56 protein-coding genes (1 of these 56 only partly in view) are annotated in these 54,951 nt (G+C 72.3%); 29 read left to right on the top strand and 27 right to left on the bottom strand.

What is annotated here, in order from left to right:
* The first annotated feature begins 72 nt into the window (after positions 1-72).
* Both FB453_RS17425 and FB453_RS17420 read left to right on the top strand, forming a co-directional pair.
* The gene (locus FB453_RS17425; RefSeq protein ID WP_145791525.1) at positions 73-1,299 is read left to right on the top strand and encodes a cysteine desulfurase-like protein; all 1,227 of its coding nucleotides are present in this window, start codon (positions 73-75) and stop codon (positions 1,297-1,299) included.
* Positions 1,296-1,583 carry a GNAT family N-acetyltransferase gene (locus FB453_RS17420; RefSeq protein WP_145791524.1) on the top strand — a complete coding sequence of 96 codons (288 nt, stop codon included), beginning with the start codon at positions 1,296-1,298 and terminating at the stop codon, positions 1,581-1,583. Before FB453_RS17425 ends, FB453_RS17420 begins: the two co-directional genes overlap by 4 nt.
* 9 nt (positions 1,584-1,592) lie before the next feature.
* On the opposite strand, the gene FB453_RS17415 is transcribed toward FB453_RS17420, so the two are convergent.
* Positions 1,593-3,083: a glycoside hydrolase family 3 N-terminal domain-containing protein gene (locus FB453_RS17415; protein ID WP_145791521.1), complete on the bottom strand. Its 1,491-nt coding sequence runs from the start codon at positions 3,081-3,083 to the stop codon at positions 1,593-1,595.
* A 217-nt stretch (positions 3,084-3,300) separates the two neighbouring features.
* On the opposite strand from FB453_RS17415, the gene FB453_RS34925 reads away from it, so the two are divergent.
* From FB453_RS34925 to FB453_RS17400, 4 genes are all read left to right on the top strand, one after another.
* Complete coding sequence (locus FB453_RS34925; protein WP_255750123.1) at positions 3,301-3,426, top strand: hypothetical protein; 126 nt, start codon at positions 3,301-3,303, stop codon at positions 3,424-3,426.
* Between the two features lie 99 nt (positions 3,427-3,525).
* Positions 3,526-4,476, top strand: a complete 951-nt coding sequence (locus tag FB453_RS17410) for a TIGR03557 family F420-dependent LLM class oxidoreductase (protein WP_145791519.1) — start codon at positions 3,526-3,528, stop codon at positions 4,474-4,476.
* 103 nt (positions 4,477-4,579) lie between these two features.
* Positions 4,580-6,211: a RecQ family ATP-dependent DNA helicase gene (locus FB453_RS17405; protein ID WP_145791517.1), complete on the top strand. Its 1,632-nt coding sequence runs from the start codon at positions 4,580-4,582 to the stop codon at positions 6,209-6,211.
* Positions 6,212-6,299: 88 nt separating this feature from the next.
* Positions 6,300-6,803, top strand: a complete 504-nt coding sequence (locus FB453_RS17400) for a hypothetical protein (protein ID WP_091401689.1) — start codon at positions 6,300-6,302, stop codon at positions 6,801-6,803.
* Here FB453_RS17400 and FB453_RS17395 read toward each other — a convergent pair.
* Entirely contained in the window at positions 6,793-8,382 is a 1,590-nt protein-coding gene (locus FB453_RS17395) for an MFS transporter (protein WP_145791515.1), read from the bottom strand. The two genes, FB453_RS17400 and FB453_RS17395, sit on opposite strands and share 11 nt — an antisense overlap.
* A gap of 82 nt (positions 8,383-8,464) precedes the next feature.
* On the opposite strand from FB453_RS17395, the gene FB453_RS17390 reads away from it, so the two are divergent.
* Both FB453_RS17390 and FB453_RS17385 read left to right on the top strand, forming a co-directional pair.
* Entirely contained in the window at positions 8,465-9,226 is a 762-nt protein-coding gene (locus FB453_RS17390) for a TetR/AcrR family transcriptional regulator C-terminal domain-containing protein (protein WP_145791512.1), read from the top strand.
* Between the two features lie 9 nt (positions 9,227-9,235).
* Entirely contained in the window at positions 9,236-10,270 is a 1,035-nt protein-coding gene (locus tag FB453_RS17385; protein ID WP_145791510.1) for a helix-turn-helix domain-containing protein, read from the top strand.
* A 155-nt stretch (positions 10,271-10,425) separates the two neighbouring features.
* On the opposite strand, the gene FB453_RS17380 is transcribed toward FB453_RS17385, so the two are convergent.
* The 8 genes from FB453_RS17380 to FB453_RS17345 are packed head-to-tail and all read right to left on the bottom strand — an operon-like array spanning position 10,426 to position 19,104.
* A complete protein-coding gene (locus tag FB453_RS17380; protein WP_112726627.1) occupies positions 10,426-11,409 on the bottom strand; it encodes a DNA topoisomerase IB in 984 nt (327 codons plus the stop codon).
* Positions 11,393-12,346 (bottom strand): glycosyltransferase family 9 protein, encoded by a 954-nt coding sequence (locus FB453_RS17375; protein WP_145791508.1) that lies wholly within the window; start codon positions 12,344-12,346, stop codon positions 11,393-11,395. Before FB453_RS17375 ends, FB453_RS17380 begins: the two co-directional genes overlap by 17 nt.
* Complete coding sequence (locus FB453_RS17370) at positions 12,343-13,044, bottom strand: SDR family oxidoreductase (RefSeq protein ID WP_112583403.1); 702 nt, start codon at positions 13,042-13,044, stop codon at positions 12,343-12,345. Before FB453_RS17370 ends, FB453_RS17375 begins: the two co-directional genes overlap by 4 nt.
* The gene (locus tag FB453_RS17365) at positions 13,041-14,501 is read right to left on the bottom strand and encodes a PfkB family carbohydrate kinase (protein WP_145791506.1); all 1,461 of its coding nucleotides are present in this window, start codon (positions 14,499-14,501) and stop codon (positions 13,041-13,043) included. Before FB453_RS17365 ends, FB453_RS17370 begins: the two co-directional genes overlap by 4 nt.
* 40 nt (positions 14,502-14,541) lie before the next feature.
* Positions 14,542-15,258 carry an SIS domain-containing protein gene (locus tag FB453_RS17360; protein WP_145791681.1) on the bottom strand — a complete coding sequence of 239 codons (717 nt, stop codon included), beginning with the start codon at positions 15,256-15,258 and terminating at the stop codon, positions 14,542-14,544.
* Positions 15,255-16,472 (bottom strand): glycosyltransferase, encoded by a 1,218-nt coding sequence (locus tag FB453_RS17355; RefSeq protein ID WP_145791504.1) that lies wholly within the window; start codon positions 16,470-16,472, stop codon positions 15,255-15,257. Before FB453_RS17355 ends, FB453_RS17360 begins: the two co-directional genes overlap by 4 nt.
* Positions 16,457-17,431: a glycosyltransferase gene (locus FB453_RS17350; protein ID WP_112726624.1), complete on the bottom strand. Its 975-nt coding sequence runs from the start codon at positions 17,429-17,431 to the stop codon at positions 16,457-16,459. Before FB453_RS17350 ends, FB453_RS17355 begins: the two co-directional genes overlap by 16 nt.
* Positions 17,428-19,104, bottom strand: coding sequence for an HAD-IIIA family hydrolase (locus FB453_RS17345; protein WP_112583407.1), 1,677 nt, complete (start codon positions 19,102-19,104; stop codon positions 17,428-17,430). The genes FB453_RS17350 and FB453_RS17345 overlap by 4 nt, the downstream gene beginning before the upstream one ends.
* 174 nt (positions 19,105-19,278) lie before the next feature.
* Here FB453_RS17345 and FB453_RS17340 point away from each other — a divergent pair, with 174 nt between their 5' ends.
* The 3 genes from FB453_RS17340 to FB453_RS17330 all read left to right on the top strand — a co-directional run bounded on the left by FB453_RS17340 (position 19,279) and on the right by FB453_RS17330 (position 21,620).
* The gene (locus tag FB453_RS17340) at positions 19,279-19,707 is read left to right on the top strand and encodes an SRPBCC family protein (RefSeq protein ID WP_341866358.1); all 429 of its coding nucleotides are present in this window, start codon (positions 19,279-19,281) and stop codon (positions 19,705-19,707) included.
* A complete protein-coding gene (locus FB453_RS17335) occupies positions 19,704-20,705 on the top strand; it encodes an SDR family oxidoreductase (RefSeq protein WP_145791502.1) in 1,002 nt (333 codons plus the stop codon). Before FB453_RS17340 ends, FB453_RS17335 begins: the two co-directional genes overlap by 4 nt.
* 147 nt (positions 20,706-20,852) lie before the next feature.
* On the top strand, positions 20,853-21,620 hold the full coding sequence (locus FB453_RS17330; RefSeq protein ID WP_091402208.1) for a polyprenol monophosphomannose synthase: 768 nt from the start codon (positions 20,853-20,855) through the stop codon (positions 21,618-21,620).
* A gap of 107 nt (positions 21,621-21,727) precedes the next feature.
* On the opposite strand, the gene FB453_RS17325 is transcribed toward FB453_RS17330, so the two are convergent.
* Positions 21,728-23,335, bottom strand: a complete 1,608-nt coding sequence (locus FB453_RS17325; RefSeq protein ID WP_145791500.1) for a phytoene desaturase family protein — start codon at positions 23,333-23,335, stop codon at positions 21,728-21,730.
* A 72-nt stretch (positions 23,336-23,407) separates the two neighbouring features.
* Here FB453_RS17325 and FB453_RS17320 point away from each other — a divergent pair, with 72 nt between their 5' ends.
* Positions 23,408-24,841, top strand: coding sequence for an aldehyde dehydrogenase family protein (locus tag FB453_RS17320; RefSeq protein WP_145791497.1), 1,434 nt, complete (start codon positions 23,408-23,410; stop codon positions 24,839-24,841).
* 76 nt (positions 24,842-24,917) lie between these two features.
* Here FB453_RS17320 and FB453_RS17315 read toward each other — a convergent pair whose 3' ends face one another.
* Positions 24,918-25,319 carry a ChaB family protein gene (locus FB453_RS17315; RefSeq protein WP_145791495.1) on the bottom strand — a complete coding sequence of 134 codons (402 nt, stop codon included), beginning with the start codon at positions 25,317-25,319 and terminating at the stop codon, positions 24,918-24,920.
* Between the two features lie 175 nt (positions 25,320-25,494).
* Here FB453_RS17315 and FB453_RS17310 point away from each other — a divergent pair, with 175 nt between their 5' ends.
* The 4 genes from FB453_RS17310 to FB453_RS17295 all read left to right on the top strand — a co-directional run bounded on the left by FB453_RS17310 (position 25,495) and on the right by FB453_RS17295 (position 27,884).
* Positions 25,495-26,481, top strand: a complete 987-nt coding sequence (locus FB453_RS17310; protein ID WP_145791493.1) for a YihY/virulence factor BrkB family protein — start codon at positions 25,495-25,497, stop codon at positions 26,479-26,481.
* 100 nt (positions 26,482-26,581) lie between these two features.
* On the top strand, positions 26,582-26,998 hold the full coding sequence (locus tag FB453_RS17305; protein ID WP_091401660.1) for a DUF2795 domain-containing protein: 417 nt from the start codon (positions 26,582-26,584) through the stop codon (positions 26,996-26,998).
* 52 nt (positions 26,999-27,050) lie between these two features.
* Positions 27,051-27,512 (top strand): SRPBCC family protein, encoded by a 462-nt coding sequence (locus tag FB453_RS17300; RefSeq protein WP_145791491.1) that lies wholly within the window; start codon positions 27,051-27,053, stop codon positions 27,510-27,512.
* 108 nt (positions 27,513-27,620) lie between these two features.
* Positions 27,621-27,884, top strand: coding sequence for a hypothetical protein (locus FB453_RS17295; RefSeq protein WP_112583415.1), 264 nt, complete (start codon positions 27,621-27,623; stop codon positions 27,882-27,884).
* Here the strand turns inward: FB453_RS17295 and FB453_RS17290 are convergent.
* Positions 27,839-29,152: an MFS transporter gene (locus FB453_RS17290; RefSeq protein WP_145791490.1), complete on the bottom strand. Its 1,314-nt coding sequence runs from the start codon at positions 29,150-29,152 to the stop codon at positions 27,839-27,841. The two genes, FB453_RS17295 and FB453_RS17290, sit on opposite strands and share 46 nt — an antisense overlap.
* A 158-nt stretch (positions 29,153-29,310) precedes the next feature.
* On the opposite strand from FB453_RS17290, the gene FB453_RS17285 reads away from it, so the two are divergent.
* Complete coding sequence (locus tag FB453_RS17285) at positions 29,311-29,520, top strand: hypothetical protein (protein WP_091401653.1); 210 nt, start codon at positions 29,311-29,313, stop codon at positions 29,518-29,520.
* Here the strand turns inward: FB453_RS17285 and FB453_RS17280 are convergent.
* Positions 29,517-29,966, bottom strand: coding sequence for a hypothetical protein (locus FB453_RS17280; protein ID WP_112583417.1), 450 nt, complete (start codon positions 29,964-29,966; stop codon positions 29,517-29,519). The genes FB453_RS17285 and FB453_RS17280 overlap by 4 nt on opposite strands.
* Before the next feature lie 162 nt (positions 29,967-30,128).
* On the opposite strand from FB453_RS17280, the gene FB453_RS17275 reads away from it, so the two are divergent.
* Positions 30,129-30,482 (top strand): DUF6401 family natural product biosynthesis protein, encoded by a 354-nt coding sequence (locus FB453_RS17275; RefSeq protein WP_112583451.1) that lies wholly within the window; start codon positions 30,129-30,131, stop codon positions 30,480-30,482.
* Between the two features lie 67 nt (positions 30,483-30,549).
* On the opposite strand, the gene FB453_RS17270 is transcribed toward FB453_RS17275, so the two are convergent.
* Entirely contained in the window at positions 30,550-31,359 is an 810-nt protein-coding gene (locus FB453_RS17270; RefSeq protein ID WP_145791487.1) for a mechanosensitive ion channel family protein, read from the bottom strand.
* Positions 31,360-31,557: 198 nt separating this feature from the next.
* Here FB453_RS17270 and FB453_RS17265 point away from each other — a divergent pair, with 198 nt between their 5' ends.
* The 3 genes from FB453_RS17265 to FB453_RS17255 all read left to right on the top strand — a co-directional run bounded on the left by FB453_RS17265 (position 31,558) and on the right by FB453_RS17255 (position 35,802).
* Positions 31,558-33,696, top strand: a complete 2,139-nt coding sequence (locus tag FB453_RS17265) for an ATP-binding SpoIIE family protein phosphatase (protein ID WP_112602188.1) — start codon at positions 31,558-31,560, stop codon at positions 33,694-33,696.
* Positions 33,697-33,721: 25 nt separating this feature from the next.
* Positions 33,722-34,399 (top strand): HAD family hydrolase, encoded by a 678-nt coding sequence (locus FB453_RS17260; protein WP_112583419.1) that lies wholly within the window; start codon positions 33,722-33,724, stop codon positions 34,397-34,399.
* A 107-nt stretch (positions 34,400-34,506) separates the two neighbouring features.
* The gene (locus FB453_RS17255) at positions 34,507-35,802 is read left to right on the top strand and encodes a cation:proton antiporter domain-containing protein (protein WP_145791486.1); all 1,296 of its coding nucleotides are present in this window, start codon (positions 34,507-34,509) and stop codon (positions 35,800-35,802) included.
* A 9-nt stretch (positions 35,803-35,811) separates the two neighbouring features.
* Here the strand turns inward: FB453_RS17255 and FB453_RS17250 are convergent, their stop codons facing one another.
* Entirely contained in the window at positions 35,812-36,750 is a 939-nt protein-coding gene (locus FB453_RS17250; RefSeq protein WP_186718360.1) for an FAD-dependent oxidoreductase, read from the bottom strand.
* A gap of 104 nt (positions 36,751-36,854) precedes the next feature.
* On the opposite strand from FB453_RS17250, the gene FB453_RS17245 reads away from it, so the two are divergent.
* Positions 36,855-37,073: a DUF3072 domain-containing protein gene (locus tag FB453_RS17245; RefSeq protein ID WP_145791678.1), complete on the top strand. Its 219-nt coding sequence runs from the start codon at positions 36,855-36,857 to the stop codon at positions 37,071-37,073.
* Between the two features lie 108 nt (positions 37,074-37,181).
* Here the strand turns inward: FB453_RS17245 and FB453_RS17240 are convergent, their stop codons facing one another.
* The 3 genes from FB453_RS17240 to FB453_RS17230 all read right to left on the bottom strand — a co-directional run bounded on the left by FB453_RS17240 (position 37,182) and on the right by FB453_RS17230 (position 42,676).
* On the bottom strand, positions 37,182-37,682 hold the full coding sequence (locus FB453_RS17240; RefSeq protein ID WP_112602185.1) for a metallophosphoesterase family protein: 501 nt from the start codon (positions 37,680-37,682) through the stop codon (positions 37,182-37,184).
* Between the two features lie 131 nt (positions 37,683-37,813).
* On the bottom strand, positions 37,814-40,690 hold the full coding sequence (locus FB453_RS17235; protein WP_145791482.1) for a ricin-type beta-trefoil lectin domain protein: 2,877 nt from the start codon (positions 40,688-40,690) through the stop codon (positions 37,814-37,816).
* A 153-nt stretch (positions 40,691-40,843) separates the two neighbouring features.
* A complete protein-coding gene (locus tag FB453_RS17230) occupies positions 40,844-42,676 on the bottom strand; it encodes a glycoside hydrolase family 15 protein (RefSeq protein ID WP_145791480.1) in 1,833 nt (610 codons plus the stop codon).
* 111 nt (positions 42,677-42,787) lie between these two features.
* On the opposite strand from FB453_RS17230, the gene FB453_RS17225 reads away from it, so the two are divergent.
* The gene (locus tag FB453_RS17225; RefSeq protein WP_145791478.1) at positions 42,788-43,375 is read left to right on the top strand and encodes a general stress protein; all 588 of its coding nucleotides are present in this window, start codon (positions 42,788-42,790) and stop codon (positions 43,373-43,375) included.
* 47 nt (positions 43,376-43,422) lie between these two features.
* Here FB453_RS17225 and FB453_RS17220 read toward each other — a convergent pair whose 3' ends face one another.
* Positions 43,423-44,010 carry a DUF1684 domain-containing protein gene (locus FB453_RS17220; RefSeq protein WP_112583426.1) on the bottom strand — a complete coding sequence of 196 codons (588 nt, stop codon included), beginning with the start codon at positions 44,008-44,010 and terminating at the stop codon, positions 43,423-43,425.
* Between the two features lie 32 nt (positions 44,011-44,042).
* Positions 44,043-44,612 carry a TetR/AcrR family transcriptional regulator gene (locus FB453_RS17215; RefSeq protein WP_145791477.1) on the bottom strand — a complete coding sequence of 190 codons (570 nt, stop codon included), beginning with the start codon at positions 44,610-44,612 and terminating at the stop codon, positions 44,043-44,045.
* A 60-nt stretch (positions 44,613-44,672) separates the two neighbouring features.
* Between FB453_RS17215 and FB453_RS17210 the strand changes: the two genes are divergently transcribed.
* Positions 44,673-45,161: an FBP domain-containing protein gene (locus tag FB453_RS17210; RefSeq protein ID WP_145791475.1), complete on the top strand. Its 489-nt coding sequence runs from the start codon at positions 44,673-44,675 to the stop codon at positions 45,159-45,161.
* A 61-nt stretch (positions 45,162-45,222) separates the two neighbouring features.
* Here the strand turns inward: FB453_RS17210 and FB453_RS17205 are convergent, their stop codons facing one another.
* Positions 45,223-45,756, bottom strand: coding sequence for a GNAT family N-acetyltransferase (locus FB453_RS17205; protein ID WP_145791473.1), 534 nt, complete (start codon positions 45,754-45,756; stop codon positions 45,223-45,225).
* A gap of 157 nt (positions 45,757-45,913) precedes the next feature.
* Here FB453_RS17205 and FB453_RS17200 point away from each other — a divergent pair, with 157 nt between their 5' ends.
* A complete protein-coding gene (locus tag FB453_RS17200; protein WP_112583452.1) occupies positions 45,914-46,396 on the top strand; it encodes a MarR family winged helix-turn-helix transcriptional regulator in 483 nt (160 codons plus the stop codon).
* A 10-nt stretch (positions 46,397-46,406) separates the two neighbouring features.
* Positions 46,407-47,393 carry a pirin family protein gene (locus tag FB453_RS17195; RefSeq protein ID WP_112678032.1) on the top strand — a complete coding sequence of 329 codons (987 nt, stop codon included), beginning with the start codon at positions 46,407-46,409 and terminating at the stop codon, positions 47,391-47,393.
* A 64-nt stretch (positions 47,394-47,457) separates the two neighbouring features.
* Here FB453_RS17195 and FB453_RS34920 read toward each other — a convergent pair whose 3' ends face one another.
* Complete coding sequence (locus FB453_RS34920) at positions 47,458-47,586, bottom strand: hypothetical protein (RefSeq protein ID WP_486480312.1); 129 nt, start codon at positions 47,584-47,586, stop codon at positions 47,458-47,460.
* A 133-nt stretch (positions 47,587-47,719) separates the two neighbouring features.
* On the opposite strand from FB453_RS34920, the gene FB453_RS17190 reads away from it, so the two are divergent.
* Positions 47,720-49,309, top strand: a complete 1,590-nt coding sequence (locus FB453_RS17190; RefSeq protein ID WP_145791471.1) for a phospholipase D-like domain-containing protein — start codon at positions 47,720-47,722, stop codon at positions 49,307-49,309.
* Here the strand turns inward: FB453_RS17190 and FB453_RS17185 are convergent.
* The gene (locus FB453_RS17185; RefSeq protein WP_112583453.1) at positions 49,258-50,007 is read right to left on the bottom strand and encodes a hypothetical protein; all 750 of its coding nucleotides are present in this window, start codon (positions 50,005-50,007) and stop codon (positions 49,258-49,260) included. The two genes, FB453_RS17190 and FB453_RS17185, sit on opposite strands and share 52 nt — an antisense overlap.
* 389 nt (positions 50,008-50,396) lie before the next feature.
* Here FB453_RS17185 and FB453_RS17180 point away from each other — a divergent pair, with 389 nt between their 5' ends.
* Positions 50,397-51,221: a SigB/SigF/SigG family RNA polymerase sigma factor gene (locus tag FB453_RS17180; RefSeq protein WP_091401616.1), complete on the top strand. Its 825-nt coding sequence runs from the start codon at positions 50,397-50,399 to the stop codon at positions 51,219-51,221.
* A gap of 114 nt (positions 51,222-51,335) precedes the next feature.
* On the opposite strand, the gene FB453_RS17175 is transcribed toward FB453_RS17180, so the two are convergent.
* The 3 genes from FB453_RS17175 to FB453_RS17165 are packed head-to-tail and all read right to left on the bottom strand — an operon-like array spanning position 51,336 to position 54,107.
* The gene (locus FB453_RS17175) at positions 51,336-51,926 is read right to left on the bottom strand and encodes a GNAT family N-acetyltransferase (RefSeq protein ID WP_112583432.1); all 591 of its coding nucleotides are present in this window, start codon (positions 51,924-51,926) and stop codon (positions 51,336-51,338) included.
* Positions 51,923-53,434: an APC family permease gene (locus FB453_RS17170; RefSeq protein ID WP_145791469.1), complete on the bottom strand. Its 1,512-nt coding sequence runs from the start codon at positions 53,432-53,434 to the stop codon at positions 51,923-51,925. Before FB453_RS17170 ends, FB453_RS17175 begins: the two co-directional genes overlap by 4 nt.
* A 46-nt stretch (positions 53,435-53,480) precedes the next feature.
* Positions 53,481-54,107: a GOLPH3/VPS74 family protein gene (locus FB453_RS17165; protein ID WP_145791467.1), complete on the bottom strand. Its 627-nt coding sequence runs from the start codon at positions 54,105-54,107 to the stop codon at positions 53,481-53,483.
* 183 nt (positions 54,108-54,290) lie between these two features.
* On the opposite strand from FB453_RS17165, the gene FB453_RS17160 reads away from it, so the two are divergent.
* Positions 54,291-54,951 carry the 5' portion of a helix-turn-helix domain-containing protein gene (locus FB453_RS17160; RefSeq protein ID WP_486480318.1) on the top strand. It continues 164 nt past the right edge of the window, so only the first 661 of its 825 coding nucleotides appear in the window; the start codon lies at positions 54,291-54,293; its stop codon lies beyond the right edge, outside the window.

Here is a 54,951-nt window from a genome sequence, read left to right as displayed (position 1 = left end):
CGACGTCGCCGCCGAACGGTGATCACCTGGCGGCCGGGAAGGGTACGTGGAGCACCGGCTAGGGTCCGGGACATGCCGTTCGACATCGCCCGCACCCGGGCCGCCTACCCCGCCCTGACCGACGGCTTCGTCCACTTCGACGGTGCCGGCGGCACCCAGACCGCGGCCGGTGTGATCGACGCGGTCACCGATGCCATGCGGTCGGCGGTCGGCAACCGCAGCGCCGCCAACGTGGCGGGCCGCCGGTCGTTGGAGCTGGTGGCCCAGGCCCGCTCGGCGGTGGCCGACCTGCTCGGCGCAGACCCGGCCGGTGTGGTGCTCGGCCCGAGCGCGACCGCTCTGACGTACACCCTGGCCCGTACGCTCGGCGCGGCCTGGCGCCCGGGTGACGAGGTGGTGGTCTCCCGGCTCGACCACGACGCGAACGTACGGCCGTGGGTGCAGGCCGCCGAGACGGCCGGCGCGACGGTGCGCTGGGCCGAGGTCGACCGGCACACCGGTGAGCTGCCCGCGGCCCAGTACGCCGACCTGGTGGGTGAGCGGACCCGGTTGGTCGCGGTGACCGCCGGCAGCAACGCCATCGGCACCATGCCGGACGTGCCGGCGATCGCCAAGACCGCGCACGCGGTCGGCGCGTTGGTCTACGTCGACGGGGTGCACTCGGTTCCGCACGGGCCGACCGACCTGGCCTCGCTCGGCGCCGACGTGCTGGTCACCAGCGCGTACAAGTGGTCCGGCCCGCACCTGGCGGCGATGGTGGCGGACCCGGCCCGGTGGGCGGCGTTGCGCCCGGCGAAGCTGGTGCCGTCCTCCGACGCGGTGCCGGACCGGTTCGAGTACGGCACGCCGAGCTTCCCGCTGCTGGCCGGCGTGGCCGCGGCGGTGGATCACCTGGCCGGGTTGGACCCGGACGCGGTCGGAGACCGGCGGGCCCGGCTGCGGGCCGGGCTGGCCGCCGCCCAGGCGCACGAGGAGGCACTGCTGGACCGGCTGCTCGCCGGGCTGGCGCAGCGGCCGGCGATCACCGTCTACGGCTCGCCCGCACGGCGCTGCCCGACGGTGTCGTTCCGGGTCGCCGGGATGTCGCCCGCGGCCACCCAGGAGGCGTTGGGCGCCGCCGGGTTCTGCCTCTCCGTCGGCGACTACTACGCGTACGAGTACTTCCAGCTGATGGGTCTGCGCGACAGCGGCGGCGCGGTGCGGGCCAGCATCTACCACTACAACACGGCCGACGAGGTGGACCGGTTGCTCGGCGAACTCGACGCGCTGGTCGAGCCGGCGGGGAGAATGGCCGGATGAGCACCCTGGTCGAGGACAACCCGGCGAAGCACCGCTTCGAGATCCTGGTCGACGACGCGCTGGCAGGCTTCACCGCGTACCTGCCGCGTGGGGAGGTCCTGGTTTTCACCCACACCGAGGTGGACCGGGGCTTTCAGGGCAAGGGGGTGGGCGGCACGCTGGTCCGCGGCACTCTGGACCAGCTCCGGGCACGCGGCACGAAGCTGGTGCCGCAGTGCCCCTTCATGGCCGCTTTCATCGACAAGCATCCGGAGTACGCCGACCTGGTCGCCGACCTCCCGTAGGACGGCCGGTCAGCGGGCGCCGGTGAGCACCTCGGCGGCGGCCCGCCCGCTGGCCCGGGTGGCGCCGTGGGTGGCCAGGTGCACCGCCCCGGTGACCAGCTCGGGCACGCCCAACTCGACAACGACAGCGTCCGGCCGGGCGGCCAACGCGCGCTGCACGGCGGCGCGCATCCAGTCGTGCCGGTGCAGGTCACGGACGACCAGGACCAGGGGGCGGTCGCCCGCCGCGGCGCCCGGGTCGGCCGGCACGTCGGGTTCGGCGTAGCGGACCGTGCTGGTGTCGGGCAGCAGGTCGGCCAGTGGCAGGCCGATGCCCCACGGGGTCTCGGCGCCGATGGCGATGTTGCGCAGCGGCTCGAACTCGACCACGTGTGCCGCGCGGGTCAGGGGCAGTGCCACCGTCGTGCCCGGGGCGGCGGTGACCCGGACGGCCCGACGGGCGGCGACCAGCCCGACGTCTGCGGCGCCACGCGCGCCGACGGTGCCGGCGCTGCGGGCGGCCACCGTCCAGGCGGCGAGTTGACCGACGCGCTTGGCGGCCTCGGCGAGACGTTCCTCGGGCAGCTCACCGGAGACGACGGCGGCCACGATGGCGTCGCGCAGCTCGCGGGCGGCCTGTTCGTCGGCCCGTTCGCCGCCGATGCAGATGGCGTCGGCCCCGGCGGCGAGTGCGCGGACCGTGGCCCCGGCGAAGCCGTACCGGTCGGCGACAGCGCGCATCTCCACCGCGTCGGTGACCACCACCCCGGAGAAGCCCAGCTCGTCGCGGAGCAACCCGCCCAGGATGCGGTGACTCAGCGTCGCCGGCAGCTGCGGGTCGAGCGCGGGAACCAGCAGGTGGCCGGTCATCACCGCCTGCACCCCGGCGGCCACGGCGGCCCGGAACGGTGCCAGTTCGCAGGCGTCGAGCCGGTCCCGGTCGGCGGTGATCCGGGGCAGGTCGTGGTGTGAGTCGACGCGGGTGTCGCCGTGCCCGGGGAAGTGTTTGGCGCAGGCCGCGACGCCGCCGGCCTGGAGCCCGCGGACCCAGGCGGCGGTGTGCCGCGCGACCAGCACGGGGTCGGCGCCGAAGGAGCGGACGCCGATCACCGGGTTCGCCGGGTTGGAGTTGACGTCGGCGTCCGGGGCGTAGTTGAGGGTGACCCCCGCGGCGGCCAGTTCGGCGCCGAGGTCGCGAGCGACGGCCTCGGTCAGCTCCGGGTCGTCGACGGCGCCGAGGGCGAAGTTGCCGGGCCGGGAGCTGCCGTGCACCGACTCCAGCCGGGTGACGTCGCCGGCCTCCTCGTCGATCGCCACGATGACGTCCGGCCGTTCCGCGCGCAGCGTCGCGGTGAGCGCGGCCACCTGCTCGGTGTCGACGACGTTGCGGGCGAAGAGCACCACCGAGCCGAGACCCTCGCCGAGCCAGCGGCACACCCACGGTGGTGGGGTGGTGCCGACGAAGCCGGGTTGCAGGACGGCGGCGGCGAGCGCCGGGAGGTGCCCGGTGGTCGTGGTCACGCCGCCCCCTGGTAGTGATCGATGTCGATCACCGGCGACGGTGCGCCCCCGTCGATCCGCTGGTTGCGCTCGCTCATGCGGCCCCCGTACCCCATCTCTCGCGCGCCCTCGGCGCACCGCCACCGGCAGGCGGTCCTGCCATGGTCACACTGAGCGATTCAATAGTCAATAAACCTTACAGTTGCCTGGCGGCCCGCTCTCCGGGGAGAGTGCGGGGATGGATCCCGTCCTGCTGGCCGACGCGACGAGCCCGGCCGACATCCCCGGCGTACGCCTGCTCGGCCTGGTGGTCGGCGCCCTGCTGCTCCTCGCCGCGATCCGGGCGATGTTCGGTCGACGCTGAGCGACCCGTACCGATCCGGGCCCGACCGGCCGGGTGTGGCCGACCGCGACCGGGGTACGGCTTTCCCATCAGCAGGTCCGCGTGCCGAAGGGGTAAGCCATGAAGATCGGTTATTTTCTGTCCAGTGAGGAGTTCACGCCAGCCGAGTTGCTGGAGCAGGCGCGCGGCGCCGAACGGGCCGGCTTCGAGGCGCTGTGGATCTCCGACCACTACCACCCCTGGGTGGACGCACAGGGCCAGAGCCCGTTCGTCTGGTCGATGATCGGCGCGCTCAGCCAGGTCTGTTCGCTGCCGGTGACCACGGCGGTGACCTGCCCGACAGTGCGGATCCACCCAGCCGTGATCGCGCAGGCGGCGGCGACAAGCGCGGTGCTGCACGGTGGGCGGTTCGTGCTCGGCGTCGGCACCGGCGAGGCGCTCAACGAGCACATCTTCGGCGACGCCTGGCCGCAGGCCGACGTCCGGCTGGAGATGCTGGAGGAAGCCGTCGAGGTGCTGCGCGCGCTGTGGGGTGGCGGCTTCGTCAACCACCACGGCAAGCACTACACGGTGGAGCAGGCCCGGATCTACACCCTGCCCGACACTCCCCCGCCGATCTACGTCTCCGGCTTCGGGCCGAAGTCCATCGACCTGGCCGCCCGGATCGGGGACGGCTACGTGAGCACCATGCCCGACGGCGAGATGGTCCGGCGCTTCCGCGAGAACGGCGGCGGCGACAAGCCGTGCCAGGCCGGCTTCAAGGCGGCGTACGCGGACAGCGAGGACGAGGGCATGCGCATCGCGTACGAGCGCTGGCCCAACGCCGGGGTGCCGGGTGAGCTGTCCCAGGTGCTGCCCTCGCCGCGACACTTCGAGCAGGCCGCCGAGCTGGTCAAGCCGGAAATGCTGAAGGAGACGTTCGTCTGCGGCAACAGCGCCGACGCGCACCTGGAGATGATCGACCAGTACGCCAAGGCCGGCTTCGACGAGGTCTACGTGGCCAACACCGGCCCGCACTACCAGGGTCTGTTCGACCTCTACCAGCGCGAGGTGCTGCCCCGGCTGCGCTGAGTCGCCGATCGGCGAGCCGGCCGTCGAGGGCATGGCGGGTGCCCTGCCTGTGATCGTCCGAACGCGTTTCGGCGGTCATGGGCTCGGGTACCTCCGGCCCTCGATGAAACTGTCCACGCATTCGATGACGTTGCGCCGCGCGGCCCGCAGCCTTTTCGGCTGGAAGGCGCTGCGGCCCAACCAGCTCGCCGCCATGCGCGCGGTGATGAAGCGGCGCGACGCCCTGGTGGTGTTGCCCACCGGAGCCGGCAAGTCGGCGATCTACCAGATTCCGGCCAGCCTGATTCCCGGCCCCACCGTGGTGATCTCGCCCCTGCTGGCCCTCCAGCAGGACCAGATCGCCTCCCTCAACGAGCGGCAGCGCCCGGAGCTGCGGGCGGTGCGGATCAGCTCGAACGAGTCGCCCACCCAGCAGGCCGAGGCGATCACCGAGATCCGCGAGGGCCGGGCGGAGTTCCTCTTCATCACCCCGGAACAGCTCAGCAACCCCGAGCGGATGGCCGAGGTCGCCGGGCTGAAGCCGGCGCTGGTGGCGATCGACGAGGCGCACTGCATCTCCGCGTGGGGGCACGACTTCCGCCCCGACTACCTGGCGCTCGGGCACCTCATCGACGGCATCGGCCGGCCACCGGTGGTCGCGCTGACCGCCACCGCCTCCCCACCGGTACGCGACGACATCATCGCCCGGCTGCGGCTGCGCGACCCGGAGGTGGTGGTCTCCGGGCTGGACCGGCCGAACCTGTTCGTCGAGGTCGCGCACTGCCCCACCGAGGACTACCGGTGGCGGCGGCTGATCGCGCTGCTGAGCGACGACGAGCGACCCGGGATCATCTACGTGCCCACCCGCCGTGCCGCCGAGGAGCTGGCCACCCGGTTGACCGACGCCGGCTACCCGGCGCAGTTCTACCACGGTGGGATGGCGGCCGGCGCACGCCACGAACTGCACGAGGCGTTCCTCGCCGACCAGGTGCCGATCATGGTGGCGACCTCGGCGTTCGGCATGGGCATCGACAAGCCGAACATCGCCTGGGTGGTGCACATGGCGCTGCCCGACTCGCCGGACAGCTACTTCCAGGAGATCGGCCGGGCCGGCCGCGACGGGCAACCGGCCCGGGTGCTGCTGCTCTGGCAGGCCGAGGACGTCGGCCTGCAACGGTTCTTCAGCGGCGGCCTGCCCGACGTCGACGAGCTGCGTGACCTGGCCGCGCTGCTGCGCAAGAAGCCGGCCACCAAGACCGAGCTGCGCGAGACCACCGACCTCGGGCCGCGCAAGCTGGGCCAGTACCTCTCCCTGTTGGAGCAGGTCGGTGCGGCCGAGCCGCGCGCCCGGCAGCGCATCGGCGCGCCCCGTTACTCCCCCACCCCGACCGACGCCGCCGCGGCGGCGCTGGCCGAGGCGGAGCGCCAGCAGACGGTGACCCGGTCCCGCACCGACATGATGCGGGCCTTCGCCGAGACCACCGCCTGCCGTGGGCAGACGTTGCTGGCCTACTTCGGCGAGCAGATGACGCAGGTCTGCGGCCACTGCGACAACTGCCACAACGGCACCAGCGTGGCCGACCAGGGCGCGGTCGGGCCGTTCCCGGTGCACAGCCAGGTGCGGCACCCGGAGTGGGGGTCCGGCATGGTGCTCTCCTACGAGGAGGACAAGATGACCGTCCTCTTCGAGGAGGTCGGGTACAAGACGTTGTCGGTGCGCGTGGTGTCCGAACAGGGCCTGCTGACCCTGGACTAGCCTGACCCGGGTGCCGCTTTCGGGCCCGGTGGATCGAGCAAGCAGAGCACCGATTGACCAAGCAGAGCAGGGCGGAAGGGGCATTGCCGTGATCGAGCAGCCGGCGTACACCGGTTTCGGTTTCTCCGACGGGGAGTGGGGGTTGCTTGTCGGCCTGCCGCAGTCGGTGCTGACCGCGGCGAGCGCCGCCGAGTCCGACGGCACCCGCCGGACCATGGCGGAGAACGCGGCCGGGTTGGAGACCATCGCCGCCGGCCGGGAGTCGGCCAGCCCGCTGGTCGCCGCCGTGGCCGGGGAGATCGTCACCCGGGTCGGTGACCCGGACACCGGCGAGGAGTTGCCGGTCATCGCGCCCTCCGACCCCGGGGCGTACATCGACGACGTGCTGCTGCGGGCCGGCGAGGCCGGCGCGCTGCTGGCGGCGCGGGTCGACGAGGGTGAGGCCGGCGCGTACAAGCACTGGCTCGTGAAGATCGCCGAGCAGGTGGTGGGCGCCGCGTCCAGCGGTGGGTTGCTGGGCATCGGCGGCGAGTCGGTCAGCGACTCCGAGCGGCGTTTCCGCGACCGGCTCGCGCACGTGCTCATCGACTGATCGACGACAACGAGGTATCGGCCGGACCGGTCGGCTCGACGGCCAGCGCCGTGGGGTCGGCCGGTCGGACGCCGTGCAGCGCGAGAAGCGCGGTGACCGCGCCGAGCAGCATCACCACCATGGCCGCGTACGCGGCCAGGTGCAGCCCGTCGGTGAACGCGACGCCGGCGGCGTGCCGCACCGCGTCAGCCAGCTCCGCCGGCAGCCCTTGGGCGACCGCGAGCGCACCACCCAGGGTCTCCCGGGCCACGGCGGTGGTGTCGGCGGGCAGCCCGGCCGGCAGGCCGTCGACGATCTCGCGGCGGTAGACCGCCGCGCCCACGCTGCCCAGGATCGCCATTCCCAGCGCACCGCCCAGCTCGCTGCTGGACTCGGTCAGCGCCGACGCGACACCCGCCTGCTCGGGCGGCGCCGCGCCGAGGACCAGCTCGGTGACGAGGGACATCACCATCACCAGGCCGCCCGCGTAGACACTGGCGCCGACGAGCAGCAGCCACAGCGGCGTCTCCGGGGTGACCCGGGTCAACACCACGAAGCCGACCACTGCGATGCCGAACCCCGCACCGATCAGGTACGCCCGTTCGACGCGCTGGGCCAGGGCGGCCGCGGCCGGCGCGACTCCGCCCACGGCGAGGGACGGCACGAGGCTCCACAGCGCCGCCCGCAGCGGGCTCAGGCCGAGCACCAGTTGAAGGTGCTGGGTGGTGAAGATGGCAAAGCCGACGATGGCGAACATCGCCAGCAGGTTGACCGCGAGCGACCCGGCGAAGCCGCGACGGCGGAACAACGCGAGGTCGACCATCGGGTACGCCCTGGTCCGCTGCCGGTGCAGGAAGAGCGCCCCCACCAGCAGACCGCCGACGATGGCGAGGACCCGCACCGGGCTGAGGCCGTCGCGGGCCATCTCCTTGATGCCGTAGATCACCGGCAGCAGCGCGCCGAGCGACAGTGCCGCGCTGATCAGGTCGAACCGCCCGGTGGCCGGGTTGCGGAACTCGGGCACCAGGAGCGGCACGAGCAGGAGCAGCATCAGCATCGCCGGGATGTTGATCAGGAAAATCGAGCCCCACCAGAAGTGCTCCAGCAGGATCCCGCTGAGCACGGGGCCGATGGCGATGCCACCGGTGAGGGTGGCGGTCCAGATGCCGATGGCGGTCCCGCGCTGCTTGGCGTCGTGGAACATGTTGCGCACCAGGGCGAGCGTCGAGGGCATCAGGGTGGCCCCACCGACGCCGAGCACCGCACGCGCGGCGATCAGGGTCGCGGTGCTGTCGGCGTACGCGGCCAGCAGCGACGCCGCGCCGAACGCGGTGGCGCCGATCAACAGGAGCCGACGTCGGCCGATCCGGTCACCCAGAGCGCCCATGGTGATGAGCAGCCCGGCCAGCACGAAGCCGTAGATGTCGAAGATCCAGAGCTGTTCAGTGGCGGTGGGACGCAACTCCGCGCTGATGAACGGGACGGCGAAGTAGAGCACCGACACGTCCATCGAGACCAGGAGCAGCGGCAGCATCAGCACCGTGAGCCCGATCCACTCCCGCCGACCCGCTCGCGGTGCCGGTGTGGTGGTGATCGTCATGGTCAGTTCCCCTTCTGCGTATGGCGTACGCTGTTATGCGTAGACCATACGCAGAACTAGGATGGCGGGGCAAGGAGGAAATGTGGCGGCGAAGACAGACGACAGCGGGCCCGTACTCCCGGCGGCCATCGAGAGCGCGTGGGGGCTGCGGGAGCGGCCACCCAAGGGCCCCCGGCCGGGTATGAGCGTGCCCGCCATCGTGGACGCCGCCGTACGCGTGGCCGACGCCGACGGCCTGGCGGCCGTCTCGATGAGCCGGGTGGCCAAGGAGTTGGGCGCCGCGACCATGGCCCTCTACCGGTACGTCGGCTCCAAGGACGAGCTGCTGATGCTCATGGTCGACACCGGGTACGGCCCATCCCCCGGCCCACCCGCACCCGGGGACGACTGGCGCGCCGGCCTCACCCGGTGGGCCTGGGCCGAACACGACGTGCTGCGGCAACGGTCCTGGCTGCTGCACGTGCCGATCAGCGGCCCACCGATCACCCCGCAGCAGCTCGGCTGGATGGAGGACGGGCTGCGCTGCCTGGACGGCACCACGCTCGGCGAGGGCGAGAAGATGTCGGTGCTCCTGCTGATCACCGGGTACGTCCGCAACGAGGCCACCCTCACCTCGCAGATCGCCGAGGGCAGCCGGGCCGCCGGCGTCGAACCCAGCGAGATGATGCCGGCGTACGGTCGACTGGTGGCCCGGCTCATCGACCCGGCCCGCTTCCCCGCGCTGGACCGGGTGCTGAGCGCCGGTGTGCTCTACCAGGACGACGACCCCGACGACGAGTTCGTCTTCGGCCTGGACCGGATCCTCGACGGCGTCGAGGCGCTGATCCGGCGTCGAGCGAGCTGAGGGAGTCCGATGCTGCCGAGAGACACCATCGACACCAGGGTCCTGCCACCGGGCGAACGGTTCGGCATGTGGCTGGACCTGGTGGCGCGCACCTCGGTGCCGCTGCGCATGCAGTCCGCGCACAGCGACGACTTCGCCGCCCGCGCCGACTTCATAGCGCTCGGCCCGATCCAGTTGGTGCAGTACGAATACCCGTCCCTGGATGCCACCCGGACCCCGAAGCTGGTCCGTCAGGCTGACCCGGGGTTGTACATCCTCGCCCTCACCACCGGCGGCATCGGCACGTCCAGCCAGGACGGTCGCCGCAGCGAGATCCTGGCCGGCGAGTTCACCTTCTACGACGCGTCCCGGCCGCACGACGTGTGCCACCACGCGACCGAACCGGAGCAGAACCAGGCCACGTCGATCGTCACGATGATCCCGCACGCCGCGCTACCACTGCCACCACAGCGGATGGCCGCGCTCTACGGCGGCCGGATGTCCGGCAGCGAGGGGATCGGGGCGCTGCTGGCGCAGTTCCTGCTCCAGGTGACAGGGCACCCCGAGCAGTACCATGCCGCCGACGCCAGCCGGCTCGGCGCGGTGGGACTGGACCTGGCCACCACAATGCTCGGCCGGCACCTCGTCGCCGAGGACGCCGTGCCCACCGAGGTCCGCCGCCGCGCGCTGCTCACCCAGGTGCAGTCGTACATCCACCGCCACCTCGGCGACGCGACACTCGGCCCGCAGGTCGTCGCCGACGCCCACCACATCTCGGTGCGGTCCCTGCACCGCTTGTTCGAGGCCGAGGACGCCACTGTGGCGTCGTACATCCGGGATCTGCGGCTGGCCCGGTGCCGGCGCGACCTGGCCGACCCGGCGCTGCGCACGCAGCCCGTGCAGACCGTGGCGGCGCGGTGGGGTTTTTCCGACAAGGCCCACTTCAGCCGGGTATTCCGGGCCGCGTACGGCACAACCCCGCAGGAACACCGCGACAGTGGCTCGGATTTGGCGCGGATCGTCAACCGCCAGGCGTCCACCGTCAACTCGCTGCCGGCAGACTGACACCAACGCGGCCGGCCGCCACCTGGTGGGCCGCCAACGGGGGCCGTGGCGAGGCGCCCGCCGCGCGAGCGGCGGGCGGCCGCCCGGTGGCACCCCACTGACGCCCGAGGCTCCGGCTCCGTCGCGCTTCCCCCCAGAACCGCCGACGGGGCCGGTCAGGCCCCCTCCAGCAGCTTCAGGACGACCTGCTCCGCCTCCTCGCGAGGCGCCTGCGGGTCCACCGACGCCACCACCCCGTCGTGGTAGAGGTCGACCACCCGGGGATCCACGTACGACGCGCGAGCCACCGTCGGCGTGTTGCCCAGCAGCTCCGCCACCTCACGCATCACGGCGACCACCGCCTTCCGCCGGGCGGTCATCGAGCGGGCCGGGCCGACGGTGGCCAACTCGGTGGCCGCGAGCACTGTGGCGTGCCAGGTACGGAAGTCCTTCGCGGTCATCTCCCCACCGCTGGCGTCGCGCAGGTAGCCGTTGACCTCGTCGCTGCGCACGTCGCGCCACTCCCGGCCGTCCCAGTAGCCGAACAGCCGCTCCGCCCGTCGCCGACGACGGCGCAGATCCACCAGCACCTGGCACAGCTCCGGGTCCTCGATCCGGCGTACCTGCTCGATGCCTCCCTTCGCGGGGAACACGAACACCACGCAGCCGCGCCGGGACCGGGCATGCTCGGGGCGCAGGGTGGCCACCCCGTACGTCGGGTCGTCGCCGTTCGCGTACTGGTCGCTGCCGACCCGGAACATCCCCATGTCCAGCAGTCGGGTCACCGTCGCCAGCACCCGGTCCCGGCCCAGTCCACGGCCGTCCAGGTCGCGCCCCACCCGCTCGCGCAGCGCCGGCAGCCGCCGGGCCACCTCCAGCATGTGGTCGAACTTCGCTTCGTCCTGCTTCTCCCGCCACCGCGGGTGGTAGATGTACTGCTTTCGCCCGGCCGCGTCGATCCCGATCGCCTGGATGTGCCCGTTCGGGTGCGGCGCGATCCACACGTCCTGCCAGGCCGGCGGGATGACCAACTCCCGCAGCCGGGCCAGGACATCCGGATCCCGCACCGGAGCCCCGGACGGGTCGACGAAGAGCCAACCCCGTCCGCGCCGACGCCGTCCGTACCCCGGTCGACCCGGGTCGCTACGCCGCAACCGCACCGGAGACCCGCACCACCCTCTCCACCTCGGCCACGGCGGCCAGCACCTCGTCAAGGCGCAGAGCCGCCATCGTCGGGTGGCTTCCTACCCCGTCCCACTTGGGCCAATCCGCCTCGCCGGCCCAGAGCACGCGGTGCCGCGGCCGATCCGGTGGAGGCCCCCAGTGCGCCGGTGGCACCGGCCCGAAGAGGACGACCGACGGGGTGCCGTACCCGGTGGCCAGGTGGGCGGCCCCGGTGTCCCCGCTGACCACCAGCCGGGCGTCGGCCACCAGCGCGGCGAGCGCGCCGAGGTCGGTCCTGCCGGCCAGCACGGCGTCCGAGCTCAGGCCCGCCGCCTCCGCCACCCGGGCCGCCAACGCCCGTTCGTCGGCCGAGCCGGTGAGCAGCACCTGGTGCCCCTGGTCGGTCAGTGCCCGGGCCAGCGCGGCGAACCGCTCGGCTGGCCACCGCTTGGCCGGGATCTTGCTGCCCGGATGCAGCACTGTGACACCGCTGGGCAGCCCCGCCGCAGCGGGCCGACGCAGGCTGAGGTCGGCGCGGTCGGCCGGGATGTCGTACCAGGACAGCAGCCGGCACCACCGGTCCACCTCGTGCTCGTCGACGGACCAGCGCGGGCCGTCGGCGCAGCCGGCGTCCGGGCTGGCGAAGGCGAGCAGCCGACCGGGCCGGGTGGCCGCGAGCAGCCGGTGCGACTGCGGGCCGCGCCCGTGCAGGTTGACCGCGACCCGCGGGGCCGACCCCACCCGGAGAGGGCGGTCCAGCCCGGCAGTGTCCACCAGCCGGTCGACGCCACCGACCAGGTCGACCAGCGGGGCCAGCCAGCCGGGCGCGGCGAGCGCCAGCTCCCGCGACGGGTACGCGGCCCGCAGCGCCCGCAGCGCGGGCACCGCGGTCACCAGATCGCCGACGCCGAGGGCGCGCAGCACGAGGATCACGGGTACGAGGTCTCCTGCTCGGCGCAGACCACCATCTCGCGCACCGCGCAACCGGGCGGCTGGTTGAGCGCGAACATGATCGCGGCGGCGGTGTCGGCGGGCTCGTTGAGGTTCGCGTCCGGCCCCGGCTTGTACTGCGGGTCACGTTCGTCGAAGAACGCGGTACGCATCCCACCCGGAATGAGCAGGGTGACGCCGACCTGACCGGCCAGCTCGGCGGCGAGGGCTCGGGTGAACCCCACCACGCCGAACTTTGCCGCGCAGTACGCGGTGGCGTCACTGACCGCCTTGACGCCAAGGGTTGAGGCGACGGTGACGATGCGGCCCCGGGAGGTCAGCAGGAACGGCAGCGCGGCCCGGATCACCGCCGCGGTGGCCAGCAGGTCGACGGCGACGATCCGGTCCCAGGTCTCCCCCGGCAGGTCGCCGAGTCGACCCGGCACGTCCGTGCCGGCGGCGGTCACCACCGCGTCCAGGCCACCGGCCTGCTCGGCGAGGTGCTGGGTGGCCACCTCGGCGGCTCGCGTGTCGGCCAGGTCACACTCGGTCCAGGACACCCCGTCGGCCGGCGGTTGCCGGTCCAGCACGAGCGGTCGGCCACCGGAGGCGGCCACCGCGGCGACCACCGCCGCGCCGAGGCCGCTGGCGCCGCCGGTGACCAGGACGGTGGGCCCGGCGCCGGGCCGCGTGGCGGTCATCGGGTCCGCTCCGCAAGCGTGCGGACGATCAGGTCGGTGGTGGAACGACCGTCCAGGTAGGGCACCACCACGGTGTTCCCACCCCAGCGGCGCAGGACCTCCGCCTCCGGCAGGGTGACGCTCGCGTCCCCACCGCCGGTGGCGTAGTCGCCGCCCTTGACCCACACGTCGGGGCGTACCCAGGACAGCGCCGTCTCCGGGGTCGGCTCGTCGAAGATGAGGACCGCGTCGACGCAGCTCAGGGCGGCCAGCAGTCGGCTGCGGTCAGCTTCGGACTGCACCGGCCGATCCGGCCCCTTCAACCCGGCCACGCTGGCGTCGGAGTTCAGGCAGACGATGAGGCAGTCGCCGAGCTGCCGGGCCGCCTCCAGGGTGGCCACGTGCCCGGCGTGCAGCAGGTCGAAGCAACCGCCGGTCGCCACCACAGTGCCACCCGCGGCGCGTACCTCACCCAGGAGCGTGGCGACAGCGGCGACTCCCACCCGGTCGGCCATCGCACCACCTCGTGGTGCCGGCTGGAGGGCTCGCGGCCCCGGCGCACTCCTGGCCCGCACCGTAGGCGCCGACGGAGGCAGAACCGTGGCCACTCCCCCACCGGCCACGTACGCGGACGCCTCGGCGACCGCCACCTGCACCGCCTCGGAGACCAGCGCGCCCTGGGCCAGTGCGAGGCTGGCCGCCGCCGCGAACCGGTCGCCGGCACCGCAGGTGTCCCCCTCGGCGCTACCCGGCGTCGGCACCACCAGCGGCGTCGACCCGGCGTGGCAGAGCAGCGCACCGTCGCCACCCAGCGTCACAGCGACCGCGCCGGCGCGCCAGCGCCGTCGTAGCCCCTGGGCGCCGCGGGACGCGGTGGCAAGTCGGGAGGCCCCGGGCAGCGCGGGGACCAGCTCGCGCACCTCGGACTCGTTCGGGGTGGCCAGGTGTACGCCGGGCACGGCGGCCGGGCCCCGCGGATGCGGGTCCCACACCACCGGTGCGCGGGTGGCGGCCAACGCGTCGCGCAGCGCGGGCTGCCGGGCCACCCCCCGGCCGTAGTCGCTGACCAGCACCGCCGACGCCGCGGCGATCACCCGGAGCACCTCGTCGGAAGGCTGACCCGGCTCCCCGGACGCCCCGCCCCGATCGTGGCGCAGCAGCACCCGCCCCCGAGCCCGCAGCCGGATCTTCTCCGGCGTCGCACCGGAGAGGGCCAGTGGGTACACCTGCACGCCGGCGGCGGCGAGCAGCGCGCTCAGCCGGGCCCCGCCGGCGTCGTCGGCGAGCGCGGTCACCAGCACCACCTCGGCGCCCTGCGCGGCGGCGAACACCGCCGCCAGCCCGGCGCCCCCCGGTCGGTCGGTGGCCACGGTCTCGTCGAGCACCGGCACCGGGGAATCCGGGCAGAGCCGGTTCACCACACCTTCCACATCCCGGTCGAGCAGGGTGTCCCCGAGCACCACCACCGGTCCCCTCACGCTTGCCTCCTCATCGTCACGCGTCGACCTGCTGTCCGACTCACGCGTCGACCTGCTGTCCGGGCCCGCCGTCGAGCACCACCTCGACCCCGGCGCGTACCGGCGCGGAAGGCAGCCGACCGGCCGGTGCAGGCTCCCCGGGCCCGGGGTGGACGACCGCCGGATCGGCGACTGCCGCCAGCGCGGCGGGCAACTCCTGTTCGAGGTACTCGCAGAGCAGATGACTGGTCACCAGGTGCAGCTCCTGGACGACCTGGGTGTCCGGGGACGCGACGGCCAGCACGTCGTCGCAGGCGTCGGCGAGCGGATTGGGCGCGGTGCCGGTGAGCGCCCAGGTGATCACCCCGACGTCGCGGGCCGCCTGCGCGGCGGCGACCAGGTTGGGGCTGGTTCCGCTGGTGCTCAGCAACAGCAGGATGTCGCCCGGGCGGCCGTGGGCGCGCACCTGGCGGGCGTACACGTCGGTGTAGCCGTAGTCGTTGGCGATGGCGGTGAGCGCGCTCGTCTCGGCGTGCAGCGCGATCGCGGACAGCGGCTGGCGGTCGTCGTGCAGCTTGCCCACCAGCTCGGCGGTGAGGTGCTGGGCCTCGGCGGCGCTGCCGCCGTTGCCGGCCACCAGCAGGCGCCCCCCGGCGGCCAGCCGGTGGGCCAGGTCCGCGCCCCAGCGCGCCAGCTGTCGCTCACACCGTCGGTACGGCACCAGCGCCGCGGCGAGATTCGTCAGGTGGGTGTCGAGCAGACTGCCCGTCGGCATCAGGCCACCACCCGGGTCGGCCGGCGCACGGCGGCCACCTCGCTGTAGACCTCGACCAGCCGCTCGGCGGTGGCCGCCCACGAGTACCGCTCCCGGGCCCGCTCACGCGCCGCCGTCGCGTACGCGAAACGCCTGATCCGGTCGTCGAGCAACCCCTGGATCGCGGTGGCCAGGGCGTGCGGGTCCCGGGCCGGCACGAGGTCACCGGTCGTCCCGTCGACCACTGTGTCCCGGATGCCGCCCACGGCCGTGCCGACGACCGGCACCCCACAGGCCATCGCCTCCAGCGGGGTCAACCCGAACGGCTCGTACCAGGGCGCCGCGACCAGCAGGTCCGCCGAGCGGTACCAGCGGCCCATCTCCTCCCGGGGCACCGCGCCGACCAGGTGCACCCGATCGGCAACCCCGCACGACTCCGCGAGGGCCCGCAGCCGCCGGGCGTACGGGTCGGTCTCCAACAGCCCCTCGGGCGGGCCGCCGACGACCACGCACTCGGCGTCCGGGACCAACGCCATCGCGCGGATCACGGTCTGGAAGCCCTTGCGCTCAACCAGCCGACCCACGGTGAGGATGCGGGCCCGTCCCGGTTCCCGGTCGGCGGCCGGTCCGAGCGGGGCGAAGGTGGTGAGGTTGACCCCGGAGGGCACCACTGTCATCCGGGACCGGGGCACACCCATCCGGACCAGTTCGCCCACCTCGTCTCGGCACTGCGCGACGATCCGGTCCACCGAGCGGCCCAGCTCCCGCTCGTAGGAGACCCGTCGGGCCGGGCTGGTGTCCTGCACACCCTGGTAGCGGCGCTTCACAGTGCCCAGCGCGTGGTACGTCTGCACCACCGGCACCCCGGTCTGCCGGCCGGCGGTCAGCCCGGCCAGTCCGCTCATCCAGAAGTGCGCGTGGATCACCTCGGGCACCCAGTCGCCGCCGCGCCACCGCTCGATCAGCCAGTTGCTGAACTCCCGCATGTGCGGCAGCAGCGCGTCTTTGGCCACCGGCTCGGCCGGGCCGGCCGGCACGTGCACCACGTCGTACCCGTCCGGGCTGCGGACGGTCACCGGCAGGTCGGGCGCGTCGCGGCGGGTGTAGACCCGCACCTCGTGCCCGGCGGCGGCGAGCGCGGCGGACAGCTCCGCGACGTGGGTGTTCTGGCCGCCGGCATCCTCCCCTCCGAGGACGGCGAGCGGGCTGGCGTGCTCCGAGATCATCGCGATCCGCATACTTCCTCCTCCAGCAGCCGGTCCCAGTCAGCGAGGAAACGGTCGAGGCCGTACCTGTCGCGCGCGGCGGTTCGCGCAGCCGCTCCGGCCTGCCGCGCGGTAGCCGGTTCGGCGATGAACCGGCGGGCGGCGTCGAGCAGGGTGTCGGTCCGGGTGGCGAGCGCCCCCGCCTCCGGGGGCACCGCCATCACCGCCTCGGTGGTGGCGAGCGCGACGACCGGCATGCCGATCGCCATCGCCTCGATGAGGCTGAGCCCGAGGGAGGTCCACCGGCACAGATGCAGGTACGCCCGCCGGCGGGCCAGTTCGGTGTGCATCCGCTCCTGGGGCACGTCATCGTGGCTGGTCAGCCGGTCGGCGGGCAGCCCGAGGTGGTCGGCCAGGCCGGCGACGCCCATGCCGAAGACGTCCAGCGGCGCGATCTCGGCGAACTGGGGCAGCAGGTCGGTGCCGGTGACCCGACCTCGCCGTACCGGCTCGTTGATCACCACGGCGAGTCGGTCCAGCTCCCCGGTGTAGGACGCGGAGGGAGCGACGATGCCGTGGTCGACCACTGTGGAGCGCGTGGCGCCGGTGTCCCAGAAGATCTGGTTGAACCCGGTGACGTGGGCGATGAGTAGGTCGTCGCGGTCGGCCATCGGGTGGCGGGTGTTCGGCACGTCGCCCTTGGGGGTGTTGTGCTCGACGTAGATCGCAGGAAGGTCGCGGCCGGGGCGACGACGAAGCCACTGCTCGGCCCGGTCGATCTCCTCGGGGCGTTGCAGGATGACCAGGTCGACGTCTGCGCTCGGCAGCTCCTCCGGGCTGACCTCGACCGCATTGTCCGGCCACGGGTAGGTGCGGGCCCGGCCGAGGCCGTACGGGCCGCGGTCGGGTGTGGTGGGAATCAGGTAACGATGGCTACCGTGCACGAACGACGTGGTCCAGGAGCCGTGCACGTGCCAGAGCAGGATGTTCATCGGCCGCCACCACCGCTGACGGCGAGGGTTCGGAGCGCGTCGACCACGTCGCCCGGGTCGACGCCACTGAGGCAGGGGTGCCCGGGGACCGGGCAACTGGCTGCCCGGGTGTCCCGGCAGGGAGCGGCGGCGTCGCCGAGCCGGACGGTCGGCACCCGGTAGGGCCCCCACTGGCCGAACGGAACGGTCGGCGCGAAGAGACTCACCACCGGCACCCCGGCGGCGGCTGCCAGGTGCGCGGGCCCGGTGTTGCCGACCACCACCGCGCTGGCGTCCGCGACGATAGCGGCCAGCCCGGCCAGGTCGGTGCGGCCGCCCAGGTCGGTGCCGCCGGCCGCGGCGACCCGGGCGGTGACCGCGCGCTCGTCCGGGCCGCCGGTGACCAGCACCCGGTGCCCGGCGTCGGCAAGCGCCCCGACGATCCGGGTGGCCACCTCGGGCGGGCAGGCCCGGCTCGACGCGGCCGACCCGGGGTGCAGCACCACGTACCCCGGGTCGCCGAGGTCGGCCGGGCGCGGCGGCACGGCGTCTCGGCGCAGCCGCAGGACCGGTTCGTCGCCGTGGGGCAGCCGGTGGCCGGCGGCGGCGGCCAGGGAAAGGGCACGTTCGGGTTCGGGGACGCCCACCGGCACCCGGTGCCGGATGTCCAGCAGCGAGCCCGGATAGTCGTCGCTGATCGCCGCGATCCGGTGGACCCCCGCCATCCGCAACAGCAGCGCCAGCGGCAGGGCGGACTGGTGGAACGAGGTGAACACCACCGCCTGGTCCGCGCCGACCGCACCCAGCCGCGCGGACAGGCTCCGCATGGCCTCCGGGTCGACCGGCCCCGGCGCGGGGTCGATCCACGGCAGCGGATGCTCGATGATCTCGTCGACGCCGGGCAACAGGTTGGCGGCGGCCCGACCGCGCGGCCCACACAGCAGCACCACCCGCTCCGCTCCAGCCGCGACGGCGCGGATCGCCGGGCCGGTGACCAGCACGTCACCCGCCGAATCCGAGCGGACCACGAGCGCCGTCCGTACCGGTTCGGCGGTCGGGGTCGAGGGCTGCACAGCCTGTTGGCGGCGCAGGATCTCTGCCACCGCCGCCGGCAGATCGGTGGCCACCCACCCGGCGGCGACGACCTCCTCCGGCCGGGTCACCGGGGTGGGCACCAGCACCCCCGCGGCCCCGGCGGCCATGGCGGCGCCGACGTCCCGGCCGATGTCGCCCACGAGTACGCAGCGGGACGGCGTCGTGCCCAACTCTCGGGCGGCGGCGTACACCAGGCCCGGCGCCGGCTTGCGGCAGTCACAGCCGTCGGCGTCGTCGTGCGGGCAGACCAGCCACGCGTCGAACCGGCCCAGCAACTCCTCGACGCGGGCGTGCACGGCCCGCATCTGTTCACCGGTGAAGTAACCCCGGGCCAGGCCCGACTGGTTCGTGACGACCGCCAGCCGCAGCCCGGCCGCGCGCAGCCGGTCCAGCGCCGCCCGAGCGCCCGGCACCGGCCGCACCTTCTCCGGGTCGCCGTTGTACGGCACGTCCTCGATCAGGGTGCCGTCGCGGTCCAGCAGCACCGCGTCGTAGAGCACCGCTCGGGGGCTTGCGACAGACCCGGAACCGGCGCGGTCAGCAGCGGCGTACACCTGGGCTGACCTGCGCTGATACGGATCCTCCTGGTCCTGTCGCACAGCCGGCGGGTTCCCTGCGCCCCGAGGAGTAAACGTCGTCGTGGAGGCGGTGGGCCAGCGCCGCCAGCGATGCCCCGGGTCGGCCTTACCCGCCGTCTGAGAGAAGCTAACCAGGTCAGCCGTTAGCCCGTGCCGTGCTCCGGGTATGGGATACCGGTGGCGATTGTGGAGAAAGTGATTGACGCTTCCCCGCAGCAGGTGTTCGACGTGCTCGCGGACGGATGGACGTACAGCGACTGGGTGGTCGGCACGACACACGTGCGCGACGTGGACGACGCCTGGCCCCGGGTGGGCAGCCAACTGCACCACAAGGCCGGGCCGTGGCCGTTCTCCTTGCAGGACGCCTCGACGGTGCTGGTCTGCGAACCGCCGCACCGGCTCGTGCTGAAGGCCGGTCTCTGGCCGGCCGGCGAGGCGATCGTGGCCTTCACGCTGGAGCCGGTCGGCGAGAACGCCACCCGCATCCGGATCGGGGAGGATTTCGCCGCCGGCCCGCTGCGCTGGGTCCGCAACAAGGTCAACGATCTGGTGCTGCACCTGCGTAACCGGGAGACCCTGGACCGCCTCGCCGACATCGCCACCCGGCAGAAGGGGTCACCGTGACGCAGACCGTGGTGGTGACCGGGGCGAGCGCCGGCGTCGGTCGGGCCGTCGCCCACGCGTACGCGGCGCGCGGCGCCCGGCTGGCGCTGCTGGCCCGGGGCGAGGCGGGTCTGGTCGCCGCCGAGCGGGAGTGCCGACTGCGCGGCGCGACCGACGTGCGGGTGTACCGGGTCGACGTGGCCGACGCGGGCGCGGTGCAGCAGGCCGCCGACGACGTGGTGCACCGGTGGGGCGGCATCGACGTGTGGGTCAACAACGCGATGGCGTCGGTGTTCGCGCCGGCCTGGGAGATCCCGGCTCGCGAGTTCCGTCGGGTCACCGAGGTCACCTACCTGGGCACTGTGCACGGCACCCTCGCCGCGCTGCGGCACATGCGGGCGCACGGGCGGGGCACGATCGTGCAGGTGGGCTCGGCGTTGGCCTACCGGGGGATCCCGCTGCAGTCGGCGTACTGCGCCAGCAAGCACGCCGTCCAGGGCTTCAACGACTCGCTGCGCGCCGAGCTGCTGCACGACTGCCCGGGGGTGAAGTTGTCAATGGTGCAGCTGCCCGCGGTCAACACGCCGCAGTTCTCCTGGGTCCGCACCCGGCTGCCCCGGCATCCGCAACCGGTACCGCCGATCTTCACTCCGGAGCTGGCCGCCCGGGCCATCGTCTGGGCCGCCGACCGTGGCACCAGGGAGCTGAACGTGGGTGGCCCGACCTGGCAGGCCCGGGTGGGCGACGCCCTGTTCCCCGGTCTGCTGGACCGCAAGCTGGCCCGCGACGGCTACGACAGCCAGCAGACCGGCGAGAAGATCGATCCGGCGACCTGGCGGGACAATCTGGATCACCCCGGCGATGCGGACACGGACCGGGGCACGGCGGGCGTGTTCCGCGAACAGGCGCGGGACCGTTCCGCGGCACTGTGGGTGGGCACGCACAAACCAGCGCTCTCCGGTGTCGCGCTCGCCGTCGCAGCGCTCGCCCTCAGCGCGGTCGCTCGCCGCCGTCGTTGACCGGCGAGCCTCTGACCAGGGCTTGGACGCCTGCGCACGGTGGGTGGCGAGGGTGCGCAACGCCCGGAAGGGGTGCCTCCCTCAGACCGAATGCGGGAACTAGATACCCTTTCCATGACCCTTGTCCGCAAACCGAGGATGACCGACATGATCAAGCCGGTGCAGTTGCCGACGCCGTGGCGGGACGCACGCCTGACCGTCGTGGTGCCCACGTACAACGAGGCGGGCAACCTCCCGGCGCTGGTCGAGCGGCTGCTCGCGCTGCCGCTGCCGGGGCTGCGCATCCTCGTCGCCGACGACAACTCCCCCGACGGCACCGGGGAGGTGGCCGACAAGCTGGCCATCGAGCACCCCGACCGGATCGAGGTGGTGCACCGCGCCGGCAAGGAGGGCCTCGGCCGGGCGTACGTGGACGGGATGACCCGGGCGATCGAGGGCGGCGCCGAGTACGTGGCGCAGATGGACGCCGACCTCTCGCACCCGCCCGAGGCGCTGCCGGGGATGCTCGGCGCGCTGCTCTCCACCCAGGCCAGTGTGGTGATCGGTTCCCGGTACGTCCCCGGCGGCGAGCTGGACGAGAATTGGCCGCTCTACCGCCGGGCGCTCAGTGGCTGGGCCAATCTCTACGTGCACACCCTGCTACGGGTACGTATCCGGGACCTGACCGCCGGCTTCAAGATCTGGCAGGCCGAAGCCCTGCGCGACATCGACCTGGAGCGGGTGCAGTCCAACGGCTACAGCTTCCAGGTGGAGATGCACTACCTCGCCACCAAGCTGGGGCACACCATCCTGGAGGTGCCGATCCGCTTCGAGGAGCGGCGCGACGGCGTCTCCAAGATGACCACCGCGACCAAGGTGGAGAGCGCGCTCATGCCCTTCCGCCTCCGCAGCAAACACCGCAACATCACCCGCTAACCCTCCCCCCACCCTGCCTGGGTGATCAAGAGGTTTGCGTCGTCAGCGTCGGCGGAACTGACGCAAACCTCTTGATCACCGGGAGCCAAGGGGGGTGGGGGTGGGCCTTAGTCGGGGTAGATGGCGCGGTGGGCGGTGGAGATGGCTGCGGCGTAGGCGCGGCCGGTGAGCGCGCGGTCGCGGGCCAGCGCGGCGCGGGCCGCGTTCGCGCCCGGTGCGCCGTGCACACCGCCGCCGGGGTGCGCCGACGCGCTGGCCAGGAAGAGCCGGTCCACCGGGGTGTCCGCCCGGCCCAGGCCAGGGATCGGGCGCAGGAAGAGCTGCTGGTACGCGGCGGCGGTCCCGCCGCCGAGCGTGCCACCGACCAGGCTCGGATTGCCCTTCTCCAGGTCGGCTGGCCCGGCCACGTGTCGGCCCACGATGAGGCTCCGGAAACCCGGGGCGGCCGCCTCCAGCACGTCCTCCATCCGCTGCACGTGCCCGGCGACCTCCTCGGCCCGCCAGTTTCGCCGGAACGGCAGATGGGTGTACGACCAGAGCGACTCGGTGCCCGGAGGGGAGTGGCTCGGGTCCGCCACAGACATCTGCCCGACCAGCAGGAACGGGTCGCGGGGTAGCTCGCCACGGGCCAACTCGCTGGCGTAGTGGGTGAGCCCGTTCAGGTCCGCGCCGAGGTGCACGGTGCCGGCGCCGGCCACCTGCCGGTTCGTCCAGGGCACCGGCGCGGAGAGCGCCCAGTCCACCTTCAGCGTGGAGCCGTCCCACCGGAAGTGCGCCAGGTCCTCCACGAGCCGGGATGGCAGTGCCGCCGCGCCGACCAGGTCGAGGTAGAGCGCCGGCGCCGGCACATCGGCGAGCACGGCCCGACGGGCCCGCCACAGCCCGCCGCCGACGGTCCGGACCCCCATCGCCCGGCCCCGGGCGGTGAGCACCCGATCGGCCCGGGCACCGTAGATGATCGTCCCGCCGAGCCCCTGTAGCCGATCCACCAGTGCGTTGGTGATCTGCTGCGCGCCTCCGTCGGGCACCGGCCAGCCGACCTGCTGGCCGAGCATGGCCAGCAGCCAGCCGTACACCCCGGAGCCGGCCTCCTCAGGGGAGAGGTCGGTGTGCAGGGCACAGCCGGCCAGCAGGGCCGGCCCGCCGGGACCGTCGAAGAGTTCGTCGCCAAGTTTGCGGACCGGCACGACCAGGCGCCGCGCGAGTCGCAGCGCGCCGGCGACGCGCAACCGACGCAGGAGGCCCAGCCCGCCGCGTACCGGCGGGAACGGCGAGGTGATCGCCTCCAGCATTGGGTCGGCCACGTCGAGCCAGTCGGTGTACGCGTTGAGCCAGCGCTTACCGTCCCCGGGGGCGAACTGCTCCAGCGACGCTGCCGTGACGTCCGGGTCCCGGTTGATCACCGCGGCTCGACCGTCCGGCAGCAGGTGCGCCAGCACGTCCGGCGAGTGCCGCCAGGACAGCCCGTGTCGACCCAGGTCCAGGCCGCCCAGCACCGGCGAGGCGTACCCGAGGGGGTAGAAAGAGCTGTAGAGATCGCTGAGGTAGCCGGGCGCGGTGACCTCGGCGGAGCGGACCGCGCCGCCGGGCACCGCTGTCGCCTCCAGCACCACCACGTCCCAGCCGGCGTCGGCCAGCAGGTTGGCCGCCACCAGGCCGTTGTGCCCGGCGCCGACGATGACGGCGTCCGCGCTCTGCACGGTGGTGGTTGTCATCGGATCCGCCTACCCGGCGCGCAACCGGGCGAAACGTGTTTGCCTCGTCGAGGCCGGGGCATCCAACGCCGCATGTACACGGTTGCGCAGCTGGTGGGCGGAGTATGGGGTGCGGGCGGCGACGGCGGCGAACTGGTCGTGCGTGATCCGGCGGACGACGCGCCGGTGAGCACGGTGCCGGTGGCCACTGCCGACGAGGTGGGCAAGGCGACCCAGGCGGCCCGCAACGCGGCGGCCCAGTGGGCGGCGACCGCTCCTGCCGAACGCGCGGCGGCGCTGCATCGGGCCGCGGACGCGGTGGAGGCGGTCATCGAGGAGTTGGCGGCGGCGGTCACCGCGGAGATGGGCAAGCCGTTGGCGGACGCCCGCGGCGGCGTCGAGGCGGGGATCGGCACCCTGCGACAGTATGCGGAACTGGCACCGCTGCGCGGCGGGCGCACGCTGAACGGCGAAACCGACGCGCTGGACTTCCTGACCCCGCAGCCACGCGGGGTGGTCGCGGCGATCACCCCCTGGAACGACCCGGTGGCGGTCTCCTGTGGACTGCTCGGCGCGGCCCTGGTGACCGGGAACGTGGTGCTCTACAAGCCGAGCGAACGGACACCGGCGACGGGCTGGCTGCTGGCCCGAGCACTGGACCAGGCACTGCCGGCCGGGGTGTTGTCGCTGCTCACCGGCGGCCCGGAGGTGGGTGCGGCACTGGCGGCGCAGGACGTCGACGTGGTGGCCCACGTGGGTTCCACAGCGACCGGGCGGGCGATCGCCGCCGCGGCGGCCCGCACCGGCGCGAAGGTGCTCCTGGAGAACGGCGGCAGTGACCCGTTGATCGTGGATGCGGGCGTCGACCCGGAGTGGGCGGCGGAGCAGGCCGCGCTCGGCGCGTTCGCCAACGCCGGGCAGATCTGCGTGGCGGTGGAGCGGCTCTACGTGCACCGGGAGGTGGCCGACGACTTCGTGGCCGCGCTGGTACGCCGCGCCGGAGCCCTACGGGTCGGACCGGGCCGGGACCCGGGCACCGAGCTGGGCCCGCTGGTCGACCGGCGGCACCGGGACCACGTGCACGGGCAGGTGGCGGCCGCGGTGACGGACGGCGCACGGGTGCGGGTGGGCGGCGAGGTGCCGGACGGGCCGGGGGCGTTCTACCCGGCCACCGTCGTCACCGACTGCCGCCACGACATGCCGCTGGTCCGGGAGGAGACCTTCGGGCCGGTCGCCCCGGTGGTGGTCGTCGACTCGTTCGACGAGGCGCTGCGCTGCGCGGCGGACTCCCCGTACGGGCTGGCCGCAACGGTGTTGACCCCGTCGATGAGTCACGCGCAGCGGGCGTGGCGGGAGCTGCCCGTGGGCACGGTCAAGGTCAACGCGGTGTTCGGGGGTGCGCCGGGGGGTGCCGCGCATCCGCGCCGGGCCAGCGGGCAGGGCTTCGGGTACGGCCCGGAGCTGCTGGACGAGTTCACCGCCACGAAGGCGGTGCACATCGAGGCGCCGGGCGGCGGGCACTGGTGAACGGTACGGGCAGACGCAGGGGTGGTGCGTCCGCCCGCCCGTACCGCGTCGGTTGTGCTCCGGTGTGCGGCGGTTGTCAGTCGCCGCGGGCCTTGCGGGTGGCGCGGTCGTTGGCCTTCTCGATGGCCGTGACCAGCTCCGGTTTGGTCATGCTGGACCGCCCGGGCACGTCGAGTTTGCGGGCCACCGACATCAGGTGGTCCTTGGTGGCGTTGGCGTCCACGCCACCGGCTGTGGGGGCTCGCCGTTCCGGCCCGCCACCGGCGGCCTGCTGGTCGCTGGGGCCCTTGCGGCCCTTCGGCTCCCAGTGGTCGCCCACCTTCTCGAACTCATGCTTCACGGCGGCGAAGGCGGTGCGGTGCGACCGCTCCCCCTCGCCGTAGGTCTCGACCGCCGAGTCGTGCGTCTTCTCCCATGTGCGCTGCGCCTTCTCCGGGGAGCGTCGCAGCGTGCTGGGCAGGTCTTCGCGCCCGGGCATCTCGTCCTCCTCCGTGTCGACAGGGTCACTGTGACCGTTCCCCAGTGACCGGGCGGCAAACCGTAGCGACGCCGCCCGGTACCGCGTGGGTTTGTCGATTTCACCATCCGGGTACCGCCGGGCCAGGCCAGACCGGACGACCGGTCATCCGGCGGCCGGGGCGCAGGGAGCGGGCATGACGACCACGGAGCCCGATACGACGCTCGACGGCACACCGGGCACGCGGGTGCCCCGACGGATGCGGCAGTTGAGCTGGCGGACCTGGCGCGGGGTGCTGGTCCGCAGCGTGCAGAACTTCGTCAACGACAACTGCTCCGACTGGGCCGCCGCGCTGACCTACTACGGGGTGCTGGCGCTCTTTCCGTCCGCCATTGTGGTGGTGGCGCTGGTCGGTCTGGTCTCCGACGGGGAGCGGACCCTGGACACGGTGGTCGACCTGGCCAACCAGGTGGGCGCCGGGTCGGTGCTGACAAACGACGAGGGTGGCGTGGTCGGGGTGATCCGGACCGTGGTGCTCGACCAGAGCAACCCCAAGCTGCTGCTGAGCTTCGGCCTGCTCGGCGCGCTCTGGTCCGCGTCGGGTTTCATCGGTGCCTTCACCCGAGCCTCGAACGCCGTCTACGGGGTGACCGAGGGCCGCCCGGTCTGGAAGCTTCGACCGCTACAGATCGGCCTGGCGGCGATCACGCTGGTGCTGCTCGCGGTGGTCGCCCTCGGCCTGATCGTCAGTGGGCCGGTCACCGATGCGGTCGGCGACCTGATCAACGCCGGCGGCCTGGCCCGCACGACGTGGAGCGTGGCGAAGTGGCCGGCCCTCGCCATGATCATGATGGTGCTGCTGTCCCTGCTGTTCTGGATCGCGCCGAACGTGCGTCAGCCCCGGTTCCGCTGGCTCACCCCGGGCGGCGCGGTGGCCCTGATCTCCTGGGCGGCGGCCTCCTTCGGCTTCGGCCTCTACGTGGCCAACTTCGGCTCGTACAACACCACCTACGGCAGCCTCGGAGCGGCCATCGCGTTCCTGGTCTGGCTCTACCTGTCCAACTCCGCGCTGATGCTGGGTGTGCAGATCAACTCCGAGGTGCAGCGCGGACGGCAGTTGCAGGCCGGCGACCCGGACCCGGACGAGCCGGTGCTGCCGCCCCGCAAGCCCGCCGACGAGTGAGGTCCCGTTCGGTCGTGGTGTCCGGTTCGCCGTCGGGCCGGGGGCCGGTTCGCGGCCCGGTGCCGGTTTACCGAGCGGGGTGCCGGGTAGCGCAGAAGGCATGGAGCGTGGCAACAGCAAGCACGGACCGAGGATCGACGAACAGATGAGTCAGGAGGTCAGCGGCCTCGTACAGGGGCCGGGGACCGGTGGCTCTCGGGTCGACGAGTTCCGGGTGCCCGAACCGGCCGGTGAGGACCAGCCGGAGGTGAGCACCGTCCCGGCGGGTGAGACGCGCACCGGCGCCCCGAAGGGCATGAGCTCCACGGACGTCGAGCAGCGCAGCCGGCTCGGCCGGTTCATCTCGATGAGCGCGCTGCCGGGCGACCGTCTGGTGCTCATTGCCAGCGCCCGTGAGAACGAGGCGCCGGACGACATCGTGGCGGCGCTGGAACGGCTGCCCGAGGGCACCGTCTACCAGACGGTCTCCGAGGTGTGGGCCGCGCTGGGCAACAAGAACGAGACAACTCGCTGGTGATCAGGATCGCCCCCGATCCGGCAATCCACCGGCGACTGAAGGAGGTTCCCCGATGAGTGGCGTTACCGAACATGTGGACGTTTCCGTACCCGTGCGCACCGCGTACGACCAGTGGACGCAGTTCGAGGAGTTCCCCGAGTTCATGGAGGGTGTGCAGGAGGTCCGGCAGCTCTCCGACACGATGACCCACTGGACTGTGGACATCGCCGGGGTGAAGCGCGAGTTCGACGCCGAGATCACCGAGCAGCTGCCCGACGAGCGCGTCGCCTGGCGCTCCACCGGCGGCACCCAGCAGGCCGGTGTGGTGACCTTCCACCGGCTCGACGAGGACAAGACCCGCGTCACCCTGCAGCTTGAGTTCGAGCCGCACGGGGTGGTCGAGCAGGCCGGTGACAAGCTCGGCATCGTCGACCGGCGGGCCAAGGGCGACCTGGAGCGGTTCAAGACCTTCATCGAGCGACGCGGTCAGGAGACCGGTGCCTGGCGCGGGTCGGTGGACCGTCCGCAGCCGTGACCTGAGCAGTGACACCGATGGCCGCCAGAATCCTGGCGGCCATCGCCGTGTCTCAGCCTTGTCGCACGCCACCGTTTGCGATCATCGCGCCCGGGTACCGCTCAAGACATGACCGACGACAGCATCAGGGTGTGGCGGGACGAGGAGCGGATTCCGTTGGAAGAGCTGGAGCAGGCCGTGGCCGGCTCCAGCCTCGACGGGCAGGCCGACGACGTGACCGGCAACGACGCGGGGGAAGAGGCGACGTTCGGCCACGGGCCGGCAGCGGACGACCGGAAGGGGCAGGCCCAGGGCAACAGCCGGGAGGACACCGACCCGGAGCGCCGCTACCGCCCGTCCACCACCGGGCGGACCGGTCCGGACGCGGGCTGACCCTCCCGGCCGGGCTGAGTGGGCGCCGGCTGCCCGGTGGGCCGGCCGGTCGAGCGACGGTCGCCCCACTCGTAGAGCGCGATCAGCGCCAGCGCGAGCACCAGCAGGGCCGAGCCCAGCACCTGCACCGAGGTGTTGCCGATCAGCACGCCCAGCCCGGCCGGGACGAGCGCCGCACCGACGCCCGCGGCGCCGATCTGCAGCCCGATGGCCCGGTCCGCGTGCGCCGCGCCGACCCGTTCGGCGGTGGTGAGGGTGAGCAGCGGAAACACCGGCGCGGCGGCGAAACCGACAACGACCAGGCCGAGCACCGCCAGCAGGGCCGGCCCGGGAACGGCGATCAGCGCCGCGCCGACGGCCATTCCGGCAAGGCTGACGCGCAGCACAAGCCCCGCCCCCAGGCGCTCCGCCACCAGACCCTGCACGACCCGGCCGATGAAGAGGCTGCCCCAGTACGCGGAGACGCAGCCGCCGGCCAACGCCGCGCTGAGCCCGCGCCCCTCGGTCAGCAGCAGGAACGCCCACAGCCCGGCGGACACCTCGATCGCCACGTACAGCACGAAGGCGAGCGTTCCCGACCAGACCGCCGGCAGCCGCAGCGTGGCCCGAACCGGGACGCGGACGGTCGACGTCGGCCCGGCCTGGATGGCGGCACCGGCCTCGGTGGGCACCGGGGCGTCGGCCTCGGTGCTGGCCGGGGCGCCGCGGTGCCAGGCCCGCACGGTGAGCGCGAACGCGGCGGCGAGGACGAGTTGGGCGGCGGCCACGATGCCGTACCCCCAGCGCCAGGCGAGCCCGGCGCTCAGCACCGCGGTCATGATCAGTGGACCGATGGCCACGCCGAGGCCGAAGAAGGCGTGCAACCAGTTCATGTGGCGGGGCCCGAAGGCCCCGGCGGCGTACGCGTTGAGCCCGGAGTCGACCGCACCGGAGCCGAGCCCGAGCAGCAGCGCACAGCCCACCAGCACCGCCAGCACGGGGCTCACCGAGTAGCCGGTCAGCGCCAGGCTGGCCAGCAGGGTGCTGCCGGCGAGCAGGGCGCCCACGCCGACCCGGGCCAGCGTGAAGCCGGCCAGCACGCTGGAGGTGAGATAGCCGACGGTGCCGGCGGTGAGCACCCACCCGACCGCCTCGGTCGGCACGTCGAAGTCACCCCGGATCGAGGGCCAGCTGACGCCGAGCAGGCCGTCGGGCAGGCCGAGACTGACGAACGCGAGGTAGGACAGCAGGAGCAGTGCGGCGCGAGGACGCGCGGGCGGGGTGGACACGAGACACCATCCTGCCGCAGGGGCACCCTAGCGCCGTCGGCACCCGATCGCCCTCGGCGCAAAGAAGTCGTGTCCGTACGGTCGAGAAAACGGACAGCTCATCCAGAATCGGCCGATCGGAGGACGGCAAGCCGGCCGGTTCGCGTAAGAATTTCGGGATGCATCAAGGCTCCGGAATCCTCTCCACGCGTCAGCGCCGGCTCGCCTGGCTCGGCTTCCTGCTCGCCGCGCTCCAGGCGCCCGTGTCCGCCTGGCTCGTCGCCGACGAGTCGTGGCTGTTCAGCCTCTGCGTCGCGCTGATGGTGGCCACCGTGATCATCGCTGACGACGCGGCACGGCGTCGCCCGGCCAACGCGACAAGCGACTAGCCTCCGCCGCCCGGCCGGGCCTCGTGGCCCGGCCGGCCCCGGCTACGGCGGCGTTCCTTCATCTCCGCCTCGTAGAGGTGGCGCCGCCCACCCACCAACTCGTCGCGGGCCTGCTGGTCCAACTCCCGGAACAGCGCGTGGTAACCGTCGTCGAAGTCCTCGACGATCTGAAACGTCCACCGTCCGGCGATGACGTTGCGGCCACGCAGCTCCGTGGCGATCCGGTCGGCGAGGTGCGGATGCCCGGCGGCGCGAAACTGCTCCACCGCGTCGTCGAGCATCAGGTCGGCATGGCCGATCAACTGGTGCACCGAGTAGAGGTGCCCCCGGGCCCGCTCCACACACTCCAGCGCCTCGCTGAGCTTGCCGAGCGCGGCGACAGTAGCGTCGCTGACGCCGTCCGGCCGCCGGTGCCGCTCGTCGGGTCCGTCCGCCTGCTGTCCCATCCGTGCCTCCGTGCCAGGTGCCGTCGTCCGTGGGTGTTCTCCTGCTGCCCCGTCTGTGCCGGATCAATCCCCCAGGTCAGCGGCGTCCGCCCCAGTGGGGCAGCCGACATCCGCCGAGTGGCCGAGGTCGACGCTGTCACCGGTCGGTTAGCCTCGGTCACCATGCGTGTGCCGTTCAACCGGGTCGCCTCCCGTACCGCCGTCGACTCGGCGCGGTCCACCCTGGCCGCCCTCACCGTCTCCGTGGGCACTGTCGGGCTCGCCGCCGCCGCCGCGCGACCGGGGCTGCTGGCCCTCGTCGACCAGCACGCGGCAGCCGTCCGGGACAGCCTCGACGGGGACCGCACGCCGCTGACCTCCGCGGCGCTCGCCGGCTACGCCGAGGGGGTGCGTGCCGCCGCCCTGGAGCACGGGTGGACGCCGCCCAGCGGGCCGGTGGACTGGAGCCACCCGGAGTGGCTGCTCACCCGGCTGGTCGCGGTCTGCGCGCTGGCTCGCGCACTCGACCGGCACTGACACGCGAGGGAGGGCGCCCCGCGTCGTCCGCGGAACACCCTCCGACCCGTCGTGCCGTTCCGCCCCGCTACGAGCGGTACTGCTGGGCTTCGTCCACCTGAGGCATGGCCTGGGTACGGTCACCCCCGCGGTCGGCCATCTGCCGCTCCACGTCGCTACGCCCGGCCGACGTGGCCTGACGTTGCTGCTGCACCGCCCGAGCCTCCTGTGCCGCCCGGTCCAGCCAGCCGTCCCAGCGTTTCTGCATCGGCTTCACGAGACCACCGCCGACGCCGACGATCAGGATGCCGGCCACCGTGGCGAGCACCGCGATCAGTACCGGGGTGGTCACCGTGGTGGCGATACCCACCTGGTTCAGGGCGGCGATCACACCGAGCGCGATAATGAAGATCGCCGTCAGGTCGGCCAGGACCTTGCCGTACGAGAGCCCTCCCAACGCCCCGGTGACCAGATCCCGGACAGCGTTGGCGATCGCGGCCGCCACCACCACGATGACGATCGCGATGAACGCGCGCGGCAGCCAGGACACCACGCCGCTGATCAGGTCACTGATCGCGTTGGGCCCCCAGACTCCGAAGGCGAACTGCAGCGTGAACAGCAGTACGGCGTAGTACGCCAGTCTGGCCAGAATGTCGCTGGCGTCGTACTTCGTTCTCTCCAGGGCCCGTTTGATGCCACCGCGTTCGACCGCCTGGTCGAAACGCACCCGTTCCAGCACCGTATCCACGATCTTGAGGACGGCTCTGGCGATGAGCCATCCGACCACGAGGATGACGATGAAGGCCACTGCCTTCGGGATGAAGAGCAGCACCGACCTCCAGGTGTCGGCGATGGCATCGCCGATGTCGGCCTGCCGGACCGCGAGGGTTTTCAGCATGATGTCCCTCCTGTCGCATGGACTGCGCCGGGCGCATACCCGGCAACCGGTCCGGCACTCCGCGCAGCGTGCGGCGTTTTTCCCGACAGACCTCCGGACAGGGGCCCTGAACTGCCCGAACAGCCACCGCGACGGACGCGGCCACGGCCCGCCGCCATGGTCGGATACCTTTCCCGGTCGGCCGACTAGGCTGCGAACATGCCAGGAACGGTCGGGCGGGTCCCCACGCCAGCAACTCCGGGCCCGGACGCACCCACCGGGTCCGGCCCGGCCGTCGGCGTGCTCGCCCACGACTGGGCCAGCACCCCGCTGGGCCCGGCCGACGACTGGGACGTCGCCCTCCAGGCCGTGGTGGAGCTGGTCCTCGCCTCGCCGATGCCGATGGCCCTGGCGTACGGCGACGACCTCGTCCTGCTCTACAACGCCGGCTACGCCGAACTGCTGGGCACCAAGCACCCGAGCGCCCTCGGTCGTCCGGCCTCCGAGGTGTTCGCGGAGATCTGGGCGCTGCCCGGCGTCGGTGCGGTGATCGAGCGCTGCTACCGGCAGGGCGAGGCCTTCCTGGAGAAGGAGTCCACCCTGCCGCTGGTCCGGGGGCACTCCGCGACGGTGGAGCAGGCGGTCTTCACCCGGGGCTACTCACCGGTGCGCGACAGCGCAGGTCACATCGTCGGCGTGTTGACGGTCGCGGCCGAGACCACCCACGTCACCGAGCAGTTGCAGAGCCTCAGCGAGGTGGCCGCGGCGCTCGCCGGCACCCTCACCCTCGACGACGTGGCCCGGGTGGCGCTGCGGTACGCGATCACCACGTTCGACCCCGACCAGGCCTCGTTCGCTGTCGACGAGGGCGGCGGTGGCTGGCGCATGGTGCGTCGGGTCCGTGGCGAGTTGTTGGACGAGGCCGACGAGCGGCTTCCCCCGCTCTGGCGGCGCGCACCGGCGGACTGGTCGGCCCCGGTGGTGCAGGCGGCCCGCTCCGGCGCCCCGTCGTTCACCCGCGACGGGCAGCCGCTGCGGGACACCGCCGTGGACCGCCACGACCAGAAGATCCGGGCGATGGCGGCCCTGCCGCTGGGCACCTCGGTGGTCCGCGGCGGGCTGGCGGTCGGCTACCAGGTCCCGCACACCTGGTCTCCCGCCGAGCGGGCGCTGCTGGCCGCCTCGGCGGAGCTGATCGGCCAGGCCGCGGAGCGGGCCCGCCGGTTCGAGACCCAGCACGGCACGGCCCAACTGTTGCAGCGCAGCATGCTGCCGGAGCACCTGCCGGATCTGCCCCGGTTGCGGATCGCGGCCCGCTACGACCCGGGCGTGGACGGCAACGCGGCCGGCGGTGACTTCTACGATGCGTTCCTGCTGCCCAACGGCTCGCTCGGCGTGGTGCTGGGCGACGTCGCCGGGCACGACGTGCAGGCCGCCGCGCGGATGGGGCAGGTCCGGGCCGCGCTACGCGCCCTGGCCCTGGCCGACCCGACGCCCGCTGCGGTCCTGGGCGGCCTGGACCGGCTGGTGACCAGCCTCGGCGTGGAGGCCGGCACCCACGAGCTGTTCGTCACAGTGGCGTTCGGGGTGATCGACGCGGAGCGGCGGGAGCTGACCCTGTCCAGCGCCGGGCACCCCGCGCCGCTGATCCGGCGCGGCGACCCGGATGGTCGGTTCCACGCCGAGTACGTCGACGTCCCGGCCGGGCCGCCGCTGGGGTTGGGCGGCCGGCCGGGCACCACTACCGTCCCGTTCCGCCCCGGCGACACCCTGCTGCTGTTCAGCGACGGGGTGGTGGAGCGTCGCCGGCAGAGCCTGAGCGCCGGGCTGGCCACCCTGAGCGACGCCATTGCCAAGGCCGGCAGCGGCGACCCCCGCGCGCTCTGCGCGGTGGCCACCGCCGCGGTCCCGGGCGGCACGGAGGACGACGTGGCCGTGCTGGCGGTCGAGCACGCGCTCAAACCGAGTCGTTCGGCGAGCATGGAGGTGCCCGCCGAGCCGACCGCGCCCAGCCGGGTCCGGCACTGGCTGACCGGCCAGCTCACCGAGTGGCAGGTGCCCGAGTCGGTGATCGGGGCGGCGGTGCTCTGCACCAGCGAGCTGACCACCAACGCGTTGCTGCACGCCGGCACGGCCGCCCGGGTGGAGATTGACCTCAGCGCCGAGCGGCTGCTCGTCTCGGTCGCGGATTCCGGCACCCGGGGCACCGTGACCCGGGCCCGTACCGACACGTTGAGCAGTCGCGGGCGCGGCCTGGGCCTGATCGAGGAACTCAGCGACGCCTGGGGCACCGACCCGTCGGTCCGGGGCTCCACGGTCTGGTTCGAGATCCTCACGCCGCCGGCCGCGCATCCCTGAGCCGCCCGAGGGTAGGAGGACGCCCATGGCTACCGACCGGCCCGCCGGGGTCCTCTTCGATGTCGACGGCACCCTTGTCGACACCACCTATCTGCACACCGTGAGCTGGTGGGAGGCGTTACGCCAGACCGATCAGCCGGTGCCGATGGCGGTGGTGCACCGTTCGATCGGGATGGGATCGGACAAACTCCTGGATCATCTCCTCGGCCCGGAGCGGGACCGCGACGCCGACTCGAAGCTGCGCGACGCGCACGACACCCTCTACGCCGAGTACTGGGAACGGCTCACGCCACTACCCCGGGCGGCCGACCTGTTGCGTGCCTGCGCCGAGCGGGGGTTGCGGGTCGTGCTGGCCACCTCCGCCTCGGAACCCGAGGTGGGCGCGCTTCGTCGGGCGCTGGCCGCCGATGACGTGATCGACACGATCACCTCCTCCGCGGACGCCCAGCAGAGCAAGCCGGCACCGGACATCCTGGTCGCCGCGTTGGAGCAGTCCGGGTTGGCCGCCGAGCGGGTGGTCTTCGTCGGCGACTCGGTGTGGGACGTCGCCGCGGCCGGGAAGCTGAACATTCCGTGTGTGGGCCTGACCTGCGGTGGCACCAGCCGCGGCGAGCTCGCCGGCGCGGGTGCCGTGTCGGTGTACGACGACCCGGCCGCGCTGTTGCACGAGTTGGCGGACTCGCCGCTCAGCCGACCCCGGTGAGGATCACTCGGGTCCACCGGCGCGGACGCGCATAGCCGGAGCCCTTGCGGGGCAAGGACTGTCACCACCTGCCCGCGCCTCGCGGGTGCGGGCAGAAGGGTGGTGCCGTGGAGCCGGTAGATGTGGCGTTCGCGCTGGTGGGCCTGGGCGCCCTGCTGGCGGGCATCCTGCCGCGGGTGCTGGAGCGGCGCCCGCTGTCCATGCCGATCGCCTTCCTCGCCCTCGGCATGCTGGTGTTCCTGCTGCCGGTCGGGCTGCCGTCACCGGACCCCCTGGCCCACCCGGAGCTGACCACCCACCTCACCGAGATCGGGGTGATCGTCGCGCTGATGGGCGCCGGGCTGAAGATTGACCGGCCGTTGAGTTGGCGGCGGTGGTCGTCCACCTGGCGACTGCTGGCGATCGCGATGCCCCTGTGCATCGCGGCGGTGGCAGTGCTCGGCTGGTGGTGGGCGGGGCTGGTGCCGGCCGCCGCGCTGTTGTTGGGCGCCGCGCTGGCGCCCACCGACCCGGTGCTCGCCGCCGACGTGCAGGTCGGCGAGCCGACCGACGTGGAGGATTCCGAGGACGAGGTCCGCTTCGCGCTGACCTCGGAGGCCGGCCTGAACGACGGGCTGGCGTTCCCGTTCGTCTACGCGGCCATCGCCATCGCCTCGACCAGCCTCGCCCCGAGCGACTGGTTGGCCGAGTGGTTCACAGTGGACGTGCTCTGGAAGATCAGCATCGGCGTCGGCGGTGGGCTGCTCATCGGCTGGCTGCTCGGCAAGCTGTTCTTCCGCGCGCCCAGTGAGCTGCGGTTGGCCCGGCACGCCGAGGGCTTCCTGGCGCTGGCCGCCACGTTCCTGGCGTACGGGCTGGTAGAGGTGGTCGGCGGGTACGGCTTCCTGGCGGTGTTCGTGGCCGCCCGGGCCATTCGGGCCGCCGAGCGGACCCACGAGTTTCACTCGGTGCTGCACGACTTCGCCGAGCAGGTCGAACGGCTGCTCACCCTGGTGCTGTTGCTGCTGCTCGGCGGCGCGATCGTGGGTGGTCTGCTGGGCCCACTGACCTGGCCGGCGGCCGCCGTCGGGCTGGCGCTGGTTTTCCTGGTGCGGCCGCTGATCGGCTGGTTGTCGTTGCGTGGCGCACCGGGACGCCCGGCCGAGCACTGGGTCATCTCGTTGTTCGGCATTCGCGGCGTCGGCTCGTTCTACTACCTCGCGTACGCCACCACCAAGGCCGACTTCCCGCAGGCCGAGCTGCTCTGGGCGACCGTCGGGCTGGTGGTGCTCGTCTCCGTCGTGGTGCACGGCGTCGCGGCGACCCCGGTCATGCAGTTGCTGGACCGGGAGGGAGAGCGGACCTCCGACCCGGCCGAGCGGGACGCCGACGCTCGGCCGGTCGCGGCAGCCGGACACGCCTGAGCGGGTGACTCAGGCCAGGCGGGCGGCCAGTGCACGGCCCAGGTCCCGGCCGGAGCGCCAGGCGCTCTGCACCCGGGGCTTGCCGAACGCGTCGCCGGCCAGGCCGATTCCGTCGGCGTCGAGGTGGTGGGTGGCGCCGCCGGCGTCGCTGGTCGGCTTCGCGTACGTCCAACGGTGCACGTGCACGTCGACGGCCTGCTCGGGCAGCCCGAGCAGGTCCCGGACGGCCTGCTCGATCGCCGGGCCGGCCCCGGTGGGTTGGGCCAGGTGCCCGGCCGCGAACTCAGGCACTGTGTGCGCGACCAGCACCGGCGCGCCGTCACCGCGCCGGTCACCGTCGTCGCAGACGAGGTTGAGGACCGGATGCTCGCTGACGAACGCGCCCCGGAAGTCCGGCCAGCGCCGGGTCGGAAAGCGCAGCACCGCGGCCAGCGACGGCGACCAGCGTTGCGCCTGTACGACCCGGGTGGCGTCGGTCAGGGCCGGGTCGAGCAGCAAAGCGGCCTGCGGACCCGGCATGGCCAGGGCGACCGCCGCACACGACTGTCCGTCGACGACCGGGCCGGGTTCCACGGTGAGCACCAGCCGGTCGACGGTCACCGGCACCGAGCCGGCCAGGTGCTCGACCAACGAGCGCAGCCCGCGGGGGGCGGCGAAGCGCATCGGCCCGGGCACCTCGTGGTTGCCACTCCGGTCGTACGCCTGGAAGGTGTCGGTCCATTCGCGGACCAGCCCGGCGGCGCGCCACTGCTCGACCAGTGCGGCGAAGTCCGGGTCGGTGGCGGTGAAGTAGGCGGCGCCGATGTCCGCGGGCCGGCCCTGGAAGCGTTTGCTGGCCATCCGGCCACCGCAGACGTGCCCCCGCTCCCGGATCTGCACCGGCACCCCGGCCCGGGTCAACTCGACCGCACAGGCCACCCCGGCGATGCCCGCCCCGACCACCACCACGCTCGACCGGTCCTCCGTCATCCGATGATCGTAGGTGGCGGCGTTCGGGCATGAACCACTGATGATCGGGGTACTGGCACACCTGTTCGAAAGAAAGGGTGATGATGATGACGGACCGCCGCACCGAGCAGGCCGACCAGAACGCCGCGATCAAGGACCCGGACGAGTGGGTCACCGGGGATGAGCCGCCGACCGCCGCCCAGGAGTCCTACCTGAGCACGCTTGCCCGGGAAGCCCACGCCGACCTCCCGGAAGACCTGACCAAGGCCGAGGCGTCCAAGCGCATCGACGAGCTTCAGGCCGAAACGGGCCGAGGCCGGTAACCTCGACCCCCTCCACGCGATCTTGCACTTCCTGTCCCGACAAAAGGGCATGCGAGGCGCAAATCGTCGACAGCAAGTGCAAGATCGCGGGTGAGGGGCGGGGTGGGGTCAGGGGCGGGGCAGGCGGTGCAGCTGGACCTCGGTGAGGGTGCCGGCGTGCACCTCCGCCGTGAGGTAGGTGGCGTGGGGTTGGGAGCGGCGGTCGGTGGGTGAGCCGGGGTTGAGCAGGCGCAGCCCACCGGGTGCCTCGGTGTCCCAGGGGATGTGCGAATGCCCGAACACCAGCAGGTCGACATCGGGAAAGCGGGCCGCGCACCGCTTCTCCCGGCCGGTCCGGGGCCCGGTCTCGTGCACCACCGCGACCCGCAGGCCGTCGAGCTCGACCCGGGCCACCTCCGGCAGCCGGGCGCGCAGCGCCGGGCCGTCGTTGTTGCCGTACACCCCGATCAGTCGGCGCGATCGCGCGGTCATGGCGTCGAGCAGGGCCTCGTCCACCCAGTCGCCGGCGTGCACCACCAGGTCGGCCGCCTCGATGGCCGCCCAAAGGGGCCCGGGTAGGTCCCGGGCCCGCTTCGGTACGTGGGTGTCCGCCGTGAGCACCAGCCGCATACCCGGCATTGTCCCCCGAGTCCCGGCCGCCCACCCGGGGGACGTGGGTGGACGGCCGGGCTCCGCCTCCGCCGCCCGGCCCCGTGCGTCATCGACGCTCGGGTACGGGTGCCGAGCCGGTCAGGGGGCGGTCACGGCAGGGTCCAGCGTTGCGCCCCGGTGCCGTTGCAGGTCCAGATCCGCAGTTGCCGACCGTCGGTGAGGTCCGAGTTGGGGATGTCCAGGCACCGTCCGGACTGGGGGTTGCGCAGGCTGCCGTCCGGCTGGGCGGCCCACTGCTGCGCCCCGCTGCCGTTGCAGTCGTAGAGCTGCACGAGAGTGCCGTCGGTGGTGCCGCTCGCCTTCACGTCCAGGCACTTGGCGAGCCCCCGCACCGTACCGTCGCCGGTCAGGGTCCAACGCTGGGCGGCGGTGCCGTTGCAGGTCCAGGTCTGCACCTTGGTGCCGTTCGCGGTCTGGCTGGAGGCGATGTCCGCGCACTTGCCGAGGGCCTTGACCTCACCGGTGCGCGCCCCGCCGGTGCCGACGCCGGGGCCGGTGAAGGTGTAGCTGTCCACGTCCAGCAACGCCCCGCTGCCGCCGGTGACGACCAGGTACAGGTCGTGGGTGCCGTCGTCTGGCTTGGTCACAGTGGCGCTCAGCTCGGTGTAGTTGTCCCAGCCGCCGGTGTTCGGCACCGCGATCCGGGCGACCTCGGTGCCGGTCGGTGAGTCGTACCGGAAGGAGATCGTGCCGCCGGGGCCGCCGGAGGAGACCCGGGCACGGACGCCGGTGATCCCCTTGAGGCTCACCGCGTGGTGCCGGACGCTCTCGCCGTTCTGGACGTCACCCAGCCGCTTGCCACCCTCGGCCGCCGCCTGGTCGATCACCTTGGGGCCGTTGAGCTGGACGAAGTGCTCGGCCTGCCACTGTTTCGGGTAGAGGCTGATCTCCTGCTCACCGGTGAGTGCGGCGGAGCCGGTCGCGCCGCGATCGGTGTAGCTGCCCCGCAGGACGAAAAACAGCACCGAGTCGGGGCCGGCGTGCACCGGGCCGGTGTTGAAGGTCGCGCCGCAGCCGGTCCCCTCCCCCTCCTCGTGGGCGTGCTCCTGATGGCCCAGCGCGGCCCGGACGACCACCGCCGAGCAGGCCGGCGTGCCGTCCTGCGGGTCACTGGCCGTGGCGCCCACCGCCAGGTCCTGTCCCCAGTCGAAGAGCCCGCCGGCGGGCAGGCCGGTCAACGTGACGGTCGGCCGGTTGTTGCCGACCACCACCGACACCACAGTGGTGGCGCTGCGGCCGGTGCCGTCGTTGACGGTGAGCCGGGCGCTGTAGCTGCCGTTGGCGGAGTACGTGAAGGACGGGTTCGCGGCGGTCGAGTCGGTGCTGCCGTTGTTGGTGAAGTCCCACGCGTACGTCAGCGGGTCGCCGTCCGGGTCAGAGCTGCCGGCGCTGGAGAAGGTCACCGAGAGCGGGGCCAGTCCGTTGTCCCGGTTGACGGTGGCCTTGGCTACCGGCGACCGGCCACCCTGGACGTAGTTGATTTTGTAGAGACCGGCGTCGACCGCGCCGGAGAAGTAGCCGCTGCCGTACTCCAGCAGGTAGAGCGAGCCGTCCGGGCCGAACTGCCAGTCGATCGGGTGGACGAGTTTCATGCCGGCGAGCACCGGCTCGATGACGGTCGGCGCCCCGGTGGACGGGTTGCCGTTGTCGAACTGGACCTCCTTGATCCAGTTGCGGCAGTACTCGGAGATCAGCCACTTGTTGTCGTAGTAGGCCGGCCACTTCACGTCGGAGACGAGGTTCGGGTCGTAGTGGTAGACCTCGACGTGGTTGGGCGACCCGCACCCACCCGGGTTGTCCAGCGCCGGCCAGTCCTCACTGCCGCCGTGCTGCTCCCAGACCAGCGCCGGTTTCGTCGGCGGGAGCTGCTGGACTCCCGTGTTGCGGGGTGAGTTGTTGACGGGGCCGGTCGAGCCGCCGCAGGGGAACCAGGCACGCGGTGTGGCGGTGGCGAAGTCCCAGTCGTTGTAGGCGACGTTGGGGCCGCCGCAGTACGGCCAGCCGTAGTTGCCGGGCCCGTTGGCCCGGTTGAACTCGTCGTAGGCCGCCGGGCCACGGTTGGCGAGGTCGGTGCCGGCATCCGGGCCGACCTCGCCCCAGTAGAGGGTGTTGTTGGCCTTGCGGTCCACCCAGATCCGGTACGGGTTGCGCACGCCCATCACGTAGATCTCCGGGCGCGTTCGCGCGGTGCCGGCGGCGAAGAGGTTGCCGGTGGGGACGGTGTAGCTGCCGTCGTTCTCCGGGTGGATCCGGTTGATCTTTCCGCGCAGGTCGTTGGTGTTGCCCGAGGTGCGCTGGGCGTCGTACTGGGCGTTACGGTTCGTCCGCTCGTCGATCGGGGCCATCCCGGCGGAGTCGCCGCCGGAGTTGGTGTTGTCGCCGACGGCGAAGTACAGGTTGCCGGCGGTGTCCCAGCTCATCGAGCCGGCCGAGTGGCAGCAGAGATCGCGTTCGGTGGGCCACTCGATCAGCACGTCCTCGCTGCCCGGGTCGAGCAGCAGAGTGGACGGGTTGAAGGTGAACCGACTGATCCGGTTGACCAGTGGGGTGACCTTGGGCGAGTAGAAGAGGTAGACCCAGCGGTTGCTCGCGAAGCTCGGGTGCACTGTGATGCCGATCAGGCCGTCCTCGAAGCGGGCGTCCAGTGGCAGGGTCAGCGCGACCGTGGTGGACCTGGTCGCCGGGTTGTAGAGGCGGACCTGACCACCGGCGCTGCTGGTGCCCCGGTTGATGTAGAAGACCTTGCCGTCGGGTGCGACGGCCAGTTCGATCGGTTCGCCCATGGAGAGGCCGCCGTCGAGGGCGACCTTCTCGAAACCGATGGTGGCGGGCGGGGCGAGGGCGGCGGCCTGGGCCGGGGACGCGGCGGCCGGTAGAACGCTTGCCTGTGGAACGAGGCAGAGGGTGACCAGGACGGTGAGCAGTGTGGTGGCGCTGACGAGCCGTCGACGCAGAGTGCGGGACACGAGACCTCCAGCTGTCCGGGGGATCTCGGTGCCGCTCCCGCCGACTGGAGGAGCACCGCGGTGTTTCCCGGACATTAACGTCTTTCACTGGAAGGCGATAGAACTTCGCGTCATCGGATCGAAAGTTGTCAAGATTTACACGAAAGTACGGCCTCAGCGACGCGTCGGAGTGAAGTGCGCCGGGGGCATCCCGCAATCGCGCAACGTCGGGTCCTGCTCGACGTCGGTGAGCACACCGGCGGCATTGATGAGGCCGATGTGCGAGAACGCCTGCGGGAAGTTGCCCAACTGCTCCCCGGTCTGCTGGTCGATCTGCTCGGCGAACAGGCCAAGGTCGTTGACCCGACCAGCCAGATCGCGAAACAACTCGTGCGCCCGGTCCCGCTCGCCGCCCAACGCCAGGCAACTCACCAACCAGAACGAACAGATGACGAAGCCCGCCGGGTCGCCGTCCCAGCGCCGCAGCAGGCCGTCGTGCGACAGCCGCCGCTCCACCGCGCGGACCGTCGAGCGCATCCGCGGGTCATCGGCACGCAGAAAACCCACCAGCGGCATCACCAGCACCGACGCGTCCAGCTCGTCGGAATCAAAAATCCCGGTGTACGACTGGAGCCGGTCGCTCCACCCCCGCTCGAGGATCGCCGCGCGCACCTCGTCCCGGGCCGCCGTCCAACGGGCCAGGTCCTGCGGCCCGCCGAGCTGGTCACCGAAGCGGACCGCCCGGTCCAGCGCTACCCAGCACTCCACCTTCGAGGACACGTGGTGGTGTTGCACCCCACGCTCCTCCCACATCCCCGCGTCCGGCTGTTTCCAGTCCTGCTCGGCCTGATCGGCGAGCACCCGGAGCAGGTGGTAGACGTCCGGGTCGAACGGTTCCAGCTGGTCGCGCATCAGCCAGGCGGCGTCCATGGCCGCGCCGTAGATGTCGTTCTGCCGCTGCCGCCACGCGTCGTTGCCGGTCACCACCGGGGGGCTGCCGCGGTAACCGCCGAGCTGGTCCAGCCGGTGCTCGGTGAGGTCCCGCTCCCCCAGCACCCCGTACATGATGGGCACCGGCTGGTTGCCGATTCGGCCCATCGCCCGGCCCAACCAGGCGAACTGCCGCCGCACCTCGTCGAAGCACGCCGACCGCCACAGCGCCCGCAGCGTGTGGCTGAAGTCGCGCACCCAGACGTAGCGGTAGTCGTAGTTGCGATCCCCGCCGAGCTTCTCCGGCAGCGAGGTGGTCACCGAGGCCACCACCGCGCCGCTGGGCCGGTACGTCATGCCCTGCACCACCAGCCCGCTGCGCCGCACCTCCTCGGCGTAGAGGCCCTTGTACTCGTGCTCGTCGGCCCAGGACCGCCAGCCTGCGACGGTGTCGGCGATCGTCTGGTCGGCGTCCGGTACCTCCGGCAGTGGTGCGTCGTAGGTCGGGGCGTACCCGAGACTGAAGTTGTGGGTCGTGCCGGCGCGGACGGTGAACGTCGCTGCGGCATCGCCGTCGTCGCCGCACACCAACCGCACGCTGCTGCGGAAGGTGAGCCGCACGGCCCCGGCGATGGCCTCGAGCATGTCCTCACGCTCGACCAGGTACGCGGTGGTGCGCCCGTACTCGAAGCGCGGACGGTAGTGCACCCGCATCGGCACCGCACCGGAGAGTCCCTGCACGCTACGGACCAGCACCTGCGGTGGGTGCATCCCTATGTCGTGACCTCGCGAGCCGGGCTCGAAGGCGAGCGCGTCGGTGAGCGCGACCTCCCCCTGCGCGGTACGGAAGACGGTCCGCAGGACCAGGGTGTCCTCCAGGTAGCTCCGTTCGACAGTGAAATCGACCTCCGGTCGGATCGACCAGTGCCCCGCGCCGTCGTCGAGCAGCCGCCCGAACACCGACGGGGCGTCGAACCGGCCAGGGCACCACCAGTTCACCGAGCCCGAGGCGTCCACCAGCGCCGCGGTGCGGCCGTCGGCGAGGAACCCGTAGTCGCTGATCTGTCCGCTCTCCACCTGACTGCCTACCCGGGCAGTCCGCGCCCATTCCCCTCCTGTCCGGCGGTGGAGACCGCGTTACCGGTCGGCCTGGACGGGAACGCGGCGAGCTGACGAGGGAGGATGCTCATGACGTCAGCTTCGGAGCCGACCGCCGCCTGGCGGTCCGGCACACAGGGTGGCGACCTGCTTCCATCCGGGCCGGCCGGCCGCCTGTCGCCCCCAGGCGGGGACGGCCATGGGCCGGAGGCCGGCCCGCCGACCGTGACGATCGGCTCGTACCAGGACTATCCGACCGCGCAGCGGGTCGTCGACTACCTGGCCGACAACCGCTTTCCGGTGGAGCACAGCGCCATCGTCGGCACCAACCTCACCCTGGTGGAGACGGTGCTCGGGCGAATGACCACCGGTCGAGCCGGTCTGCTCGGCGCCGGTACCGGCGCCTGGTTCGGGCTCTTCATCGGCCTGTTGTTCGGCATCTTCACCGTCGGCAACTGGCTGGCGGTGATCCTGGTCGGGCTGGTCATCGGTGCGATCTGGGGTGCCGTGTTCGGTGCGGTCGCGCACGCCATGACGGGCGGCCAGCGCGACTTCACCTCGGCCAGCTCACTGCGCGCCGGCCAGTACGCGGTGACAGTCGACGCGCAGCTCGCCGACCAGGCGCGGCAGTTGCTCGGTCGGATGCAGATGTCGGGGCGGGCGGCCACCAACGGCTGAGCGACGACCGACCGCCCGCCCCGGCAGCGCTCGGGGCGGGCGGCCGTTCAGTCGTGGTACGTCAGCTCGCCGGCGCGCAGCGGCACATCGACACGGTTCTCCGGTGGTGCCAGCGGGCAGGCCCAGCGGTCGTCGTAGGCGCAGCTCGGGTTGTAGAGGTAGTTGGCGTCCAGCCGGACCCGGTCGCCGGGCAGTAGCTCGACGCCCCGGCCGAAGGTGCCCTTCACCGTGTCGGTGAGGTACCGGCCTCCGCCGTAGCTCTCCCGACCGCAGGTGCCGTCGCGCAGCGGAACGAACAGCCCGCCCCCGTACGCCTCGATCCACCACAGGGTCAGCGGCCCCCACGGCGTCTCGGCCACCGCGACCCGCCGGTACGCGACCACCCCGTCCGGGCCACCGGTGTCGATGCGCAGCTCACCGCTGGCCGACCGCAGGGGCGCCTCGACGACGGCCTCGGGGTTGGGCGGGAAGTAGCGCACCCCGGCGAAGTCGGACCGCTCCGCCACGGGGATCGGGCTCTGCGGATGGGTGGCGAAGAGTTCGTCGCGGCCGGCGCGGAAGCCGGCCAGGTCGACGTCGGACAGGTACAGCCGGGCCACCCGCTCCCGCCAGTCGGCCAACTCCAGATCATCCACACCACCGAGCCTATGCCGTGCTCTGCGGCAGCTCAGTGCGACGGCCAGTTGGTGAGGACGGCGTCGAGGGCGTCCAGGGCGCGCGACCAGGAGTCGTCGGTGGGGCGCGGGGTGTGCCGGAAGCCGCCGGTCTTCTCCAGGCTCACGAACCCGTGGAACGTGCTGTGCATCATCCGCACCGCGTCGGTCTGGTCAGGCTCGGAGAGCCGGTAGCCGCGCAGGATCGCCCGGGTCATCTCGGCGTGCCGGACGCCCGCGCTGGCGGCGGCGGTCTCCGGGTCGAGGTCGATCTGCATGGCCGCGTAGCGGCCCGGGTGCTCTCGCGCGTAGTCGCGGTACGCGTTGGCGAACGCCACCAGCGCGTCCTTGCCGGCCCGGCCGGCGAGCGCGGCGGCGACCCGGTCGGCCAGTTCCGCCAGTGCCAGCAGGGCGATCCGGACCCGCAGTTCGTGCGCGTTCTTGAGGTGGAAGTACAGGCTGGCGTCCTTCACCCCGAACTGGCGCGCGAGCGCGGCGACTGTGACGTTCTCGACCCCCACCTCGTCGGCCAGCTCGGCCGCGGCCAGCGTCAGGCGCTCGACGGTCACCCCGGCACGTGCCATGCAGCACACTCCCAACCTAGCCGTAATAATCGCTTGCCTAAGAGGGCTAGGCTACTACCTATGTTGGTCCTGACCGAATCCGTCATCCGCGCGTCCTTCGTCAACTGCAGCAAGGGCGAGGCGAAGCGGCTGGCCGTACCGAATGATCTTGAAATGCGCCAGTGGGACGACCTCGACTTTCTCGGCTGGCGGGATCCCTCCGCCCCGCAGCGGGCCTACCTGGTCGCCGAGACCGACGGCAAGCTGGCCGGGGTGGTGCTGCGGGCCGCGACGCACCAGATGGGGCGCGTGCGGCACAGCATGTGCTCGTTCTGCCTGACCACGCACCTCGGCGGTGGCGTCTCGTTGATGACCGCCCCCAAGGCCGGCCCGAGCGGACGGCAGGGCGACTCCTTGGGCACGTACCTGTGCTCCGACCTGGCCTGCTCGCTGTACCTGCGGGGGAAGAAGCACGCCGGGCCCCCCGCGCCCGAGCCGCTGCCCCTGCCGGAGCGGATCGAGCGCGTCAGGACCGCCCTCGCGACATTCCTCCGCAAGGTCACCGAGTGACGGTTCGAGACGACCTGCGCGGCCGGGGCCGGAGCGTGTTCGGGCCCCGGTCCTCCTCCGGCTAACGGTCGGTGGCCAGACGGGCGTGCAGGTGCTCGTCGTAGCGGCGGCCGTCGCCGTACCGGTACGACTCCCGCAGGGTCCCCTCGGCCGGGTAGCCGGCACGGTCGGCGACCCGGCAGGACGCCGGGTTGGCCACCGCGTGACACAACTCCACCCGGTGCAGCCCGAGATCCGCGAATGCCCATTCGGTGAGCCGGACGACGGCGCGCACCGCCACCTGACGCCCCCTCGCCGCGGGCACCGTCCAGTAGCCGATGGACGCGTCGCCATCGTGGATGCGGTGCAGCGACACCGAGCCGAGCAGTTCGCCGTCGGCCGCCGCGGTGACCGCCAGCGAGGCGTGGCCGCCGGTGGACCAGTCGGCCCGGCGACGCACCCAGAGCAGCGCGACCTCGTCGTCGATCGGGTCGCCGCCCTGCGGGTTCCACTGGGCGATCGCCGGGTCCCGGAGGGCGTCGCGCACCGCCGGAGCGTCCGCGTCTCGCCAGGGGCGCAGCAACAGGTCGACGGCGGAGAGTTCCACGTGTTCCACGAGGCCGGAGTCTGGCACAACCTGCGGCCTGCGCGCCGCCGGATTAACGCGGGTTTCCTTCAAAGCTGCACGATCCAGCCGCCAGCGGGTGAGGAAGTGACGCAGGCGACGCTTAACGACATTACTTAAATTTTGAAAGAGTGCTATCGTCGTGGACATGACCGAGAGCCTGGACAGCACCCGAGAGGCCGCCTGGCGCGCCTACATCGAGGCCAGCCAGCGTCTCTACACGCAGTTGGAAGAGGATCTGCGGGTCGACAGCGACCTCAGCTTCGCCGACTACCACGTGCTGGTCCTGCTCTCCGAGGCGCCGGGGCAGCGGCTACGGATGGGCGAGTTGGCCAGCCGGTTGATCTTCTCGCCCAGCCGCCTCACCTACCAGGTCTCCTCCATGCAGCGTCGTGGCCTGGTCAGCAAGGAGCCCTGCCCGGACGACCGGCGCGGCAGCGAGGCGGTGCTCACCGCCGCCGGGCTGCTCGCCCTGCGGGAAGCCGCACCCCACCATCTGGCGTCGGTGCGCACGCATCTCATGGACGACCTCGACGATGCCGAGGTCGCCTGCCTCACCCGGGTCTTCGACCGGCTCGGCGAGCGCCTGCGGGCATCGCGGGTCAGCTCGACCACCCCCGCCTCACGCTAGGAGCCTCGACATGCCCGCGATCACCGTCGACAACGTTCTCGTCCTGCCCCGCCTGCCCCGCCTCGACGAGGCCGCCACGATCCGCCCGGTCCGCACGGTGACCACGGCGCCCAGCGGCTTCGAGGGTGAGGGCTTCCCGGTCCGTCGCGCCTTCGCCGGGGTGTCGACCACCGACCTGGACCCGTTCATCCACCTCGACCAGATGGGCGAGGTCGACTACGCGCCGGGCGAGCCCAAGGGCACCCCGTGGCACCCGCACCGCGGCTTCGAGACCGTCACGTACATCATCGACGGCGTCTTCGACCACCAGGACTCCAACGGTGGTGGCGGCACCATCACCGACGGCGACACCCAGTGGATGACGGCGGGCAGCGGCCTGCTGCACATCGAGGCGCCGCCGGAGCACCTGGTGATGAGCGGCGGGCTCTTCCACGGCACGCAACTGTGGGTCAACCTGCCCCGCTCGGCCAAGATGAACCCGCCCCGCTACCAGGACATCCGGGGTCGGGAGTCGGCGCTGCTCACCACGCCCGACGGCGGCGCGCTGATCCGGGTCATCGCCGGCGAGGTCGCCGGGCACCGCGGCCCGGGTTCGACCTTCACCCCGATCACCATCACGCACGTCACAGTGCAGCCGGGCGCGCAGGTCGACCTGCCCTGGCGGCCCGACTTCAACGCCCTGGTGTACGTGCTGGGCGGTCGCGGCACGGTCGGCACCGATCGGCGGCCGGTGCGTACCGGCCAGCTCGCGGTGCACGGCCCGGGTGACGCGCTGCGGTTCAGCGCCGACACCTCGCAGGACAGCAACACCCCGGCACTGGACCTCTACATCATGGGTGGTCAGCCGATCCGGGAGCCGGTGGCACAGTACGGCCCGTTCGTGATGAACACCCGGGACGAGCTGCTCAAGGCATTCGAGGACTTCCAGGCCGGCCGCCTCGGCGTGATCCCCACCGAGCGGCTCCCGCACACCGGCGGCCAGGGCACCCGGCCCTGACCACTGTCGACCGCTGGGTTCGGCGCCGACGCGTCCGGTTCACCCCGGGGGCGTCGGCGCCGCCTCAGGAGACCGCAAAAATCCCGGCGACGCCCAGAATCACCATCACCAACACCGCTACCAGCGCACCCCGTTCGCTCTCCACCGCCGGCTCGCGGTTCTCGGTCACGGGATTCGTCGTGTTGCGGGGCATGGTGTGGCCTCCTCGGCTGTTGTCGCGTCGCTTTTGATGGCGTTGGCCAGGTCACCGGTCGGGGGCCTGGCGTGCGGACCCGCGTCGGGGGTCCTACCGTGAGGACGTTGCCGACCTCCAGGGGGGCTGGACGGTGCCGTTGCAGGACTGGTTCCTCACCGCTGAGGAACGCGCCAACCCGGTCTCTGGCATACCCGTATGGACCACGGGAAACCTCGCCGAGCCGTTGATTCACGGTGCCGCGTACTTCGACCGGCTGGTCGACGAGGTCGAGGCCCTGGGCCCCGGCGACCACCTGTTCTTCACCGACTGGCGGGGTGACCCGGACCAGCGGTTGCGCCCGGACGGTCCGACAGTGGCCCAGCTCTTCGCGCAGGCCGCGCAGCGCGGTGTGGTGGTCAAGGGGTTGATCTGGCGCTCGCACCTCGACGTCCTGGCGTACAGCGAGGCCGAGAACCGCGACCTCAGCGAGACGATCTCGGCCGCCGGTGGCGAGGTGCTGCTGGACCAACGGGTCCGGCGCGGCGGCTCGCACCATCAGAAGCTCGTGGTGCTGCGGCACCAGGGCGCGCCCGAGCGGGACGTCGCCTTCGCCGGCGGGATCGACCTGTGCCACAGCCGCCGCGACGACGCCGCGCACCACGGCGACCCGCAACCGGTGCAGATGTCCCCCCGGTACGGACCCAATCCGCCCTGGCACGACGTGCAGCTCGCGGTGCGCGGTCCGGTGGTCGGCGCCTTGGACACCCTGTTCCGGGAACGCTGGACCGACCCGATGCCGCTGGACTCGGAGAACCCGGTGGCCTACCTGCGGGACCGGCTGCGCGGCTCGGACCTGCGCCCCGACCCGCTGCCCGAACAGCCGGCCGATCCGCCGCCCTGCGGTCCGCACCAGATCCAGGTGCTGCGCACCTACCCCGCCGTCCGCCCGCGCTACTCGTTCGCACCGCACGGGGAGCGGACCGTGGCCCGGGGTTACACCAAGGCGGTACGCCGCGCCCGCCGGCTGATCTACCTGGAGGATCAGTACCTCTGGTCGGCCGAGGTCGCGGACCTGTTCGCGCACGCACTGCGGGACAACCCGGACCTGCACCTGATCGCCGTCGTCCCCCGCCACCCGGACGTGGACGGCAGGCTGGCGTTGCCGCCGAACATGGTCGGGCGTGAGCAGGCGCTGTCACTGTGTGAGCAGGCCGCACCGGACCGGGTGCACGTGTTCGACGTGGAGAACCACGCCGGCGGCCCGGTCTACGTACACGCGAAGGTCTGCGTGATCGACGACGTCTGGGCCAGCGTGGGCAGCGACAACTTCAACCGGCGGTCCTGGACGCACGACAGCGAGTTGTCCTGCGCGGTGCTCGACGACACCCCCGACCAGCGGGAGCCCACCGACCCCGCTGGGCGGGGCGACGGCGCGCGGAGCTTCGCCCGGGACCTGCGACTGCGGCTGTGGCGCGAGCACCTGGACCGCGACCCGGACGGCGCGGACGACGCCGACCTGCTGGACCCGGCGGACGCCGTCGCGGCCGTCACGGCCGCCGCCGACGCGCTACAGCAGTGGTACGACGACGGCCAGGTGGGAGAACGGCCGCCCGGGCGGCTGCGCCCGCACCGCCCCGAACGGCTGCCGTGGTACACCCGGGCCTGGGCGCTGCCGATGTACCGGCTGGTCTACGACCCGGACGGCAGGCCGCTGCGGGCGAGGCTGGCCGGCACCTGGTGACGCGGTCGGGACGGCTCCGGCGCGGCGACCGCGTGCACGTGCAGCCCGCCGGGGTAGGCGAACGACGAGCGCGGTGAGTAGTAGCCGAAGCCGATGGTCAGCGGGTTGGCCGGGCGCAGCGCGTACATCGGGTGGCCGGGCTGGAGGAACTCCACCGACTCGATCTCGAACGGGGCGACCGGCTCGGCGACGAAGGGGTAGGCCGAGCTGAGCAACTGGCCGTCGCGCCGGGTGAAGTAGCGGTGGTGCCCACTGCTGATCACATGACCGGTCTCCCCCACCCGACACCGGGCCCGGACCAACGGCGTGCCGTCGATCTCCGTCTCGGAGACCAGGTCCTCGCCGTTCACGTCGATCCGGGTGCGCCCGGCGAGCACCGGGGCGCCGCGGGCGAGGGCGTACTCACGGACCAGCCGGCTGGAGGCCACGTAGTGGGTCCACCAGCCACCGGCGTTGAGGCCGCCCGGCGCATCGACGCCCAGCAGCGAGACGCCGAGATAGGTCAGCGAGTACGCGCCGAAGCCGGAGGTCTGCGTCTCGTCGTCGACGATGTACTGGTTGAGGAAGACCTGCCGGTCGGGGCGGGGGCAGAGCCCCGGCGGGACCAGCGCGGCGACCGCGTCGGGATCCGCCGGCAGCCAGCTGAAGTAGAGGGTGCGACTGTTCACGACAAGCTGGGGAGCGGCTGGATCGAGCACGGTGCCTCCGAACCGGGTGTGTACACGCGACGCTACGGCCGGTCCCACCAGCGGGACAAGGACGGATAGTCGACACTCCTGGCGACTTGTCGGATTTCATGTTGACCAGTCGACGCGACCCGTGGGCCGATCGGCCGAGCCGGCCGACCGACCGGGCGGTGGACCGGGCGGCGGACCGTAGCGACGACAACGGGTAAGGATCCTCACAACCACCCTAACTTCCGCGCCATTTGCCCCTTTTCTTGCTCGACACACCTTAAGTACATCAACCTTTCGGCTAGATTTCCGGGAGACGATCAGGTTAAGGTGACTCCCGAACGGCCCATTGGAAGCTAAACCAAAGCGTCACGTCTTTTTCGTCAGCGGACGAGGTGCAGGGAGGACCACCCATGACCGCGCCAACGATCACCGAGCAGCCGAGCGCCGCCGTCAAGGCCACCACCAAGCTCGACCCGCGCGCTCTCACCGACAGCGCCGCCGATCTGCTCAACGCGATGGCGGCGCTGCCCGCCAACCACCCGTCGCGCGCCGCTCTGCGGGACCGGGCGATCGAGGCCTGGCTGCCGCTCGCCAACCACCTGGCCCACCGCTACAGCGGGCGCGGCGAGCCGAACGACGACCTGGCGCAGACCGCCGCGATCGGCCTGATCAAGGCCATCGACAAGTTCGACCCCGAGCGCGGTGTCGACTTCGCCGGTTACGCGATCCCCACCATCATCGGCGAGCTCAAGCGGCACTTCCGGGACCGCACCTGGGACATCCGGGTGCCCCGCCGGCTCCAGGAGCTGCGGCTGGCCATCTCGGACGCCAACAGCTCGCTCCTGCAGACCCTCGGCCGCTCGCCGACGGTCGCCGACATCGCCGCGCACCTCAAGCTCACCGAGGAAGAGGTGCTGGAGGGCCTGGAGGGCGCCCGCGCGTACAACGCGGTGTCGCTGTCCACCCCGACCGGCGACGGCGAGCGCGCCACCGAGCTGGGCGACATGCTCGGCGGCGAGGACAGCGAGTTCGAGCTGGCTGAGCTGCGGGTCGCCCTCGGCCCGGCGCTGGCCACCCTCGACGAGCGCGAGCAGAAGATCCTCACGCTGCGCTTCTACGGCAACCTGACCCAGTCGCAGATCGCCGACCAGATCGGTGTCTCGCAGATGCACGTCTCGCGGCTGCTGACCCGCGCGCTGACCAAGCTGCGCGGCCAGCTCGACGGCACGTACTGACCGGTTGACGCACGGAGGGCCGGGTCCATGGACCCGGCCCTCCGTGCTGTCCGTGCTGTCACGTGAGCGTTACAGTGCGACCACGGGGCGTGCTGGTCGCGTCAACCAACCGGCTCAGTGCCCGACCGGCTCGCGCCACATCGGCCAGAACGGCGTTCCGTCGGGCACCCGGAACGGCTCGCCGGCCAGGTAGCCGTGCTTCGCGTACAGGTCCCGACTGCGCGGGCTGCTCGCCTCCAGGTACGCCGGCATCCCGTTGGCGTCCAGCCAGGCGTGATGGTGGCGCATCAGCGCGCTCCCCAAGCCCTGCCCCTGCCGGTCTGGCCGGGTCGCCAGGAACGCGAGGTGGTGGTGGTCCGGGTGCGGGTGGTTCGCCGCGAACAGCTCGTCGAGGTGCTGGAAACGGTCGGTCCACTCGCCGCAGGCGGCGGCCAGTCGGGCGTCGTAGTCCGCCGGCGGCGGCGCCGGCTGGCCGACCGACGGAAACCAGACCGCGACCGAGGCCCGGTCCGCGGTGGCGTGGACGATGCCGTGCCGCATCGCGTGCCCGACCAGGATCTCGAAGTCGCCGGCCAGTACCGCCTCCCGCTTGCTCGGGTCGGGGACCAGCCAGTACGTCACCTCCAGGATGGTGAACGCCTCGGCGATCCGACCCGCCACGAGGGTGGTCTCCTCCGGCCCTAGTTGCTCGATGACCACGCTCATCGGGTCACCTCCACGGCGGCTGGCGCCTCCGGCTTGACGGCCGCCGCGGCGCTCGCGGCCCCCAGGCCGATCCGGGCGTACGTGTCCGGGCGGTTGCTGCGCAGCAGCAGGGCCCAGCCGATGCCCAGCAGGGCGGCCACCGGGTACGCGGCGGGCAGCGCCCAGCGCAGCGTCGAGTCCGGCGCGACACCGAGCAGGTTGGCGAAGTTCGACACGGCCAACCAGATGATCACGAAGAGCGCGATGGTGGCCAGGCCGGGCGCGATGGCCCGTCGCCAGAGGTTCTCGCCCCCGGCGGAGCGGGCGAAGTAGGCGATCACCGCCACCGAGGTGGTGGCGATCAGCAGCAGGACACCGAAGCCGCCGGTGGTGCCGACCCAGAAGAAGAGCTGGACCACCGGATCCCAGCCGTTGACCGCGTACAACAGGATGACCAGCAGTCCGAGGACGCTCTGCGCCAGCGAGGCGGCCCGCGGCGCCCCGGTACGGGCCGAGGTCTGCCCGAACACCGCCGGCAGCACGCGTTCCCGCCCGAGCGCGAAGGTGTAGCGGGCCGTGGTGTTGTGGAACGAGATCATCGCGGCGAGCACCGACGTCAGGAAGAGCACCTGCCCGATGGTGACCGCGGTGTCGCCGAGGTGCGCGGCGGCCAGGTTGAAGATGAGCCCGACGCTCTGCTCCCCGGCCTCGGCGACGATCTGGTCCTGCCCGACCGCGACGGTCATGGTCCAGGACGACAGCGCGTACAGCCCGGCGATGATCGCCACCGAGAGGTAGGTGGCCAGCGGCACCGTCCGCTTCGGGTCCTTGCTCTCCTCGCTGAAGACCACCGCCGACTCGAAGCCGACGAAGCCGAGGACGGCGAGCACCAGCACCGCGCCGACCCCCGGCACGAAGAGGTTGTCCGGTGAGAACGGGGCGAAGCTGACCCCACCCTCGGCCGGGTTGCCGAGTTGTCCCAGGTCGAAGACGAGGACCACCACGATCTCGGCGACCAGCAGCGCGGCCAGGACCATGCCGTTGAGGTCGACCCGGAGCAGGCCGAGCAGGCCGACCAACGCCCACGCCACCAGGGCCACGACGGCCCAGTGTGGGTGCCCGCCGAAGAGCCGGTCGAGCACCGGTTCGGCCGCCACGCCGATGGTGCCGTACAGCCCGACCTGCAACGCGTTGTACGCGATCAGCGCGACCCAGGCGGCGCCCACGCCGGCAGGTCGGCCGAGGCCACGGGAGACGTAGGCGTAGAAGGCGCCGGCGTTCTCCACCCGGCGGGACATCGCCACGTAGCCCACCGAGAAGAGCGCGAGCACCGCGGCGATCAGCAGGAAGGCCAGCGGGATGCCGGTCACCCCGATGACGCCGTAGCCGGTGGTGACGACGCCGGCCACCACGGTCAGCGGCGCGGCGGCGGAGAGGACGAAGAAGATCACCGAGGGGATGCCGAGACGGCCTCGGGCCAGGGCTTCGGAGACGTTGCTGGGTCGGTCGACTGTCGATGTCGGGGGCATACGACTACTCCGATTGTCGAGGGGAGAGTTGGGGGTTACCGGGGGATCAGGGGACGCCGCGCAGCACGGCGGCGCCGACGGCGGCCTCGGTGTGCCCGACGAGTTCCTTGAGTGGCGCCGGCAGCGCGGGGATGAGGACGTTCAACCGGTGGTGCGCGCGGGGGCCGGCGCTCCACAGCACCTCGCGGGTCAGCCCCGCGGCCACGACCAGGCCGAGCAGCAGGGCGTCCGGCACGCCCGGTGGGTCCGGCCGGTCCAGCAGGGCCCGTAGCCGGGTGGCCGGCCAGGCCACCGCGTTGAGGTCGATCGGCAGGTAGCTGACCGTGGTACGCAGCAGCCGGCGACTCTCCTGGCGGCGCAGCACCCCGGCACGGGCCAACCGCTCCCCCACCGAGGTCGTGGCGCTCTGCGCCAGGAAGCTCAGCCAGGTGCGCAGCTCCCGGTGCTGGGACTCACCGACCAACTGGTCCAGCACGGTGTGCGCCAGGGCATCGGCCGGCGGACGTCGGTCGATGACGGTGATCTGCCCGGCCGTGACGGTGATGTGTCCATAAAGGATCAGCTCGCCGAGGAGCCCGCCGGCCAGCCCGAGTCCGGTCGCCGCCGGGTGCAGTTTGGCCTTGCCGCGACTGTCGTTGTGTGCGATGAGGAAGAACTCGTCGGCGATGAGCAACGGTCCTCCCGCACAGGTGTGTCCACAGTGATCGCGACCGGGAAAGGATGCACCGACAGCTACTGCAACGCAACTCCCAGATTTGAAAGTTGCACTCCGTGCATCTGCGACCTGCGGATCTTGTCGTGGCAGACTCGGACGGTGACCGCCACTCCCGCCATCCGACCCGCCGCCAGCCCGACAGTGCGGCGACGCCGCATCGCCCGGGAACTCCGCCAACTTCGGGAACGCGCGGGCATGACCCTCGATGTGGCCGCCCGTCAGCTCGACATGTCGAAGAGCAACCTCTCCCGGATCGAGACCGCACAGATCGGCATCAAACCGCGCGACGTCCGGGCCGCTCTCGCGCTGTACGAGGTGACCGGTTCGGATGCCGAGGCGCTGATCGAGATCGCCCGGGGGGCACAGCAGCGCGGATGGTGGCAGAACTACAGCGACGTGCTTCCCGAGTGGTTCGAGTTCTACGTCGGGCTGGAGGCCGAGGCGGCGGCGCTGCGCACGTACGAGGCCGAGTCGGTGCCCGGGCTGCTGCAGACCGAGGCGTACGCCCGGGAGATCTTCCGGCGCACCGCCGGCGAGGACGGTCTGGAGCGCAAGGTCGCCGCCCGACTGCGCCGACAGGAGGTGCTGCGCCGCGAGGACCCTGTCGATCTGTCGGTGATCCTCAACGAGGCGGTGCTCCTGCGCCCGGTCGGCGGCGCCGCGGTGATGGCCGAACAGCTGGTCCACATGAGTCGGATCGCGCAACTACCCAACGTGACAATCCAGGTACTTCCATTCGCGGCTGGCGGGCATCCGGCCATGAGCACCCCGTACGTGATCCTCAACTTCGCCGACGCCGCCG

The organism is Micromonospora sp. CNZ322 (assembly GCF_007827755.1).
This window is presented reverse-complemented; position numbering and strand designations above follow the sequence as displayed.

Excerpts from the sequence above, each read along its gene's own strand:
- FB453_RS17385 (WP_145791510.1), top strand. The coding sequence starts at position 9,236 with ATGCTGCCGAGAGACACCATCGACACCAGGGTCCTGCCACCGGGCGAA.
- FB453_RS17285 (WP_091401653.1), top strand. The coding sequence starts at position 29,311 with ATGCATCAAGGCTCCGGAATCCTCTCCACGCGTCAGCGCCGGCTCGCC.
- FB453_RS17200 (WP_112583452.1), top strand. The coding sequence starts at position 45,914 with ATGACCGAGAGCCTGGACAGCACCCGAGAGGCCGCCTGGCGCGCCTAC.
- FB453_RS17410 (WP_145791519.1), top strand. The coding sequence starts at position 3,526 with ATGAAGATCGGTTATTTTCTGTCCAGTGAGGAGTTCACGCCAGCCGAG.
- FB453_RS17305 (WP_091401660.1), top strand. The coding sequence starts at position 26,582 with ATGGAGCGTGGCAACAGCAAGCACGGACCGAGGATCGACGAACAGATG.
- FB453_RS17260 (WP_112583419.1), top strand. The coding sequence starts at position 33,722 with ATGGCTACCGACCGGCCCGCCGGGGTCCTCTTCGATGTCGACGGCACC.
- FB453_RS17420 (WP_145791524.1), top strand. The coding sequence starts at position 1,296 with ATGAGCACCCTGGTCGAGGACAACCCGGCGAAGCACCGCTTCGAGATC.
- FB453_RS17370 (WP_112583403.1), bottom strand. The coding sequence starts at position 13,044 with ATGACCGCCACGCGGCCCGGCGCCGGGCCCACCGTCCTGGTCACCGGC.
- FB453_RS17320 (WP_145791497.1), top strand. The coding sequence starts at position 23,408 with ATGTACACGGTTGCGCAGCTGGTGGGCGGAGTATGGGGTGCGGGCGGC.
- FB453_RS17310 (WP_145791493.1), top strand. The coding sequence starts at position 25,495 with ATGACGACCACGGAGCCCGATACGACGCTCGACGGCACACCGGGCACG.
- FB453_RS17245 (WP_145791678.1), top strand. The coding sequence starts at position 36,855 with ATGATGACGGACCGCCGCACCGAGCAGGCCGACCAGAACGCCGCGATC.
- FB453_RS17350 (WP_112726624.1), bottom strand. The coding sequence starts at position 17,431 with ATGAACATCCTGCTCTGGCACGTGCACGGCTCCTGGACCACGTCGTTC.
- FB453_RS17180 (WP_091401616.1), top strand. The coding sequence starts at position 50,397 with ATGACCGCGCCAACGATCACCGAGCAGCCGAGCGCCGCCGTCAAGGCC.
- FB453_RS17280 (WP_112583417.1), bottom strand. The coding sequence starts at position 29,966 with ATGGGACAGCAGGCGGACGGACCCGACGAGCGGCACCGGCGGCCGGAC.
- FB453_RS17315 (WP_145791495.1), bottom strand. The coding sequence starts at position 25,319 with ATGCCCGGGCGCGAAGACCTGCCCAGCACGCTGCGACGCTCCCCGGAG.
- FB453_RS17405 (WP_145791517.1), top strand. The coding sequence starts at position 4,580 with ATGAAACTGTCCACGCATTCGATGACGTTGCGCCGCGCGGCCCGCAGC.
- FB453_RS17355 (WP_145791504.1), bottom strand. The coding sequence starts at position 16,472 with ATGCGGATCGCGATGATCTCGGAGCACGCCAGCCCGCTCGCCGTCCTC.
- FB453_RS17225 (WP_145791478.1), top strand. The coding sequence starts at position 42,788 with ATGACGTCAGCTTCGGAGCCGACCGCCGCCTGGCGGTCCGGCACACAG.
- FB453_RS17270 (WP_145791487.1), bottom strand. The coding sequence starts at position 31,359 with ATGCTGAAAACCCTCGCGGTCCGGCAGGCCGACATCGGCGATGCCATC.
- FB453_RS17325 (WP_145791500.1), bottom strand. The coding sequence starts at position 23,335 with ATGACAACCACCACCGTGCAGAGCGCGGACGCCGTCATCGTCGGCGCC.
- FB453_RS17330 (WP_091402208.1), top strand. The coding sequence starts at position 20,853 with ATGATCAAGCCGGTGCAGTTGCCGACGCCGTGGCGGGACGCACGCCTG.
- FB453_RS17195 (WP_112678032.1), top strand. The coding sequence starts at position 46,407 with ATGCCCGCGATCACCGTCGACAACGTTCTCGTCCTGCCCCGCCTGCCC.
- FB453_RS17425 (WP_145791525.1), top strand. The coding sequence starts at position 73 with ATGCCGTTCGACATCGCCCGCACCCGGGCCGCCTACCCCGCCCTGACC.
- FB453_RS17395 (WP_145791515.1), bottom strand. The coding sequence starts at position 8,382 with ATGACGATCACCACCACACCGGCACCGCGAGCGGGTCGGCGGGAGTGG.
- FB453_RS17300 (WP_145791491.1), top strand. The coding sequence starts at position 27,051 with ATGAGTGGCGTTACCGAACATGTGGACGTTTCCGTACCCGTGCGCACC.
- FB453_RS17240 (WP_112602185.1), bottom strand. The coding sequence starts at position 37,682 with ATGCGGCTGGTGCTCACGGCGGACACCCACGTACCGAAGCGGGCCCGG.
- FB453_RS34920 (WP_486480312.1), bottom strand. The coding sequence starts at position 47,586 with ATGCCCCGCAACACGACGAATCCCGTGACCGAGAACCGCGAGCCGGCG.
- FB453_RS17210 (WP_145791475.1), top strand. The coding sequence starts at position 44,673 with ATGTTGGTCCTGACCGAATCCGTCATCCGCGCGTCCTTCGTCAACTGC.
- FB453_RS17275 (WP_112583451.1), top strand. The coding sequence starts at position 30,129 with ATGCGTGTGCCGTTCAACCGGGTCGCCTCCCGTACCGCCGTCGACTCG.
- FB453_RS17215 (WP_145791477.1), bottom strand. The coding sequence starts at position 44,612 with ATGGCACGTGCCGGGGTGACCGTCGAGCGCCTGACGCTGGCCGCGGCC.
- FB453_RS17265 (WP_112602188.1), top strand. The coding sequence starts at position 31,558 with ATGCCAGGAACGGTCGGGCGGGTCCCCACGCCAGCAACTCCGGGCCCG.
- FB453_RS17170 (WP_145791469.1), bottom strand. The coding sequence starts at position 53,434 with ATGCCCCCGACATCGACAGTCGACCGACCCAGCAACGTCTCCGAAGCC.
- FB453_RS34925 (WP_255750123.1), top strand. The coding sequence starts at position 3,301 with ATGGATCCCGTCCTGCTGGCCGACGCGACGAGCCCGGCCGACATCCCC.
- FB453_RS17175 (WP_112583432.1), bottom strand. The coding sequence starts at position 51,926 with ATGAGCGTGGTCATCGAGCAACTAGGGCCGGAGGAGACCACCCTCGTG.
- FB453_RS17295 (WP_112583415.1), top strand. The coding sequence starts at position 27,621 with ATGACCGACGACAGCATCAGGGTGTGGCGGGACGAGGAGCGGATTCCG.